Source organism: uncultured Sphingobacterium sp. (genome assembly GCF_964277905.1).
Lineage (GTDB): Bacteria > Bacteroidota > Bacteroidia > Sphingobacteriales > Sphingobacteriaceae > Sphingobacterium > Sphingobacterium siyangense.
Window position 1 is genome coordinate 115343 of record NZ_CAXYKD010000024.1, and the last position, 57671, is coordinate 173013.

General features: G+C 35.8%; 50 protein-coding genes and 1 pseudogene (2 of these 51 running past the window's edge). 10 read left to right on the forward strand and 41 right to left on the reverse strand.

What is annotated here, in order from left to right; all coding sequences use genetic code 11:
• The 6 genes in view from ACHWSC_RS10465 to ACHWSC_RS10490 are tightly spaced (at most 56 nt apart) and all read left to right on the forward strand, a layout consistent with a single transcriptional unit that may run on beyond the window.
• Window positions 1-288 carry the 3' end of an RNA polymerase sigma factor gene (locus ACHWSC_RS10465; protein WP_394676721.1) on the forward strand. Its footprint begins 297 nt before the window's first position, so the window shows 288 of its 585 coding nt (coding positions 298-585); the start codon falls outside the window, past its left edge; the stop codon is at window positions 286-288.
• Between the two features lie 56 nt (window positions 289-344).
• Entirely contained in the window at window positions 345-1490 is a 1146-nt protein-coding gene (locus ACHWSC_RS10470; protein WP_394676722.1) for a FecR family protein, read from the forward strand.
• Window positions 1491-1524: 34 nt separating this feature from the next.
• A complete protein-coding gene (locus tag ACHWSC_RS10475; protein ID WP_394676723.1) occupies window positions 1525-5130 on the forward strand; it encodes a SusC/RagA family TonB-linked outer membrane protein in 3606 nt (1201 codons plus the stop codon).
• 12 nt (window positions 5131-5142) lie between these two features.
• On the forward strand, window positions 5143-6567 hold the full coding sequence (locus tag ACHWSC_RS10480) for a RagB/SusD family nutrient uptake outer membrane protein (RefSeq protein ID WP_394676724.1): 1425 nt from the start codon (window positions 5143-5145) through the stop codon (window positions 6565-6567).
• Between the two features lie 20 nt (window positions 6568-6587).
• The gene (locus tag ACHWSC_RS10485) at window positions 6588-9038 is read left to right on the forward strand and encodes a zinc-dependent metalloprotease (RefSeq protein WP_394676725.1); all 2451 of its coding nucleotides are present in this window, start codon (window positions 6588-6590) and stop codon (window positions 9036-9038) included.
• Between the two features lie 2 nt (window positions 9039-9040).
• Window positions 9041-9583 (forward strand): DUF3347 domain-containing protein, encoded by a 543-nt coding sequence (locus ACHWSC_RS10490; RefSeq protein WP_394676726.1) that lies wholly within the window; start codon window positions 9041-9043, stop codon window positions 9581-9583.
• A 547-nt stretch (window positions 9584-10130) separates the two neighbouring features.
• On the opposite strand, the gene ACHWSC_RS10495 is transcribed toward ACHWSC_RS10490, so the two are convergent.
• Window positions 10131-12044, reverse strand: a complete 1914-nt coding sequence (locus tag ACHWSC_RS10495) for a polysaccharide biosynthesis protein (RefSeq protein ID WP_394676727.1) — start codon at window positions 12042-12044, stop codon at window positions 10131-10133.
• 200 nt (window positions 12045-12244) lie between these two features.
• Here ACHWSC_RS10495 and ACHWSC_RS10500 point away from each other — a divergent pair, with 200 nt between their 5' ends.
• Window positions 12245-13345 (forward strand): nucleotidyltransferase family protein, encoded by a 1101-nt coding sequence (locus ACHWSC_RS10500; RefSeq protein ID WP_394676728.1) that lies wholly within the window; start codon window positions 12245-12247, stop codon window positions 13343-13345.
• 149 nt (window positions 13346-13494) lie between these two features.
• Here ACHWSC_RS10500 and gldN read toward each other — a convergent pair whose 3' ends face one another.
• The 27 genes and pseudogenes from gldN to ACHWSC_RS10635 all read right to left on the reverse strand — a co-directional run bounded on the left by gldN (window position 13495) and on the right by ACHWSC_RS10635 (window position 42259).
• The gene (gene gldN, locus ACHWSC_RS10505) at window positions 13495-14478 is read right to left on the reverse strand and encodes a gliding motility protein GldN (protein WP_394676729.1); all 984 of its coding nucleotides are present in this window, start codon (window positions 14476-14478) and stop codon (window positions 13495-13497) included.
• Between the two features lie 32 nt (window positions 14479-14510).
• Window positions 14511-15806 (reverse strand): SUMF1/EgtB/PvdO family nonheme iron enzyme, encoded by a 1296-nt coding sequence (locus ACHWSC_RS10510; protein WP_394676730.1) that lies wholly within the window; start codon window positions 15804-15806, stop codon window positions 14511-14513.
• 36 nt (window positions 15807-15842) lie between these two features.
• Complete coding sequence (locus tag ACHWSC_RS10515) at window positions 15843-16529, reverse strand: outer membrane beta-barrel protein (protein ID WP_333889211.1); 687 nt, start codon at window positions 16527-16529, stop codon at window positions 15843-15845.
• Between the two features lie 85 nt (window positions 16530-16614).
• A complete protein-coding gene (locus ACHWSC_RS10520; RefSeq protein ID WP_394676731.1) occupies window positions 16615-17085 on the reverse strand; it encodes a WxcM-like domain-containing protein in 471 nt (156 codons plus the stop codon).
• Complete coding sequence (locus tag ACHWSC_RS10525) at window positions 17082-18047, reverse strand: UDP-GlcNAc--UDP-phosphate GlcNAc-1-phosphate transferase (protein ID WP_394676732.1); 966 nt, start codon at window positions 18045-18047, stop codon at window positions 17082-17084. The genes ACHWSC_RS10520 and ACHWSC_RS10525 overlap by 4 nt, the downstream gene beginning before the upstream one ends.
• A gap of 82 nt (window positions 18048-18129) precedes the next feature.
• Window positions 18130-20526, reverse strand: a complete 2397-nt coding sequence (locus ACHWSC_RS10530) for a GumC family protein (RefSeq protein ID WP_394676733.1) — start codon at window positions 20524-20526, stop codon at window positions 18130-18132.
• 6 nt (window positions 20527-20532) lie between these two features.
• The gene (locus tag ACHWSC_RS10535) at window positions 20533-21315 is read right to left on the reverse strand and encodes a polysaccharide biosynthesis/export family protein (RefSeq protein ID WP_394676734.1); all 783 of its coding nucleotides are present in this window, start codon (window positions 21313-21315) and stop codon (window positions 20533-20535) included.
• A gap of 151 nt (window positions 21316-21466) precedes the next feature.
• Entirely contained in the window at window positions 21467-22378 is a 912-nt protein-coding gene (locus ACHWSC_RS10540; protein ID WP_394676735.1) for an NAD-dependent epimerase/dehydratase family protein, read from the reverse strand.
• Between the two features lie 2 nt (window positions 22379-22380).
• The gene (locus ACHWSC_RS10545) at window positions 22381-23565 is read right to left on the reverse strand and encodes a glycosyltransferase family 4 protein (protein WP_394676736.1); all 1185 of its coding nucleotides are present in this window, start codon (window positions 23563-23565) and stop codon (window positions 22381-22383) included.
• 9 nt (window positions 23566-23574) lie between these two features.
• On the reverse strand, window positions 23575-24861 hold the full coding sequence (locus tag ACHWSC_RS10550; RefSeq protein ID WP_394676737.1) for a phenylacetate--CoA ligase family protein: 1287 nt from the start codon (window positions 24859-24861) through the stop codon (window positions 23575-23577).
• Window positions 24862-24948: 87 nt separating this feature from the next.
• A complete protein-coding gene (locus tag ACHWSC_RS10555) occupies window positions 24949-25956 on the reverse strand; it encodes a glycosyltransferase family 4 protein (protein WP_394676738.1) in 1008 nt (335 codons plus the stop codon).
• Window positions 25953-26477 (reverse strand): acyltransferase, encoded by a 525-nt coding sequence (locus ACHWSC_RS10560; protein WP_394676739.1) that lies wholly within the window; start codon window positions 26475-26477, stop codon window positions 25953-25955. Before ACHWSC_RS10560 ends, ACHWSC_RS10555 begins: the two co-directional genes overlap by 4 nt.
• A complete protein-coding gene (locus tag ACHWSC_RS10565) occupies window positions 26470-27639 on the reverse strand; it encodes a glycosyltransferase family 4 protein (RefSeq protein ID WP_394676740.1) in 1170 nt (389 codons plus the stop codon). The genes ACHWSC_RS10560 and ACHWSC_RS10565 overlap by 8 nt, the downstream gene beginning before the upstream one ends.
• A complete protein-coding gene (locus tag ACHWSC_RS10570) occupies window positions 27636-28880 on the reverse strand; it encodes an O-antigen ligase family protein (protein ID WP_394676741.1) in 1245 nt (414 codons plus the stop codon). Before ACHWSC_RS10570 ends, ACHWSC_RS10565 begins: the two co-directional genes overlap by 4 nt.
• The gene (locus ACHWSC_RS10575) at window positions 28870-29913 is read right to left on the reverse strand and encodes a glycosyltransferase family 2 protein (RefSeq protein ID WP_394676742.1); all 1044 of its coding nucleotides are present in this window, start codon (window positions 29911-29913) and stop codon (window positions 28870-28872) included. The genes ACHWSC_RS10570 and ACHWSC_RS10575 overlap by 11 nt, the downstream gene beginning before the upstream one ends.
• A 68-nt stretch (window positions 29914-29981) precedes the next feature.
• Window positions 29982-31112: a glycosyltransferase family 4 protein gene (locus tag ACHWSC_RS10580; RefSeq protein WP_394676743.1), complete on the reverse strand. Its 1131-nt coding sequence runs from the start codon at window positions 31110-31112 to the stop codon at window positions 29982-29984.
• A gap of 3 nt (window positions 31113-31115) precedes the next feature.
• A complete protein-coding gene (locus ACHWSC_RS10585; protein ID WP_394676744.1) occupies window positions 31116-32435 on the reverse strand; it encodes a hypothetical protein in 1320 nt (439 codons plus the stop codon).
• 19 nt (window positions 32436-32454) lie between these two features.
• A pseudogene (locus ACHWSC_RS10590) lies at window positions 32455-32610 on the reverse strand (DapH/DapD/GlmU-related protein); the annotation flags it as partial.
• Window positions 32611-33054: 444 nt separating this feature from the next.
• Complete coding sequence (locus ACHWSC_RS10595) at window positions 33055-34515, reverse strand: lipopolysaccharide biosynthesis protein (protein ID WP_394676745.1); 1461 nt, start codon at window positions 34513-34515, stop codon at window positions 33055-33057.
• A 12-nt stretch (window positions 34516-34527) separates the two neighbouring features.
• The gene (locus tag ACHWSC_RS10600) at window positions 34528-36117 is read right to left on the reverse strand and encodes an N-acetylneuraminate synthase family protein (RefSeq protein ID WP_394676746.1); all 1590 of its coding nucleotides are present in this window, start codon (window positions 36115-36117) and stop codon (window positions 34528-34530) included.
• Window positions 36062-36745: an inositol monophosphatase family protein gene (locus ACHWSC_RS10605; protein WP_394676747.1), complete on the reverse strand. Its 684-nt coding sequence runs from the start codon at window positions 36743-36745 to the stop codon at window positions 36062-36064. Before ACHWSC_RS10605 ends, ACHWSC_RS10600 begins: the two co-directional genes overlap by 56 nt.
• A complete protein-coding gene (locus ACHWSC_RS10610; protein WP_313420154.1) occupies window positions 36729-37436 on the reverse strand; it encodes an acylneuraminate cytidylyltransferase family protein in 708 nt (235 codons plus the stop codon). Before ACHWSC_RS10610 ends, ACHWSC_RS10605 begins: the two co-directional genes overlap by 17 nt.
• A gap of 29 nt (window positions 37437-37465) precedes the next feature.
• Complete coding sequence (locus ACHWSC_RS10615; RefSeq protein ID WP_394676748.1) at window positions 37466-38845, reverse strand: nucleotide sugar dehydrogenase; 1380 nt, start codon at window positions 38843-38845, stop codon at window positions 37466-37468.
• A 4-nt stretch (window positions 38846-38849) separates the two neighbouring features.
• Window positions 38850-40133: a nucleotide sugar dehydrogenase gene (locus ACHWSC_RS10620; RefSeq protein ID WP_394676749.1), complete on the reverse strand. Its 1284-nt coding sequence runs from the start codon at window positions 40131-40133 to the stop codon at window positions 38850-38852.
• A gap of 33 nt (window positions 40134-40166) precedes the next feature.
• Window positions 40167-41135 carry an SDR family oxidoreductase gene (locus tag ACHWSC_RS10625; protein ID WP_313420158.1) on the reverse strand — a complete coding sequence of 323 codons (969 nt, stop codon included), beginning with the start codon at window positions 41133-41135 and terminating at the stop codon, window positions 40167-40169.
• An 8-nt stretch (window positions 41136-41143) separates the two neighbouring features.
• Entirely contained in the window at window positions 41144-41662 is a 519-nt protein-coding gene (locus tag ACHWSC_RS10630; RefSeq protein WP_313420159.1) for an ArsR family transcriptional regulator, read from the reverse strand.
• Window positions 41663-41854: 192 nt separating this feature from the next.
• Complete coding sequence (locus tag ACHWSC_RS10635; RefSeq protein ID WP_394676750.1) at window positions 41855-42259, reverse strand: hypothetical protein; 405 nt, start codon at window positions 42257-42259, stop codon at window positions 41855-41857.
• 383 nt (window positions 42260-42642) lie between these two features.
• Here ACHWSC_RS10635 and ACHWSC_RS10640 point away from each other — a divergent pair, with 383 nt between their 5' ends.
• Window positions 42643-44454 (forward strand): 7TM diverse intracellular signaling domain-containing protein, encoded by a 1812-nt coding sequence (locus tag ACHWSC_RS10640; RefSeq protein ID WP_394676751.1) that lies wholly within the window; start codon window positions 42643-42645, stop codon window positions 44452-44454.
• Window positions 44451-45062 (forward strand): response regulator, encoded by a 612-nt coding sequence (locus ACHWSC_RS10645; RefSeq protein WP_394676752.1) that lies wholly within the window; start codon window positions 44451-44453, stop codon window positions 45060-45062. Before ACHWSC_RS10640 ends, ACHWSC_RS10645 begins: the two co-directional genes overlap by 4 nt.
• 61 nt (window positions 45063-45123) lie before the next feature.
• On the opposite strand, the gene ACHWSC_RS10650 is transcribed toward ACHWSC_RS10645, so the two are convergent.
• From ACHWSC_RS10650 to ACHWSC_RS10675, 6 genes are all read right to left on the reverse strand, one after another.
• Window positions 45124-45615, reverse strand: a complete 492-nt coding sequence (locus ACHWSC_RS10650; RefSeq protein WP_394676753.1) for a hypothetical protein — start codon at window positions 45613-45615, stop codon at window positions 45124-45126.
• A 227-nt stretch (window positions 45616-45842) separates the two neighbouring features.
• A complete protein-coding gene (locus tag ACHWSC_RS10655; RefSeq protein WP_394676754.1) occupies window positions 45843-46841 on the reverse strand; it encodes a mannose-1-phosphate guanylyltransferase in 999 nt (332 codons plus the stop codon).
• 6 nt (window positions 46842-46847) lie between these two features.
• Window positions 46848-47270 (reverse strand): adenylyltransferase/cytidyltransferase family protein, encoded by a 423-nt coding sequence (locus ACHWSC_RS10660; protein WP_394676755.1) that lies wholly within the window; start codon window positions 47268-47270, stop codon window positions 46848-46850.
• Window positions 47271-47375: 105 nt separating this feature from the next.
• A complete protein-coding gene (locus tag ACHWSC_RS10665; RefSeq protein ID WP_394676756.1) occupies window positions 47376-47840 on the reverse strand; it encodes an adenylyltransferase/cytidyltransferase family protein in 465 nt (154 codons plus the stop codon).
• A 113-nt stretch (window positions 47841-47953) separates the two neighbouring features.
• Complete coding sequence (locus tag ACHWSC_RS10670; protein WP_394676757.1) at window positions 47954-48475, reverse strand: 3'-5' exonuclease; 522 nt, start codon at window positions 48473-48475, stop codon at window positions 47954-47956.
• A 124-nt stretch (window positions 48476-48599) separates the two neighbouring features.
• Window positions 48600-49730, reverse strand: coding sequence for a UDP-GlcNAc--UDP-phosphate GlcNAc-1-phosphate transferase (locus ACHWSC_RS10675; RefSeq protein ID WP_394676758.1), 1131 nt, complete (start codon window positions 49728-49730; stop codon window positions 48600-48602).
• 489 nt (window positions 49731-50219) lie between these two features.
• On the opposite strand from ACHWSC_RS10675, the gene ACHWSC_RS10680 reads away from it, so the two are divergent.
• Window positions 50220-51152, forward strand: coding sequence for a UDP-glucuronic acid decarboxylase family protein (locus tag ACHWSC_RS10680; protein WP_394676759.1), 933 nt, complete (start codon window positions 50220-50222; stop codon window positions 51150-51152).
• Window positions 51153-51237: 85 nt separating this feature from the next.
• Here ACHWSC_RS10680 and ACHWSC_RS10685 read toward each other — a convergent pair whose 3' ends face one another.
• From ACHWSC_RS10685 to ACHWSC_RS10715, 7 genes are all read right to left on the reverse strand, one after another.
• A complete protein-coding gene (locus ACHWSC_RS10685) occupies window positions 51238-51987 on the reverse strand; it encodes a glycosyltransferase family 2 protein (RefSeq protein ID WP_394676760.1) in 750 nt (249 codons plus the stop codon).
• A complete protein-coding gene (locus ACHWSC_RS10690) occupies window positions 51984-53060 on the reverse strand; it encodes a glycosyltransferase family 4 protein (RefSeq protein WP_394676761.1) in 1077 nt (358 codons plus the stop codon). The genes ACHWSC_RS10685 and ACHWSC_RS10690 overlap by 4 nt, the downstream gene beginning before the upstream one ends.
• Window positions 53057-54202: a glycosyltransferase family 4 protein gene (locus tag ACHWSC_RS10695; RefSeq protein WP_394676762.1), complete on the reverse strand. Its 1146-nt coding sequence runs from the start codon at window positions 54200-54202 to the stop codon at window positions 53057-53059. Before ACHWSC_RS10695 ends, ACHWSC_RS10690 begins: the two co-directional genes overlap by 4 nt.
• Window positions 54183-55139 carry a hypothetical protein gene (locus tag ACHWSC_RS10700; RefSeq protein WP_394676763.1) on the reverse strand — a complete coding sequence of 319 codons (957 nt, stop codon included), beginning with the start codon at window positions 55137-55139 and terminating at the stop codon, window positions 54183-54185. The genes ACHWSC_RS10695 and ACHWSC_RS10700 overlap by 20 nt, the downstream gene beginning before the upstream one ends.
• A gap of 155 nt (window positions 55140-55294) precedes the next feature.
• Window positions 55295-56248 (reverse strand): hypothetical protein, encoded by a 954-nt coding sequence (locus ACHWSC_RS10705; RefSeq protein ID WP_394676764.1) that lies wholly within the window; start codon window positions 56246-56248, stop codon window positions 55295-55297.
• The gene (locus tag ACHWSC_RS10710) at window positions 56208-57530 is read right to left on the reverse strand and encodes an oligosaccharide flippase family protein (RefSeq protein WP_394676765.1); all 1323 of its coding nucleotides are present in this window, start codon (window positions 57528-57530) and stop codon (window positions 56208-56210) included. Before ACHWSC_RS10710 ends, ACHWSC_RS10705 begins: the two co-directional genes overlap by 41 nt.
• A protein-coding gene (locus ACHWSC_RS10715; RefSeq protein WP_394676766.1) for a lipopolysaccharide biosynthesis protein crosses the window boundary here: on the reverse strand, window positions 57520-57671 show its 3' end. Its footprint extends 868 nt past the window's final position; 152 of the gene's 1020 nt are visible here — the last part of the coding sequence; its start codon lies beyond the right edge, outside the window; its stop codon occupies window positions 57520-57522. Before ACHWSC_RS10715 ends, ACHWSC_RS10710 begins: the two co-directional genes overlap by 11 nt.

Consider the following 57671-nt stretch of genomic DNA (forward strand, 5'->3'; position numbering starts at 1 on the left):
TACCAACATTTCGAGCAGCTTTACATCATGGAAAAAGAAGGTGATATGCAGGAGAAGCAGGCCGCGTTATTGGAAAGAGCGCTCGATACTTTAAGTGAGCGTAGAAAAGAAATCTTTGTTTTATGTAAGATAGAGCAGAAAAGTTACGAAGAAGTTGCAAAAAAACTGAATATTTCTGTTTCGACAGTGAGTAATGCGATGGTCAAATCCAACCAGCATATTCGCCAATTCGTACAGGACCATTATGATGAAATTTTGACGATTCTTGTTACATTCTATTTTTTTTAAAAAAAATAACATTACGATAGTGTTTTTGCTAATAAGTTGCGTATTAACTTATAGATATGGCAAAAAAAATAGATAATATTTACAAGAGCTATTTAGATGGAAGCATCAACCGGGTGGATCTCGATTGGTTACTGCACTATTTCGATCAAGCAAGCGACGAAGAGCTGGAGCATCTAACGTCTTTAGCTTGGAACGATTTTGAGGAAGACAGAATTGATCACCTCTTTGCGTCCCATATCGAAATAATTAAGGAACGATTGATCGATAGTTTAAACGAGCCTAAGAAGCAACCTATTCATTTTAGACTGCATCAGAAGTGGTGGGCTGCCGCCTCCATACTACTTGTAGCGGGATTGGCGACTTGGTTTTATTTGGGACAGAACGCAAATCGTTCCGATATTACTGCGCCATCAGCAGCCACTTTATATGTAAAGGATAAGTATGGCAAAGAAATCGCCATTTTACCACAGACTGATTCGCTATGGGAAATGGGCGACATTTCCTTTTCCCGTGTCGACAGCCAAACTGTAAAAGTAATCGCACTTGGGAAAAATCCAAGTTTGCAAACAATCTATACCCCCAATTCTGATTTTAGGCTTGTGCTGGAAGATGGTACCAAGATTACAATGAATGCTGCATCTACCTTAAGGTTCCAGATTCCTTTTGATCCATCGAAAAGAGAAGTTTCCTTGGAAGGAGAAGGCTACTTTGAGGTTGCACATGATGCGCAAAGACCTTTTACTGTGACTGCAGGAGCCACAAGAGTCGAAGTACTGGGCACCGTGTTTAACGTACGAAATTATGCAAGCGATGGCCATGTTACGACTTCCCTCCTGTCTGGACGCATCGCATTAAGCAAATCAGGAACTGCAGAAAAAACTATACTTCGCCCCGGGGAAACAGCAGTAACCGACCAAAAAGGCATACATATCGAACGTTTAACGCCAAAGCAAGCTGTCGCTTGGACTGCTGGCTACTTCGATTACCGGGATCAGTCACTTCGAGTAATTCTGTCTGATTTGTCCAGGTGGTACGGAGTAGATATTGATACCACAACGCTGCCATCTGATCAATCGATCTATATGAAAGTCCGCAAAAATATTCCACTACAGGAGATGCTAAACCTCTTAAATGAAGCGAGCGGACTGGATTTTCAATTGAACAATAAAAAAATCACGTTAAAAACAACTAACAAAAAATAAAAACAACTAAATAATACATTTACCCTAATCTACCATGTCACACCTAACCCAAAAGCGACCGGTATTTTTGCGAAAATACCTGAGTTTGGTCGCTGGAATTGCCCTTATGAGCATGATCGACCCCTATGAATTACATGCACAGCAGGTCGAATTGAACTTTAAAAATGCCGATGTCAAAGAGGTGATTACGAGCTTATCAGATCATTACGGCTATGAATTTGTCTTTGACGGTAACCTCTTAAAATCGGCACGTCCGATCAGCGTTAATCTGAAACTGACAACCGTTGAAGATGCGTTATCTATTTTGTTTAAAGATCAGCCCTTCGGCTATCGTTTAGAGAACAAACGGATCATTCTCTATCGTAAAGCCGCATCAACTGCTCATCAGCTTGTACGCGGAAAAGTAATCGACAGTTTGGGTAATGCCATTCCTGGTGTTTCGATTCATAATCTACCGGATAACAGTCAAGCCACAAGTTCGGGCGATGGCGATTTTGAAATTAATGTAACTACTGCGGACATCCAATTGTCTTTTAGACACGTGTCCTTTAATGAAAAAATCGTTCGTTTTAACGCTGGACAAGTCGAGAAGCCTATTCGTGTCATGTTAAGTCCCAAAGAGTCTATGCTCAATGAGATCATGGTAACGGGATACCAGCGGATCAGCAAAGAACGTAGCCCTGGGGCCTATGCTATGATTAACAACGATCAATTGAACAAACAGATTAATGTCGACCTAACCTCTGCATTAGAGGGCCAGGTATCTGGATTGACCTATATCAAAAGTGCAACACGTTCAGACGCCGACAAACCCGTACTCCGGGGTATTGGAACCTATTCCAGTGCGGTAACCACCAATCCACTTATTGTCGTGGATGATTTGCCGACCGAATTTACCTTGAATGATATTAATCCCTATGATGTAGAGTCAGTCACGGTCTTAAAAGATGCAACAGCAGCTTCGATTTACGGAGCCCGTGCGGCCAATGGTGTTATCGTGGTGACAACTAAACGAGGTAAAGGGCAAGGTGTTTCTGTAAACTTTAATGTGGACCAGTTCATTACGCAGAAGCCAGATATCGCTAAGATGCACTATGCAAGCACATCTGATCTGATCGATTACGAAACAGATGTTTATAAGCGAGAATTGTCCCGTTATGCGAACAGTGAGGCGCTATTTAATTACTACGGAAATTTGGGGAGTGGCAATTTAAAATATTACTCACCCCTGTACGATTTATTTCGGAAAGAATCTATCGGTGAAATTAGCTCGCAGGAGTTAGAACAAACGGTCAATTCATGGCGGAGCAACGATTATATCAAGGAGTTTGTCGACAATGTATGGCAGAATGAAACACGTCAACGTTACAATGCGAGTATCTCGCAGAACTCCAGTAGGAGCAATACCTTTGTTTCCTTTAATTATGACAAAGGTAAAGGACAGGTGGTCAATGACAAAAATGAGAAATTTAACCTTTATTTGAAGTCGGCTTTCAATCTCACCAAATGGTTGTCGGCAACAGTGGGATTGAATGGTACATATGGTGTAAACAAAAATACAGATGGTATTTACAATAATCTGTTTTTACAGCCACGTTATGCGCGTATCAAAGATGAAAATGGCAACCTAGTCTATAGCCCGTACGTTGACCTGGCCAGTTCGGTAGGCCCAGGATCACCTATTAATGGTAAGACCGCAGCACAGATTGCTGCAAATGGAAATTTAAAAAGCACTTCTTTTAATGTGCTTGAGGCATTAGAAGAGGGTATGGTAAGTAATAAAAGTTTAGGTCTTCGTGCTTTTACATCATTACGGGCCAATATTTATAAAGGACTGTCGTTTCAAACACAGTTTTCTTATGAAATGGGACAGTCTGCTCGTGAGAGTTTTTATGAAGAGAGTAGTTACATGATGCGGATGGCTTCCAATGCGATGATGAGTTATAATGCCACCACAGGCGTTTATACAAAGAACTTGCCCGCTGGAGGCCGTTATTACCAATACGAGAGCAAACGTTATAGTTACACCTTTCGTAATCAGTTTAACTACGATAATACCTTTGGCCAATACGGTGAACATCAGTTAACGGCATTGGCCGGATTTGAGATGCGCCAGTCGCATGTGCCACGCCCTATTGAGCAGCTGCTTTTGGGTTATAATCCGCTAACATTGACCTCCACCACACTTGACTGGGCTACCTTAAGCAAAGTTGGCGTTCCGAGTTATGTATACGGAGGCAATTATCGCCTATCGGATTTAAATAGTGGGGCCCAAAAAGAGACGCTCCATCGCTATACCTCCCTTTATGCGAACGCAGGCTATACCTATAACAATAGATTTAACCTGACAGGGAGCATACGGGTGGATCAAGCAGATCTGTTTGGTGTGGACCCTAAATTTAAATATCGACCATTATGGTCTATCGGTGCTGGTTGGAATGCTAGCAATGAAGACTTTATGAAAAATGAAGACTGGTTAAATTCCCTCAAACTTCGGGCTACGTACGGTATTACCGGTAATGTGGATCAAGAAAGTTCCAGCTATGGTACTGCCACCTGGAAATCAGATAAGCTTTTCCCTTACCTTCAGTATCTGGAACAGAGCTCGCTGCCTAATCCAATGCTGCGCTGGGAAAAAACAGCAACAACAAACCTGGGATTGGATTTCGCTGTGTTTGACAACCGTTTATCAGGAAGCATCGATGCCTATAACCGTTATAGTTCGGATTTGTTGATTACCGCTATTTTGGACCCTACCGTAGGAGCTAGTTCAAGGGTAATTAACAATGGTGCACTACGCAATAAAGGGATTGAATTTAATATCAATGGCGTCTGGTTGAAAAAGAAAGATTTGACGGCAAGCACCCAGCTGGTATTTTCATTCAATAAAAATAAAGTCGAAAAAGTGAATGGCCTAACGACTACAGCGCAATCCTTTGTGGGGTCGCCGAGTGATTACTTCTTTGAAGGAAGCAGCTACAACTCGATTATGGCCTATCGTTATGGAGGAATGGTAAATGGTTACCCTTATTTTCTGGATCAAAACGGAGAATCAAATGTTGTCTTTGATGAAAATGGTACGCCAACGAGTATCAAAGACATTACCTCGCCGGATGCATTGGTCAATATGGGCACACTGTTTCCGAAGTATACAGGCTCCATCAATCAGCGCTTACGCTACAAATCATTTGATCTCTCGGCGATGTTTGTATTCTCTGGCGGACATAAATTACGCAAAGATGCCATCGACTTAGGAAGTGATGAGCTCACAAACGCGGGTTTGGTCAATCGATGGGCAGAAGGCGCCGACAACGATTACCCAAGATTGCTGGTCGATTACCCAGACAAGCTGCGTACCTATGCGGGGACACTTTCGAGCCTATGGCGGAATAGCGATAAGCAGATTGTTTCGGCAGATTACGTTAAACTGAGAAATGTCGCAGTGGGCTATCAATTGCCAAAACAATGGGCAGGGAAAGCGGGAATGCAAAATGTAAAATTAACCTTGCAGGTGAATAATTTATGGACCTGGAGTGCCACTGGGGATGATATCGATCCGGAAGCGTATTCACTCAACAGTGGAACACGTACTTTTCCATTGGCTAAATCATTCCTCATGGGGCTTTCACTAACTTTTTAATCCGAATTTAAGATGAATTTTAAAACTTTAGCGGCGGCATTTGCGACTCTAATTGTCTTTTCTGCCTGCGATAAATACCTTGATATAACACCTAAAGGCTCGCAATTAGTGAGTACTGCACAAGATTACTACGACTTGGTTGCTTATCCCAATCGCGGATATCCTATCAATAACTTTCAGTATCTGGTCGATGACCAATATATGAAGGAATCCAATGTAATTGGTTTAACACCTAATATAAATACCATCAATTTTTTATTCCAAGAACAGGAGGACAGGGTAAGCCGTCTTAATTCGTCCAATTTCTATAGCCAATGTTATAAATACATTGCCCAATGGAATATGATTATCTCTTTGGTTGACGAAAGTACAGGAGATAATGGGTTAAAGTCGCTCGCGAAGGCAGAGGCGAAGATGTTTCGTGCATTTGATTATTTCCATTTGATCAACGTCTATGCAAAAGCTTATGATGCCAGTAAAGCAGCTCAGGATGGAGGTATCTGTATTATGGACAAATATGACCTGGAAGCTAAGCCCGTAAAATCAACGGTACAGCAGGTATACGATTTTATCCAAAAGGATATTGAAGATGCTTTGCCTTATTTACAGGAAAAACCGACGAATCCTTACCATCCGTCCTTAGCTTTTGCTTATGCATTAAAGGCAAAAGTGCATCTTTTCAAAAGAGAAATTGCCGAAGCAAAAGCTGCGGCCGAAAAAGCATTGCAGCTGAATGGGCAATTGATTGATCTCGTTCAATACGAAAAATTAGGCGGACCAAGCAAGTTACCCATGATTGCCGAAAATAACCCTGAAGTGTTGAGTTATATGTATGTAACAGGTTATAATGAGATGAACTTTGGCTACAGCTATATCTTAAGCCCAGAATTGACAAGCATGTTTGACAAAGAAGATAAGCGCTTTAGCCTATTCTATACAACCTCAAATACGAGTTTTCTAGATATTGGCGCCGGAGCAAGCTACTACAACGTAAAGTATACCGCCTTTTTCTTTCCTACAGTAGGTCTTAAAACACCGGAGATCTATCTCATGTTGGCCGAATGTTATGCACGTCAGGATCAATATGCAAATGCCATTAACATGCTGAATACCTTACGTAAAACCCGGATCGAAGGAGAAAAAGCGACCCTAGCTGTTCCAACAACACGAAAGGAAGTCATGGATCTGGTCATTAACGAACGTCGCCGGGAATTGCCTATTGGATTCCATCGGTTTTTCGATTTGAAACGCTTAAACATCGAGCCCGACTACGCTAAAACGCTTGTGCGTGTATTTCCGATTGTCAATAAAACAGTGGAACAAAAGACCTATACCTTGGCTCCGAATTCAAGAATGTACATCATTCCATTTCCATTGGATGTCATGAAGTTAAATTCAAATCTGCGGTTAAATACAGATGAAACGCTACCGTTTTAATATATGCTATAACAATACACATGAAAAATAAAATTATCTATAGTACCCTTGCCCTACTTTTGTCGGGCAGTATGGTGCAAGCCCAACAAAGCGCAAGCAAGACAGATACCGTAAAATCAAAGAACGATCTAAATGAAGCTTACAATAAGATCTTTAGTAAGCGAAAAGTTGCACGTTCTGGTGTATTTAACGTATTGGAGTCTGACAAAAAATGGTACCTCGAGATTCCCGACAGCTTGTTGAACCGTTATTTTTTGACAGTTACACGTTTAGTTTCAGCTCCGCAAGGATTTCCGATGTATGGTGGAGAAAAGTTGAATGAGCAGACACTTTATTTTGAAAAAGGCTTAGGAGACCGTATACAGTTGCGGGCGGCAATCTACAGGCAGGATGCGCCGGAGACCGATGCGATTCGTAGCGCATTGGTGCAGTCGCAGGAAGATCCGATTATCGCTATTCTGGATATCAAAGGACTGCATACCGGGAGCAACAGTTATCTGGTTGAGGTCACCGATCTTTTTCGGAAGGACAATGCCGCAATTTCATTTGATAGCAAGATAAAAAGCGAAAATAAACTATCCTCGTTGGCAGACGATCGTTCTTTTATTACAGATATGAAGGTATTTCCGATCAATCTGGAAGTAAAGACAACAAAGACATATTCTTCAACAGCAGGTACACCAGCAGCAAGCTTAACAGGCGCGATGACGTTCACCACCAACACCTCCATGGTGCTGTTGCCAAAAGAGCCGATGAAAAAACGGATTTTCGATGAGCGAGTGGGCTATTTTGCAAATAAGTATATTCTATTCACGGATCAAGACCAACGTTCCAAAGCACTAAATTTTATACAGCGCTATCGTCTTGAGCCTAAAGCGAAAGATATAAAACGCTACCTAAAAGGTGAGCTGGTAGAACCACAAAAGCAGATTGTCTATTATATTGATCCAGCAACACCAAAAAAATGGCGTCCCTATTTGATTGCGGGAATCAATGACTGGAATAAAGCTTTTGAACAAGCGGGATTTAAAAATGCAATTGTGGGCAAAGAATGGCCTGAACAGGATACAACGATGAGCTTGGAGGATGCCCGATTCTCTGTAATCCGTTATTTTGCCTCCGAGAAAGCGAATGCCTATGGCCCGCGTATTTCAGACCCAAGAAGTGGCGAGATTATCGAAGCGCATGTTGGATGGTATCATAATGTGATGAAACTCGTCCAGCAATGGTTTATGGTGCAAGTGGGGCCATTAAACCCGGCTGCTCAAAAAATGAAATTGGATGACGAGGTGATGGGGCAGTTAATTCGGTTTGTTTCGTCGCACGAACTGGGACATAGTTTAGGCCTTCGTCATAATATGGGGGCAAGTAGCCAAACTCCAGTAGCGAAATTGCGGGACAAGAACTGGGTTGAAAAAAATGGACATACCGTATCCATCATGGATTATGCACGATTCAATTATGTCGCACAACCCGAAGATCAGGTTGGTTTGGCAGGTATATATCCACGTGTAGGAATGTACGACAAATGGGCCATTCAATGGGGGTATCAGTATCTTCCACAATTTTCGAATGGTGAAGACGAACAAATCTATTTGACGAAACAGGTGACTGATAGCCTAACCGCTAATCCGAAGTTATGGTTTGGAGGTGAAGGAAACGATGAAGATCCACGTAGTCAAAAAGAAGATCTTGGTGACGATTCGATGTTGGCAAGTACCTATGGTATTAAAAATCTGAAACGGGTTGTTTCCCATTTGGTTGAATGGACTGATGAACCTGGGGATGATTACAGCAACCTCAAGGACATGCATAAAGCTGTACGAGGACAATTTAATCGTTACCTCTATCATGTGCTGAAAAACATCGGAAGTCAGGAGATTACCAATAAGGTGCGTGGTCAGGCAGGAGCTGTTTATACTGCTGTGCCACGGGAAAAGGTAAAAAATGCCATTCAATATGTGAACGACAATGTATTTGCTCCACCTTTGTGGTTATACCCAAAAGATATCCAGGATCTGATCGGAAAAGATGCTAACAAGGAGATTACCGATCAACAGGAGCAAATGTTAAATATGCTGCTGAGCCCAGGGTTACTTTATAATGTCTATATGAAGTCCCTGAACAATGAAAAAGCATATAGCCTCGATGAATACCTGAACGAAATTGGCCTTGGTGTTTGGACCTTACCAGGTGGTGACCTGCGTATAGATGCATTCAAACGTGGACAGCAACGTTATTTCCTCGAAAAAGTAAATCAGATCATCAACCCAAAAATTGCCCAGGGATCGGATATCATTACACAGGCGCAGCGTAGCGATGTACAGCTTTATCTTCGGAATTATCTGCCCGCGTTAGTTCAACAAATTACGCAACTTTCTGGAAAACAGATTAGCAGCCTAAATAAACAACATCTTGAGCAGATGTTGTTAGAAATTAAACGTATTCAAAATCAAATAAATAAAGACTAAAAATGAAAAATAGCTTAAAAGGAATTTATGCAACCTGTTTGATCTGTCTTATGCTGATCTCATGTCAATCAAGCCAGGGACAGGATGTTGCACAGGCGCAACGTGACCGATTATTTAAAGCCTACATGGAAGTGAAAACGGATATTAGAGATGAAAACTTTGAAGGCAGTAAAGCGCATGCCATTCAATTAGAAAAAGAAGTTCAGAACTTCCGATTAAAAGGTTTGCAGATCGATGATATGATGCGCCTGAAGAAGGTAAGCCAGACGATGAAGACCGATGCTTCAAGCTTAAAGTCTGCCCCCGACATGAAGGCAATGAAGGTGTCATTCTCTGCCGTCACACAATCCCTATTTACTATTATGGAAACGATGAAATGTACAGATGAAGCTGTTTACTTACAATATTGTCCGATGGAAAAAGGGTATTGGCTAAGTTACGACAAGGCGATTGAAAATCCTTACGCAGCATCGATGCGCAATTGTGGACAATTGGTCAAGGGAATGGCTACTGCAGATTATCCGGAGCCAGTGGCATGCCATTAATTCACGTGCGAACGCAGTAACGTCATTCATCTAAGGGCAGTCCATTTGGACTGCCTTTTTTGTTTAAATACAATCTTCTGTAACCAGCAATAATTACAGGTCAAAGGGATGAGCTTCCCAAACAAATCGTCTCGAAGTATCATCATATTGTCTAAACTGACAGAGCCTATAAAGCTAATGCTGTGCATTTAGTATTCAATCACACCAATTATATGCAGTATCTTGAATTTGAACACATCCATTTTGTTTGGAGCCCGAAACTCATCTTGACCATTCCACAAATAGTATGTCAAGCCCATTTCGTTTAAATTGAAGCCTTCCCGCTTTGGTGGGATCATAATCCAAGTACTTCTCCACATCTGAATCGTTTTCCGGTACCCAACCATGCTATTGCGAGCAACAGCGGTCTAGCGCAGGATCCGGATTACTAAAATTGACATGAGGCCATCTTTGTAAGAAGAAAGGTCATTAACGGTCGAATAGTTTTATAAATAAAAAGTCTGCCCACTATTTACTATAACAGGCAGACTTTCTATTTGCAATACACTTACTGATCCAAGGATGTAAAAATCGAATTCTGGGAACGGAATTCAGGTACAATGTCTTTAACAATTTGCACTAAATTCATTTTATCAGCATTTGGGTCGGCGGTTTGCGCAAATGCACATAATTGTTCGATTCTCGTTTTTTGCAATGCTATATCTGGGGTATTGACCTTTGCAATCATTATCTTTTCATGATAAGTCTTTTCAGTATTTTCCCCATTTGCCAAAAGCTCTTCGAAAATCTTTTCTCCGGGACGAAGCCCGACGATCTTAATATCGATATCTTCTGGATAATTGTAGCCTCTTAAGCGGATCATTTGCTTTGCAAGATCCATAATCTTAACGGGTTCGCCCATATCAAATACAAATATCTCACCGCCTTTGCCCATAACAGCAGCCTCTTGCACAAGTTGGCAAGCCTCCGGTATGGTCATAAAATATCGGGTAATATTTGGATCAGTGATTGTCAGCGGCCCACCTTTTAGCATTTGTTTTTCAAATAATGGAATTACAGAACCATTTGAGCCCAATACATTCCCAAAACGCGTGACGATAAAATTGGTTCTGGAATTTATATTCACCGTGGATATAGCAATCTCTGCGACACGTTTAGTGGCCCCCATGACATTCGTCGGATTGACAGCCTTATCAGTAGAAACCATGACAAATTTGGATACACCATACTTATCAGCCAACTGCGCCGCATTATAGGAACCCCACACGTTTGTTAAAATAGATTCATAGGGGTTTGCTTCCATCAAAGGTACATGTTTATAAGCGGCCGCATGAAATACATATGTCGGTCTATAAACCTGAAACAAGGCATCCATAAATAGTGCGTCCCGGACATTGCCGACCATAAATACGCTACGCACAAAGTTTGTTGCAGCGCTTAATTCCTGTTGAATATCATATAGAGCAGATTCCGCTTGATCTATTACAATAAGCTGTTTAAGATCCGTATGGATGAGCTGACGAACCAGCTCACTTCCAATAGACCCTGCCCCCCCGGTTACCAATACGATCTGCCCCTTCATTTCAGCGGCAATAGTAGGATTTTCCAGATTGATCGCTTTGCGTCCCAGCAGATCCTCTATGCGTAAACTGCGTATTTGTCTTGTTGCCACCTCGCCAGCCATTAAACGTGCTGTATCTGGGATAATTTTAACAATTAATGGGATCGGTTCAGCTAATTTAAAAATCTTACCTAATCGTTCAGGGGCCCTATTATCGACAGCCACGATAAGCTCAGCTGCATTTCCATGCCTATCGACAAATTCTCTATTTAGTTTATTAATATCGTGAATTCTAAAACCCTGGATACGGTTGCCAATCCGGTGCGGGTTATCGTCCATAATAGCTGCAATGCGGTATTTATTACGCGATGTTGTATGAATAAAATGAAAGGTGGTATTCCCCATATTTCCAGCACCGAAAAGAATAATAGGAATTCGGTTGTCTTTATTGCCCCACATTAGTTCGTGATATAGGGCCCGATAAAGTACACGACTAAAGGTCATTCCAAAACCGGTTATTAATGCGTGGAAAAGTAATTGAGTATCGGAAAAAGGAAAAGCTGCATGCAAGAACGAAGGTTGTGTCCACTCTAATATCTTACATACAATTACTGATGAAAAATAGGCCATCCCAATCGCAAATACCATACGTTGCAGTTCCCGAATGCCAGTTTTGTGTACAACTCCTTTGAATGTACCAAAAATAAAAAAACAGGTCAGATAGATCACAGCGACTAATGTTAACTGTATGCGCATTGCGCCAAGCTCTACCCCGCCCCTATGCTTAAAAATGAGTATGTAGCTAATCAAAAATGCTACTGCAACAATAATCATGTCCAATAACAGGATCACCCAACGTGGTTTGTTGATAGACAAACCCTCTCTCCATAAATTACTCATTTAATATCTATTAAGTTTCCCTTCGGTAGTTTAAGTTGTTGCAAAAATACTAAAATAATAGCTATGTCTATCCCAAAAGCTTTGCTATTCTTTGAAGAAAGTCATCTTTTGATTTTTTTAGTTTCACTATTTTAAAGAAACTAAATGGTCAAGCATAATATAAATTATTATATTTGATCAATGTGTATTTCAAAAACTAAATGGACAATCAATTAAAGGATGTTTTTTTTCAGTTGCTGCGTATTGGCCTTTGGGGTGATGGTCGGCTATTACTTAAATCGCCACTGTCTTTAGAAAATTGGCATAACATTCGAAAATACTCCATTATCCATACTGTTGAAGGCATTATCTATGATAGCTTTGAATTTCTTGACGAAAATCAATTACCGCCGCAGTCTTTGCGTTTAAAATGGGCTGTTCGTGTTGATCAGATTGAGCGCCATAATGCAAAGATGAATGCCGTAATTGTCGAGCGGTTTTCAACCTTTACACAAAATGGTATAAAGCCAATTTTACAAAAGGGGCAAGGAGTAGCTTCTTACTATCGAATTCCAAATCATCGTACTAGTGGGGATATTGATTGGTGTTTTGAAAAGAATGGATATGCTAAAGCGAGGAATTTCCTGAAGGAAAAACATATAAATTTTAAAGATACCCCAGATTTTAGCTTAGACTATAACTGGGACAGCATTCATATCGAGCATCACAAGCGGACATTTGATTTTCGTAATCCATTAAAGAAAAGCTACTTAAATAGACTCTTAGAAGAATATAAGGAAAGGCAAGAAGCACTATTGATTAACGACGTTCCGATTCGCTTATTAGCCTATGAACTTCAACTGTTACAAGTCAATATCCACATCCTAAAACATTTAATTACTTACGGTATAAGTTTGCGTCAATTTTGTGATTCTGCACGTTTGTATTATACGGTGATCTCCCAAATCGACACTCACGCGCTACAAGAAATTTATAAGAAGACTGGTTTGCTGAAATGGATACATTTACTTCATAAGTTATTAGTTGATTATATTGGTCTTCCAGAATCAGCCATTCCATTTCCTTATCCTAAGGATACCGAAGTAGATTGGATGCTTGACGAAGTATGGCATTCAGGAAATTTTGGGTTCAATGATGAAAGATTTGAGAAAGGTAAAAGATCAAAATTTTTCCACCGTCCAGATTCTGGGAGACGTTTATGGCAAAATTTTAGGCGTTATGTCAAATATGCGCCTCAAGAAGCAATTGCGTTCCCAATCATTCAGACTTACTCAAAGTTTCTAGGGAAAGATAGAGACTAAAAAAGCATATCACCAAAAAGCGAAGGAGACATACTTTTTTTAACATTTAAGAACTTATAAAGCAAATCGCAATATCAAGCAGAAAAATAGGCCAGTGGTAAAAAATAGTGGTGTTTCTCCTATTAAGATGGAGAGACACCACTTCAATTTTATAGTTTCTCTAACGCTCTCTTTTCTTCAGATTTACTTCCTTCCAATTCCTCTGCCTTCACACCTTTAGGATTGCTCCACAATTTCTTCTTATAGGTGTCTAGCTTTTCTTCGACCTTCCTTCCATCAAGCTGCTGACCTCCATTTTCTGTATTTTTGAGGTTCTGTAACATTCCAGGTGACGATTCGCGGACGATATTACTTGCAAATTTATTCTGAACAAAGAAGTCGTCCATCGTCATATCATAAAGACTTTTATCAGGATCAGAAATATCCACTTGTATCAAACTATAACGTAGTTGAGGGAAATACAACCAGAATGCTGGTGTAGCACCAACTGATTCTGCTAGCTCTGCCGAAGTAGTGATGTTCATCAGAGGCGCTACTCCAATAATACGCGTTTCCAGTCGACTGCGTTGCTTATCAAAAAATATATCTTCCTTAATTCTAAATTTGGTAACACGAGCCGGATCAAACTCATTCAGCGCCATTTTGGAATCAACCTGATTTCCTTCGCCGTCGAATATCGGCACGAGCACGCTATCTGCAAATCTCGCCATTCCTTCCTGTGCACTTAACCGACCTTTGAAGGAGTCATCATCTGGGCTATACAGCGAAAGCTTTCCCTTTTCGATTGCTTTCATAATTACTTCGATCAATGAATTACCCGGAATGGCCAACACATTATTTTTTTCATCTTTCAGATCGATATCTCGCCATACGCGTTTATAAAAACGGATATTTTTTTTGTTTACTTCTGGGTAAGCAAATGGAACCGCGTCTTCCATATTATTCGTTTGATAGAACCCATCAGTCAACGGTATTGTATCTTGAATAACTTCACCGGCCGCAATATGAGTTGAAGCAACACTGTTTAAAACATTTTGATTATTCAATACTGTATCTTTTTTGGTCACTTTCTGAGCAGACAACGACCCAAATCCACAAGTCAGCGCTGCAATCAATACTATTTTTGTTTTCATCGTTATCGATTTTTGGGTTATACAACAGCGTTTTAGTATTTACGCGTTTTACTTTGTACAGTTGGCATTTCAAAAGCCGACATGACACAGCGGAAACCAATATAAGAATGTGGCTCATAATCTACAGAGTAGTTACGAGTTTCACTATTTAACTGCTCTCCATTATCTTTCCAAGATCCTCCACGCACTACTTTACGTTTCAAGGCATCACCATCTTTTGGATCCGCATCGTAGAGTAGAGCCGGATTTAAGTCATTAACAAAAACAACAGCGGAAGGACTGTACGCATCTAGTGTCCACTCAGAGACATTACCTGCCATATTATAGACACCAAAAGCATTAGGCATATAAGACTTAACAGGTAATGTAAAAGTCGCCCCGTCCCTTGAATATGTCCCTTCTCCTTGCTTAAAGTTTACGGCTAATTTCTTTTTCCCTTCTATACCGTCAATAGTCATTCGAGCCCCCACTATTGTGTCTTGAGGATCTATCTTACCAGAAGCCGCGTATTGCCACTGTGCCTCTGTAGGAAGGCTCAAACTCAATTGATAACCATTTAGATACGAATTTTTAAGTACAGTTGCAGCCATTTCGTTTGCACGCCAGTCTGTAAAGGCACGAGCTTGTCTCCAAGTGACCCCTACGACAGGATAATAGTCAAATGAAGGGTGCTCAAAATAATTTGCATCTAAAGAGGTAAGTTGTGCATTTGGAAAATCTTTTGTCCAAATATCTTCTACGGGCATAACCGTCACTGTATCCGTTACATATTTCTTTTTCACATTACCTTTAGACTGTAGGTAAGAGAACCTATACTTAATCACCTCTGGATTCAGCGCCCGTCTATTTCCTTGCATTTCGACCATAGGAGCAATGCGTTCTTGAACACTTGGATCATTACTTTTCCATATTGGCGATATTTTTTTGACTTTTGCCCAATTGATTCGTTTTTGACCAACTTGCTCTCCTGTTATCTCCAAGAAATACTGATCATCATTCAAATAATCGGTTACAGCAACAGAATCGGCAACCCAGTTGACAAATTCTCTATACTGTTTGTTTGTTACTTCGGCTTCATCGATAAAGAATGCGCTGACACTTACATTTTTACCCACATTTCCGCTATCTAGAGATCCTTTAAATAGTATAGTACCAGAGGGAATGTAAACCATCCCCGGAGGAGCTGGTAATTTGCCACCTCGGAAAGCATTAACATTAGGGGCCTTATAGATCGAGGAACTAGATTTACATGCACAGAAACCGACTAAAATTGCAATACATAAAATAGTATACCTAGCAAGTTTGGAGTGATTATTTTGGATTTTCATTATTTTTTGTCTTATATAAGAATATTTTCCACGCTATTATTTATTAAAAAGAGCATATTTTATACCTAAGGATAAAACCCCATATTGATCATTTTTGCCATTTATTATTCCATCCAAATTATCATTTGTAGTTAAAGTATGTTGATAATTTAGATTAATCGCCCATTTAGGCCCATATAATGTTCTACCGAAAGGAACATCCAGGCCTACATTTAATGGTACTACAAAATGATAACCATACCTATCTTTCGCAACTCCACCGCCTTTATTATGGATTGCATTTGCATAGTAGCTAGATATATCTCTAGAAATTCGATTTTTAATAATTCCAGCACCTGCACCTAAATATATATTTGAGAAAATGGTTGAAAATATGTCCGAAGTTAAGGTTTTGTAACTATAATTATTGGGATCGTTCAGCAACTGTCCAAGGCGGACTTTACCATTTACATTTCCAGCATAGTAATTGTTACTAAACTCACTATCGTACTCATTTCCGCTAAGTTTTCCTTTCTCTGCTCGTATTCCTACAGATATAAAAGGTGTAAAAAGGTAATCTGCCTCAATATAGGCCGCTGGATGCGCTTTAGTTTTGGATAAGTCAGTAAAATTAAAAGTAGCACCAGCACCAGCACCCACACTTAAAGGTCTTGAAAACTGAGCAAAACCTGTATGTACTCCAAGAATAGTGATTAATAATATTAAAATTAGTTTAGCCCTCATCGGTAGATTATTTAATTCGAATTAACTCTTCAATAATTGTTCCATTATAAAATAAAACATTGGAATTTTAAAAAAATCCTATTTTTTATTTGCTTGTTTGTCTGTCATTCTCGATCGTATATAATTTAATCTCTAGATTTACAAAATAATCCAGAGACCAGGTATAATCATCGAAAGAGGCATGGGAAAGTGGATAATCTGCAAACACCATAAGCTCACTATCGGGATCCGTAGCTTGAAAAGCTGTAGCATATCCCGCAGGAACATATAAAATTTGTATTTCATCATTGGCAAGAATTTGCTGTTGAATTGGCAAATGTTTATCTGGCTCTTCCCACTCATTGATTTTAATCAAGTGAAAAACAAAGCTTCCTTTTAGGATATAGAACCAGCGTTGTTCTATACGATGTCCACGCCATCCTCGGATCAAATCTACATCAGCGTTTTTTATGATATAAAATCTTTTCACCTCAGTCATGTCGAATGTATTGAAAAAGCGAATTTCGCCTCGGTGATCCTTTGCTACTCCACCTTTAATTCTATCAAAATCCATCATTTCAAACTTAAATATTTATTAATAATATATCTTTTTAAAAGTAGATATGCTATACTTAAAATCACAATTATTGCAATCGCAAATATCCATTGCACCGCAATGTTGAAATTTGTTAGGTAAATTACCAATATTCCAATAAACAATTGGATAAGACCGTATGAAAATGAGATTATCAATTTATCATACCCCGCCTCATTACCTAAAAACTGATAAAGATGCGATCTATGAGCATCAAAAATATTCTCTTTCAGATACAATCTTCTAAGTATTGTCCATACTGTATCAATTCCATATACAACCAAGAATAAGATGTAAATAAAATTCTGTGTTTTAAATATCAACAATCCTATTACAAAAAGCAAAATAAAAGCAATTGCGACAGATCCAACGTCGCCAGCAAAGCATTTTGCTCTAGTACGAAAATTAAAAAATGCAAAAACTAACAAACTCAATACCGTAAAAATAAGTAAATCGTTATCTACAAAGTTTAAATCTCTATTGACCATGATCAGTAGTGTACTCACAGCCAAACTGTAACAAACAGTGATACCATTTATCCCATCCATAAAATTATAGGCATTGATTACTCCTACAACTACGATAAACATTATTAATAAAAAATACCATGGCATGGAAAATAGCTCTAATTGAACAGCCATCAAAACTACAGAGACAAAGTGTATACAAAGACGAATTCTATTTGACAATGTATATATGTCATCCATAAAAGACACTACGGTCATTAATGTTAAACCAATGAAGAACCATGGATATTGAAACCCCGATAAAACAAAGTAGATCAATACCCCAAGATAAAAGATAATTCCTCCTCCTCTGAGTGTTATATTCGTGTGAGATGATCGTTCATTAGGTTTATCAATAATATTAAAATGATCAGCTATTCTAAAATACAATATTTCTAACAAGAACAAAATCACTAAAACTAAAATATAAGTCATCATAAAAAATCAAAAATTCAACAAAAAATGCATGCATACAAAAATAGGCGCATTTACATGTGCCTATTTTTGTATTTGACAGTTATTAACGTTTAAACCTGGATGTTATACCTTGCATAAGTTTCTGTAGGATGCTTTTTTTCTTCCCGGTGTCACCATAGCCATAGCCATAACCATAACCATAGCCATAGCCCCTGGCAAAATCAACGTCATTAATTACAGCTGCCATATTCTTAAGTTTCCCATCAACATAAAGTTCCCGAGGTACTTGAAGTAAACGCTTATCTAAATAATCAACCCTAGTTACATATAGCGTAAGATCCGCATTATGAGCAATCAAAAGCGTATCTGTCACCAAACTCACTGGAGCAGTATCAACAAGCACATAATCATAATGTTCTCGGGCATACTTAATTACATCATCAAAATGTCCATTTAATAACAACTCAGCTGGGTTGGGAGCAATATAACCGGAGTAAACAATGTCAAAGTCATAATTTCCTGGCTTCTTAATAATAATTCCATCAACATCCATTTCAGGGTTAATTAAAAACTGCGTTATACCAATATTTGTATGCTGCAAATGAGAGAGCCCAAGATAATCAAGTACTTTCGGACTGCGGATATCAGCTCCAATGAGCAACACCCTTTGACTCGACATTGAAAGAATTTGCGCTAAATTTGTTGCCACGAAAGATTTACCTTCACCAGAAATTGTTGAAGTTACAAAAATCACCTTTTCCTTCTCATCCTTTCTAGGACCAAACATGAATGCCATATTTGTCCGTAAAATCCTAAAAGCTTCCGCTAACGAAGATCGGTCATTCAAGTGAATAACAGTATCCTCTGCAGATGGGATCTCTCCAAGAATTGGGGCTTTTACAATTTCCTCAATATCTTTTCTGGAATGTACTTTATTATCGAGCAAAAATTTGATATATAAAATAACTATTGGCAAAACAAGGCCGATTAGCAAGGCCGAAATATAAATGATATTACGTACCGGAGAAACTGGAGTATTGGGCCCGTATGCTGCATCAATTACTTTAAGATTATCTGGTGTTGCGGCAGCTTTTACTTCAGACTCCTCTCTCTTTTGTAACAATAAGAGATATAAAGACTCGACAATCTGTTGCTGACGGGATATCTGCTTAAAACTCTGCTCCTGCCCCGGAATATTTTGAATCCGACCTTTTATCTCATTTGATTTACGTTCAATAGATCTCAAGGCCAATTGTGTAACCCGACTATAATTGTCCAACGCCTGACGAATATTTTGTATGCTCTCTGCTATATTCTGATTGAGAGCAATGACTGCCGGATTGAGCTCAGAAGCTGATTTCAATAAATCATCTCGTTCAAGGACTAATTTGTTATGTGCCGCAATCGAATTTCCTATTGTTAAGTCCTCTAAACCAATATTAGATGGGACCAAGCCTTTTCCATCTTGCTTTTTGAGGAAATCGCGCATATAATCCACCAATTGTAATTGTGTATGATATTTCAAAACATCCTTATCACTCTCTGATGCAGTGTTTAAAAATACCCCCGCCTCAGCAGACATATCCACGAGTGAATTTGACGACTTGAAATCAGCCATATCTTTATCCGTGCCTGATAAATCTTTCGAGATTAACAACAAACGACGATTGATAAAATCCGATGTTGCACGTGTGTTGCGCATTTTATCATTCGTCGCATCTTCATTGTATGTTTCAATTAAACTATTGATAATTAAAATAGCTTTTTCTTGCAAGGGAGAAACCATACTTAAATTCACGACATAGGACTGCGCCTCTTTATTAGGTGCTACGACCAAGGTCGACAATAGAGAATTGATCACCAAATCTTTAGGCGAAACTCTAATCAGAAAGCTATCTTTTGTTTTTCCTTTGAAAGCTTCATTTTTACGAATGACAAATACCTTTTTGCCGATATTAAATTGTGCTCCGAAAGCAACCTCTTTATGTAATCCAGACTTTTCATTAGATACCTCGACCTTGTTTCCTTCATGTACATTCACAACAAATGAAGTAAAAGTGCTATCCTGTGCACCTATAGTTTGGATGTAAAAAGGAGCATCCTGAGCAAGAATTTCAGAACTTTTAAAACTCCCTTTTAAGAAGTAACTAACATTTAAGTTATTTTTTTCGATAACTTTTCGCATCAGTCTACGCGATCTCAAGATATCCATTTGATCTGAAACAAAAACAGATCCTCGAGATCCTGTCATACCTAAAGCTCCTGAAAGCTCAGCAATACCTGAAAGCTCCCCTGTACCAGACCGCTCATCTTTTAATAAAATCTTGGCTGTCGTAGAATACGTCCTTTGGGCGTATCTTAAATAAAAAAAAGCAAAGGAAAGCGCAATGATGATAGAAAGTACAAACCACTTCCAATAATAAGCATACTGTTCAAATACTTGTCTGATATTAAAGTCCTCTTCTTGACTATCTGATTGAGGTGTATAATTCTGATCCATGATCGCTTAACGTGTTACTAATGAAATAATTGTAATTAACAAACCTGCAATTGATATCGCAATGCTTGCATTTGAGCCTAGCTTGGAATTATTAATTTGTGTTTTATTAGGCTCTACATATAACACATCATTTTGAGCCATATAATAATAAGGCGAGTTAAGTGTTTCTTGCTTGGTAAGGTCTAACCTGTGTATGGTTTTTTGACCATTTATTTCCCTAACCAATAAGACATTTGACCGAACACCTCTTATCGTCATATCTCCAGCCATTCCCAAAGCTTCCAAAACGGACAAACGTTCAGTCGGAATAATAAACGACCCTGGTTTAGCAACCTCTCCTAACACAGAAACCCTAAAATTATTAAAATTGATATTTACGGAAGGATTATTAATGTAGGCTTCCAATTCTTTTCGAATATAGGCGATAGCTTCTAAACGCGTCATTCCAGCTAACTTGATCTTCCCCAACATAGGCAAAATAACGTACCCTTCACTATCCACAGTATAGGTAGGGCGCAAGGCTAAATCAACGTTTTGCCCAGGTGAACCCGCAGCATTAACACTAATAGATGTAAAAGGAGCAACAACTTTAGGGTCTGGTGCTGAAACCACGATTGTCAAGATATCATTGGGTTGAATCTTTGGCACAAATTGTTCATATATTGTATTCACATTCGACGAATCGGGCTGTAAATAAACCATTTCCTTACGCGAACCGCAAGAATTTAACATCATAAGAACAATTAATGCTCCTAAGACCGCAAAATTAGACTTCAAAAATAAATGCATATCCTTTTTAAATTGGAAATAAAATCAATACCATGTATTGATGTAAACAAAAATATATTTTTTTTTTTAGATTAGATTATTCGCTGTAGATTACTTAAAAAAATTTGCTTGTCATTAGCAAATTACGTGCCTTAATTATAATGTAATTAAATTAGTTTTTATTTCTTCTAAATGATTCTATTGTTTTTATCATTCCCTCTTTTGCCGTAATAGGAAGCCTTTCTATCTTAAGTTGTTCCTTAATTTTATTATTAGCCACCAGTAACGTACCCGTCATTTTTTTTAATCTTTTCGAATTCAAGGGAAAGGGAATAAAATCTCCAATTTTTGCCATAAATATGACTAAACCTTTGGGAATTCCTAGATCGAATCCTTTCTTATTTGTGACCTCCTTTATAAATTTGATTAAATCAGAGGTAGAAAGTGGTTCGTCATCAGAGATATGAAAAATTCCATTTGGGATGCTGTCAAATTTTTGAATAATCTGGTCAATAAAGAAACAAAAATTTTCTATACCTATAAATGACCTGGCATTATTAAATTTTATCAAAGGATAAGGAAGTCCCTTTTCAACGAATTTAAACAATAACGTCAGGTTCCCCTTATCACCAGGACCATGTACCATTGGGGGACGCAAAATAATCAACCGTTTATCTTTTGGAATTTCCTGAGCCAACAACCATTCCTCCGCTGCACGTTTGGACTTTCCATACCAAGAACTCGGATTACATTTGGCATCTTCTGTCAGTGGTTCCTTCGATTCAAACTCCTCTAATGCAGCCAAAGAACTAACATGGATAAACAATCGTGCAGAAGAATCCTTAAATACCTGAAAAGACTTCATTGCCAGCTCTAGATTGGCATGATAAAAATCAGCTTCTGTAGCTTTTTTCTCATGATCATGTGCTTTGCCCACGAGATTAATAAACACATCACCAAATAAAGCTTCCTTTTCCCAATCTGCGTCACGTAATGAAATTTGTTTTATCAAATAGTCTTTACTCAAATAAATAGAGAGGTTTTTTCCTATAAAACCTCTTGCCCCCAATAATAGAACTTTCATAGCTAGAGGTTTTCCAAGGCTTTCAAATATTTTTCAGCTAAAAGATCTCTATTAAACTCTGTCAATGATAGTCTTTTTGCATTATAAGCCAATTTATCCCGAAAGGTTTTATCATCAGCTATTTTATTGACTGCATTCGCGAATTCTTTCGGATCATTAGGCTGAACATTAATTCCACATTCGGTTTCATTAACAAGTTCCCTGATCCAACCTTTGGTAGATTGAATGATTGGAACACCGGCCGCGAATGAATCAAACATTTTATTAGGTGAAGAAGTATGTAAAACAGTCAAGTCCCTAAAGGTAACAAAGGTCGCTTCGACTACACCAAACCATTTTATAACTTCTAACTTAGGCATAATTCCCAAAAATTGCACATTGCTCAACTGTTCGTCGCTTACTAAGCTTTGCAAATGCTTTTTTTCTGCTCCATCACCAATAATTAAAAGTAAGATATCTGGATTTGATACCAACTTCATTCCATGAATAACCTGTTCGACCTCATCCATTATTCCAAGTGATCCTGCGTACATGAAGAGTTTTTTTCCTTCAAATTGTTCAAAGTTTGTAGGCAGGCTTTCAATTTTACTAAAGAGCTCTACATCTGAAGCATTAGGAATTACAAGAGTTTTAGTAGATGGACTTTTCTGAAGAACTCCTTCTTCCATTCCCTTGCTACAAGGAACTACTAATGATGAGTTTTTATAACATATCTTCTCAAACCAAAGCGCAATGCCTTTCATAAGTCCATTTTTCAACTTTCCCAGCTCAATTGCTCCCGCTGGCCAAAGATCCCTTACCTCAAAAACCATAGGCTTTCTTCTAAACCACTTTGACAATAAAGCGGGCAAACCTACAGTTATGGGGCCAGAGCTCGCTATAACAATGTCACATTTTTCCGATAATGCGAAATAACATGATATAGTAGAAAAGATTGCCGCTTTATATATCCGCTTTAAAGTCGCATCCCTATTTGAATCTGCAGAATTGATGACAATCAAATTGATTCCATCAATTTTTTGCCTTTCAACAAATTTGGTCGCTCGAATATCCGACTTTTCATAAGGAGAGGTGACAACCGTAACTTTATGTCCATCTTGGACCCACCTTCGAGTCAGTTCATAAATGCGTGTACTCCATTTCCCCTTTGGAGTACCAAAATATTGATAGAAAATTAAAATATTCATAGGTATTTATTAATCAATTGTTGTAATAAAATCCTTTAATTTGCCATCCATTTCATGCAATTTTTGGCCGAATTTCATTTCAAACTCAACATCATCGGCAAAATACTTTTTCAGTTCAACGTTTATATCCTCGAAATATTCGGGACTATTTTGTTCTATTTTGAGTATTGACTTTCCCTTTTCATGCTGCACTGCTTGATAATTAAGTGTTACATTTTTATTTAATGCAAGATTTTTAAAAACATAATATAAGGTTAGACTCGGGTAGCTATTCTCTTTTCCAATAATATTTTTCCCTACTCTACCCAGAACATCCAATATTACTGGGTGCTTTCGTCCGCACGCACATTTAAAATTAGGATCTGCCAAAGTCACTTTATCACCTAATCGATATCTCAAAATAGGAAATGATTTAGAGATGAGATTAGTCACTATAATTTCGCCGTCAATAACTTCTACTATAACATTTTCACTATTTATATGCATCGATCCATGTGGACATTCAAAGGCAATAATTCCAGCTTCTGCTGCGCCATATTCACTGACTATTTTAGACCCAAAAGCTTTGATTGTCTCTTCCTGATAATTATCATAGATTTTCTCTGAAGTTCCCTTAATAAGTTTTAATTTCTTGGGTTTTTCAAGTGTCGGAAACTTGTTAATACGTTTAGCTACTTCATATATCATTGACGAGTAACCTTCCAAATAGTCGGCATTTAGTAATTTTTTTGTAAAGGAGACGATTTCCTCTTCTTTATAAGAAAATATACGAAATCTATTTTGCAAACGATCAAGAAGATTGATTTTTCTTTTATCTTTTTCTGCTAAGTTATACCCCCAAAAATAACCATTTTTTTCCCAAGGTTTTACACCAAACCAACTATACCCTCTATATATCGCGGCTCTATTCATCGAATCCCATTCTTCATTTTTAATGAATTTAAGTGGTTGTCCGGATGTCCCAGATGTTTCCGAGAGAAAAACTTTGTCAAATTTGAAAGTACTATTGATTTCGTCGGCATGTGTCCTTAATTCGACTTTTTCTAAGATAGGTAGTTTTCCTAAATCATCTAATGAGCGAATATCATCTCTTGTAATTCCCAATTCCTTAAACTTTCTTTTATAATACGGAGAATATCCAAAGGTAAAATCTAAGAGTTCAGCGAACTTTTTCTCCTGAATTTGTTTAATTTCCGCTACAGAGGCCTTATCTGTCCTCAGTAACTCTTTAAAGGATATCTCCAAATTGGGGTTTCTATACCACGAACCAACCTTAAATATTAACTTATTTAACATACATCTGTTTATTCTTATTTATAACTCCTTACGAAAGTCTGATTCACTTCTGAGTAACGTACCAATTGAAAATAAAATATAGTTATTTCAATCATTGAAGATATCAAGCCATTTTGAGATAATCAATTTTTCTTCAAATTCCTTTGACCTTTTTCTAGCCGCAGATCTTAACTGTTCAGAAACGTTTGGATTACGAAAAAGGCGTATTGTATAATTAGCAAATAACTCGGGATCATTATTTTTAACTAAAAGTGCATTAACCTCATGCTTCCAAAGATAAGGTATCTCTCCAACGGTATTTGTAATTATTGATGTTCCACAAGACGCAGCTTCAAGAATACAATTTCCAAAACTTTCATAAGCAGTTGTATTAAAAAATACTTGATGACTATTATAATATTTTTTAAGGTCATAATTGGCTATAGGGCCTAATATATCAACAGAATCTGTTAAATGATATTTGTTAATCAAATCTATAATAGAAGCTAACTTTCCCTTGTCAGGACCAACCATCGTTAGAGTAGCATTTGGAAATTCCTTTTTGATCATTTTAAGAGCCTCTATAGCAACCTGAGGACAATATATAGAATCAAATGCTCTAACCCATAAAATTTTATTATTAAGAACCTGATCTTCCCGGAATGGGAATTTATCAGTCTTTATACTATTAGGAAGATAAGCAATATTGAGCCCTAAATCTTCAAAAAAGTTAGCTAAATACAAACTAGGGGTAGTGATTAAACTAGCTCTTTCGAATACTTTGATTATTCGCTCTCTATTATCTCTAGAAAACTCGGGGAGTTTCCCTCCCCTTAATGTTAAGATAATATGTTTAGATCTGTATTGCGCAAGAAACGATGCAATTTCAGCAATTTTAAACGCGGGCCCACTAAATACATCGATGTGAATTTTTTTATAACGACTAAATAATGTCACAACAACGATTTCAAAAAATCTCAAAAATTTATTTTTCTTCTTCGAACTTAGTCGGACACACAATCCATTCGAAATTAAAGTTTTGGATAATTTTTCGGAGATACCATGAGTTCCCTGTGTTTTAGACAAAAAACTTCCTATAAATAATATTTTATTCATGAATGAATACTTTTAATAATTTTTCCAGGTACACCACCATAAATAGACAACGAGGGAATCTGTCCTTTTGTAACCGAATTCGCCGCAATTAATGTTCCTGTGCCTATTTCAGTACCTGCTGTGATAGTACAATTTGCAGCGACCCAGCAGCCCTTTTGGATGCTAATAGGTCTAGCGATAGATTTTCCATATCTATAAGAATTGTCCATATAAGTATGATTTGAACTTGTTATTACTGATTTAGGGCCAAAGATAACTTCATCACCTATCTGTATTTTTTCTTTACATGAAAACCAATTCCCCTCAGCAATGTATACGTTTTTACCAATATGCATATTACTACTATTATAAAATGTAAGATTACGTCCCAGTCTCAAATCTTTCCCACAACTTCCAAAGAAAGGAGCAGCAAGAAAACCTCTCAAACGTAGAAAAATCACATTATCAGGCAGCCAGTTACATAATAATAGAACAAAGTGCAAAGGTATATCGTACCTTATCGATCTAAAGTAATTATTCATAGAAACTTTCAATTTTTGACACAATCATTTTGGTTTGTTTTGGGAGAGAACATTCTTTCGCTAATTGATAACCAGTTTTAATAAGTCGACTCCTTAGTTCAGAGGAGTTAATAAGCAGATTAATTGCCTCAAATATACTATTGACATTTTTAGGTTCAATCAATATAGCTGAGGACTTGTCCTCCAAATATTCGGGAATAGCCCCCACTTTAGTTGCAATTACTGGTAAAGAATTAGCCATAGCTTCCCAAATTGTCCTAGGAAACCCCTCATGATAAGAAGGAATTACGTAAATATCAGATTTTCTATACATCGCATTTAACTCCTGACCAACCTTCTTTTTTCCATGAAAAGTTAATTTATCCTCAATTCCTCGAAATTTAGCAAGTTGCAAAAGTTGTTTCTCATAAGTCTTAGTCTCATTTGCTTCCCAGCCTACAATATTTAAATGAACATCCAACTTAAGATCAGCAAGAAGTTTTACAGCCTCAACCAGTTCGGTTAAACCTTTAGTAAATTCAATACGGCCGGTGTAAAGCAACTGAATTGTTTTTGTTAGTGGGCCTGGATCTTTTTGGAAGAAATCATCTTCGCGTAATGTTGTAGTTTTAATCAATTGTAAAGATTTCGCTTTGTCACTGTATTTGGAAAACAGTAGAGTAGAATTCACAAAAGTATCCACGTCTTTAATAACTCTTAACAATTTGCTGTCGACATACTTAAGATATCTATTTAATACTAAAGATTTTAAATTTATTGTCGTTAACTGATTAGCAGCCTCATCATAATCACCAACAACTAAAAAGAATATTTTAGTTGTTTTCACCAATTTGAAAAACGAAACTGCCAATGGAGAAGGGCATCTTACGAGTATAGCGTCACAATTGCCAATATCTTTCAAATGTTTTTTTAATATTGACTTCGGAAAAAAGGTGCGATGCCAGGCCGCAGTTTTAGGGCCTAAATTGATGAACCTGACATTGGTAGCCATTAATTGATAGTCAGCATCTCGAATTTCTTTGTCCGTTGCCTCATGCATTATCAAAATTAACTGTTCGACATTTTTTGCGAGTTCGTCCAAAAAAACACCAAGGTATCCGGGTAGAAATAGACATCCACCATTATCATAACATGGAATGTGGTAATAAAAACCTAGCTTCATTTTTTTTCCTTTTGTAAATAAGACCAGCAAATTCCTAGTACAAACCAAGGCAAAGCACCTATAAATGCCGAAATTGCATAAAAATGTATTGCCATACCTATAAGACTTACCAAAGCTAAATGATATAATGAAAGTTGCTCCTTAATGAATAATTTAAAAAATAAAAATAGTGGAGGAAGATAGATACAGAGGAAAATGACAAATCCAATGATCCCAAACTCCACTGCTACTTGTAGATAAGAATTATGTGCAGACGTTGATAAACTGAATCTTTGATAAGAAGATCCTTTTAATCTACTATAACTCGAAAATGAACTTAACTCTGCCCTATAATTTGTAAAATTATTTGGTCCTATTCCTATAAAAGGATATTTTTCTATAATTTCGAAACCTTTATCAATCATTAATTTACGAATTAGCCAAGATTTATCCTGTTCTAGATCACCATCACCTTCACTACGCAATAAAGCGGCAACACGGGGATTTACAGGTTCTAATTCTGTAGCTAATGTGTCTAAATAAATCTGAGAATTGGTATTTTGTAATACACTGAAAAGCATAAAAAATAGGATTGCCAAAACTTTACCCACACGTCGGAATGTTGGTTTAAGGACACTCAAAATTAGTACTACCTGAATCAAAATAATAATTGCTCCCGATCGACCATTAGTTAACAACATCGCCAAAACGAAGAAAAACAAAAAGAAGTATTGTTTCCAATTTTTCCACCTTTGGGCAATATATACAAAGGATAAGGGGATGCAACAAAGTAAATTAAAAACAAAAGTGTTTCTTCCCGGCCGAAATATTATAGAAATTACAGGATTATTTATCTTCAATGGAAATAAAAAATAAAAAAGTATAAACGCCATAGTCCCGATAAATATCCATTTACTCATTTGGATGAAGTCAATTTTTCTTCTAAAAATAATGAAGAAAGATGCCATTACTATCCAATAAACATATTGAATAAGTATTAATATAAATCCTAAATCCTGTTGTTCACCTATTACAGGAGAAAAAAGCGTTGATAATATTCCCAGTAATAAGAAACCGAAAAATAAATATTTTCCGTTAAAATATTTATTCCAAAAAGGCCCAATACTTATAACAATTGATAAAAAAATATAAAATGTAACAGAGTTACCTAATATTGACAAAAATGGAAACGCGATAAAAAAAGCAAATAAGTTGATCTTTTTTTGAACTTTATTTGAAAATGGCGTTGTGTTATTTAACATATTTTTCCTTCCCTTCTCCATGAAACTCACTATCTTTTATAGCTTGCTCCATCCAATATTGATTTATATCACTCATATTTTTTTGGTATTTATAGAAAATAGCTTTTATGACTCCCATAAGATACCCTTTTAAAGAACTTAGGCGACTCTTAGATGGCCTAATTAGAAAATTAATTGAAAGACCTAGAATACGCCAAAAGGAATAGTTTACAAATGATAATCTTGATCGAAACATAGACATATTATTCAAGCGATAATATTCGCGATTTAGGAATAACCTAGAAAATGCTACAACTAAATTAAATTGATAAAAATTCTGCGTATAGACAGAATTACCCTGATCATTATGCCAAAATAATTGCGTGGGAAACATAATTATTGGAGCAATTTTACTAATGCTATAGCTCAATATACCATCCTCACCTTTACCCATCCTATTTTCATAGAGTGAAAATAACTCCAGGTTGACATTTTTATATAAAAACTTCCTACTCGCAAGAAAAGCTCCTCCGCTTACATGATCCGTTTGAGATTCTTTATTCGGAAGAGCGCCCTTTACTCCATTCTTATAATAAGTACCCATTGGAAGAATGGGATAACCTGAAATCTTCCTGAATAATTTATTTAAACTTGAAGATGATTTGTTGGAAGAAATTGATTGTAAATTATTTTTCAAAAAAGAGTTACGATGTAGATCTTCAAATTTCAATCCGATCATTCCTGTAGAATAACAATACTTTTCAATGATATTCCGAATCTCAATATCCCAACCTTCAATTGGTTCCATATCGTCGTCCAAGAATAATATCCAATCCAATTCTGCATTATGGACACCTAGAAATCTTTGATAGGGTTGATTTTTATGGGAAGATCGACAAATAATAATCTTGCTACCATCCGAAGCCAAATTAAAATCATTGTTGCCAGAATCAACAATGATAATTTTATTAACAATTTCGGATTGCAATGCATCCACCAACCATTCAACTTTTTTGGGACGATTATAGCTGGTTATTATTATATCGAAATTCATACGCGCGATTTTTCAAATGATGGATTAAATTTAAATAATTTCTTTCCCATAACCGAAAGCTTACAGAACTAACTGTCGATAAGATCTTTATAAAGTATATAATTTTTGTTGATAATAACTTCCGGTGAAAATCTTTCTAAGATGGTAATTCTACCATTTAACTTCAATGATTTCTTCTCTGAATCATTGAGCTTGGCAACGTCCTCTAGTGAACTCAGAATATCCAAATCATTTTGAAGAGACTTTCTTATACCGGTAAAACCATCCTTTATAATGTCTTCATCAATAATATCAGAAGTCAACGTAAGACATTCTTGGCTCATCGATTCAATCACACATAAATTAAATGCGTCTCTTCGGGAAGGGTAGATAGAAAAATCAGCTCCCCTTAAGTAAGCCTTTAACTGACAATTATCTAAAACACCAACGGTAATTACTTTTTCTGTTCTGATACTTTCCAACCGTTCAACATCTTTATCAGAGATCTTTCCAGCCAAAATAAGATAGTGTGAGTTATGTAAGGTAGATTTCACAAACGCTTTTACTAAATCAAAAGTTCCTTTATCTTCTTTGAGTGTTCCATGATGAAAAATATAAGGTTGTTCTCTAATTTCCTTTTCATGGCCAATTTCTACAAAATTTGATTGAAGAAAATTAGGTATAAACGTAACTTTTTCGCCATATTTACCACTAAACCAATCATTGAATTTTTTACTTATAGTTACAATTACATCAGCATTTCTATATATTTGAGTTTCATGCCGTAGCTTAAACATTTTCTGCAATCTTCCAATATATTTGCGGCTTTCATTATGAATCGCATACATCAGGCTCCCATGTGTCCTAACAACTAATTTTGCGCCATAATTAAACTTAAAAAAATAAAAATCTTCTGAACTTGATATCTCAACAATATCTATCGCCTTTTCGTGAGCTATCTTTTTTATAATGCGATTTTGCTGAAAAGCTTTATAGAACATATTTATTCTATTAATTTTTGATCGCTTTAAAGGATATTGTATAATTTCAAGATCTCCATCATACACATCCTTTCTCTTTTCAATATCGGTACGCATACAAAGAACATATACCTTAACTCCTGATATTTTCCCCAAAGCTGGTCCAATTGCTCTCACAAAAACGCCTAATCCTCCAAAAGGAAATGGAGGATATTCATTACATATAAATAATATTTTCATAGATCAAATCTTGGCTAACTGTCGAACAATAACTTCACCAGCCGTTACGTGGCTGAGTTTTCTTGATTTATTTCCTACACCTAATTTTTTCAAGTTTTCAACTAATTCCTCAGGGCTTTCTACATTAATAACATCGTTTCTTTCAAATAGCGGACGATAAAAACCAGCATTAAAAAATTGAGAAAGTCTTTCATCAACTTCACCTCTAGAGTTGTAGGAAATATTAAAAACATTCTTACCTAATATTAGAAATTCTAATGTTACGGTCGATGGAACGCTCAGATTGGCTATCGAGTGATGTACTAGGTCCAGCCATTCTTGCTCGCCCTCAGAGCTCTGTATTATCATATCATTTTTTTTATCAAAAGAGCAATAATGATCTGCGAGAATCAAATTATCGGGAAGCTTCGTATCTTTAAAATCATCGGCCGCATGGGTAGGATTTTTTCGGACTATAATTGTATACTCGTCTTTAGAAAAATATTTTAAAACATTATTTGCTGTATAAATTATGGTTTCCAACTCGTCCTTTGCCAGCCCTACAGGCATCATTGTATACAGCAGCCATTTTGAGTAGAGTGGGATTTTATATTTTTCGCTATAGAAACTTCTATCATCTTTCGCATCTGAACGGAGCAGACTATCAAAAGTTGGATTTCCACTAATTACAAAATTGCTCTCATTTAAATATGGCATGTGTTTCAGATAATCTGATTTCATCCTTTCAGACCATACAAATATATTTGAAAGGTTTTTAAATGGAATAAAGTTATTAATATAAAGATCTTTCCAACTATTTACTAGGTAATTAACTGGTATTTTTTCCGTTTGAGCTGTCATTACGGCACTTTTCACAAAATAAGAGGAAGTACCTGTAATTAAAAGTCCAGATACGTCATGAAGAGAAAAAATATTTCTCAAAACTTCATTTTGATATCTTTGAGCCGAGTACCTTAATGTAAGATATCCCAAAATATCTTTAAAAAAAGTATTTCCAACTAAGCGAGTTTTAATTGACTTCTTTTTTATTCTAATATGATTATGAAATCCACCAACATTATTGTTTATAATCCAATTATTCCGAACAGATCTATTAAATTTTTCAATTCTCAAAGGACGAGCAATAACGTCATTCTCTTGTACATATACTATTGGAAAACCCGTTTTAGCAAAACAATTGTGAAACTCTATACTACCTTTATCCAAAGCAACCCATATTATATCAAATTCTTTGGACAATGTATCTGCAAATCCAGAATAGATATATTTTTTGACCTCATGAAATCCAAATTCTAGTAAAATGGCAATTTTTCTCTTATTCATATGGTACAGTTCCAACTTGTTTAGCAGGGGATCCTGCAACTATTGTATATGGTTCTACATCTCTAGTTACAACACTACGAGCCGCAATTATTGCCCCATCCCCAATTTTAACACCCCCTAATATAAGAGCGTCCATTCCGATCCAAACATCGGAGCCTATAGTAATGGAATCGCCGTTTGCTTCGTAACTTCTTGTTAGAGGAAAATTCATCGCAAAATCCAATGTTTGTTGATGCCTCTTGCTCGCAGAAATAGGATGATTATCGGTATCCCAGAATATTACATTAGGACCAATCATACAATTATTACCAATTACTAAGTCATAATCGATTCTAAATTTCGCATAATTTATAAATACATAATTACCAATTTTAATAGATCCTTTTTTGTTTAACGTTATCTGACAGGAAACATTACAAAAATCTCCAAATTGAATTTTTGATTTATCCCCTGTATGATTATTTATTTTTACGTTTAATAATTGCTTTCTACTATTTTTATAATACTTCGAATGACAGAAACCTTCTCCAACGACGCACGAATTTAAAAGAAAGTTTACTTGATTCTTAATCTTAATCCTTTCACGTAATTTTAACATAAACTTAATCATACTAAATACTTATATTAATGATTTAATTCTTTTTAAATATCGAGATAAATACAGAACAATAAATATTACACCTGCAAATAGAAATAAATACTTAAAATAAAGAACTTGATTGATAAAATAAAGCAGGAACGATACTATTAGAATTAGCACTACAGGTAATATATTAGAAATTACAAACTTAGCATCTTTAATTTTGAAGTAATCTTTCATAAGATAAACTTGGAAGCTTATTCCAAAAATGAAACAAGCTAAGATTGAACTTATTGGTAGTATACTAATACCGGTAGAAGATAAGAGAAGAAAAATAATTCCAATCCGAATACATGCTTCCGCGGCTCTAGCGTAACTCAATTTCTTAATACTTACTAAAGAAGAATTGAGTACAATTCTTGAAGGCAATGTTAATAAATCAAGTAAAATCCAAATTCCATAAAATGTATTAAATTCATCTCCAATATAGAAAGTCTTTCCAACCCACAGTTTTATAAAAAATTGATTAATAATCTGAACGATGGCCAATCCTAATATTCCAAAGCTATAGGCTCCATAAAATAATATAAAATACAGTTCTTTTATTTTTAGGAATTCTTTTTTTCCATACATTTGAGCTATATGAGGCCTGAAATTATTTAGCAACATCTGAAAGACCTTTTGCAACAAACTATAGAGTTTAATGGTAATATAGAAAGAAGCAACCGTCGCCAATCCAAATTCTCGACCAATCACAAAACTATCGATTTTTACCAGTAATACTGTCGCAATGCTACCTAAAGAGAAATAAAACCCCAAAGAAAAAATTTTCTTTAATTCATTCCAATCAAATGATCCAAAAGATATCTGTATTTGTGGAAATAGGCGTTTAACTCTAAAATTAGATCTAATTAGCATCAAAATTAAAGTAAGAAGAGTTATACATGCTAAACCTACAACTCCAATATAGGGTGCTAATAGAAGAATTAATATATAATTGAGTACATTCGTAAATATTTGTATCCTATTATCCAAATGAATTTTTTTACTTGCAACAATTACCGAGGAGAATAGATTCCTAAAAACCGTTAAGCTAGCTGTTAAAGAGAATAAGATAATTACAATCTCCAAGTGATTAACATTGGGTTTTTCAACACCCCAATAGATTAATGAGAAAAATAGAGGGAAAATAATGATGGAGACAACTATTTGAAAAAATAATGCTGTATTAAACGATGTATTGAGATTATTAAAATTATTTTGGGCAATAAGATGAGCGGCTTTAGACTCTAGCACTTTACTGGTCCCAAATTCCAAAAAACCAACCCAAGCCAAAAAGTCAACACACATTATATATAAACCATATTCTTCTTTAGAGATATAGCGTAACATATAGGGCGTCAAAAAAAGTGCAACAACATTGTTTAGAAAAAATAGTAAATATCCCGAAGAAATTGACTTCCCTAAATCACTACTAAAAACCCTTTTTAATTTTTTCATCTAATATTGTAATCAGTTATTGACTTTATATTTGTGATGCTCCTGATGATGTATTTGCTTTGTTTTAGAGCCTGTCATTATTTGGGCTTTTCTAACATCATTTACAAAATCAGTAAATGAACCATCCAATAAATCTAAAGCTACGCCATCAAAATGGACCCAATCTACATTTCCCAATTTGACGTGTTTTTCTAACATTTTCGCACCGGCAGCAACCGCCATCATACATCCAATATTTCCAACATCGTGGCTTGAATATCCTGGTATCAGTTCAGGCATATTATTTAATACAGCTAGCTCCTCATAATGGCGCACTACACCTAACTGACATGCCTCTGGCGGAGCTGGATAGCTAGATGTACATTGTAATAGGAATAAATTTCTACCTGGTAAAAAGGTACTTAACACAAAATCCTCATAAGCTTTATCTGTAAATCCTGTGGAAACTACGACGTCTCCTAAATATTCCTGAGCAGCTTGCTTAATGTAAGCTTTGTGATTTGAAATTGTAGAAGGAAGTTTAATAAGTATTGGATCGAATTTCTCCATATACTTGAGAGAATTATAGTCTAAAATTGAAGCAAACCACACAATCTGTTGTTCTGTGCATTCCTCTACTAGCACATCGAATAAATAATCATTCAATTCAACTCCTTCTCTATAATCTTTTAAAGTTGAACCAAATGGTGATGTATAAGGAGTTCTAAGCTCTTCTTCAGAATAAAAGGTAGCCACATCTCGTTTTTGAACTTTAATCATATCCGCTCCTGATTCCTTAGCTAACCGTATCATCTTACGTAATCTTGTCTCATCACCTAGATGATTATTCGTTAATTCTGCTACAGCTATTACGTAATTCTCCTCTTTGACTTTTCTCAGTAATTCAAGATAGGCCTTTCTATTATCGAATAAAGAAGTACCAAAATTATTAGTAGAAGAATATTGCTTATTATATGACTCAATACTCAGATCACTTATATCCAATCCTCCCACATGGATTATTTCATTAGTCCCAAGATTATTTATATATTTTTTTAGAATATTAAAACAAGCTTTTTGTGTCGCAAAGAGAATATTTTTAAACTCTCTTTCATGTCCGGAATAATCAGTAGTTTTAACTTCATCCTGAACATGAAAATCAAATCCCAATAAGTACACCTTCAATTTAACTCCTTTGATCTGTGCGATTAAATTAGAAATTTTCAATACTGAAAGAATTAAAAAGTCTGATAAAACAAAATCAGTTGAATTGTAATCTGATATTAACTTATCGAAACTTTCAAATGATTGAACATCAAAATCAACTTTCAATAAACGATTTTCATCTATACCAAGATCGCTATTTTTTGTTGATTTTGCCGTTAGATAATAGGACGCCTTAAAATCACTTTCAAACAACGATTTAGTCACCCATCGGCTATAGAATATGCAAAGATCGCCCGGAAAAATTCGCTCTGAATCATTTAAGTTGATAACATATGCATTATGAAAGGTTCTTCTATCAATATCTTTGACAGAACTTCCCTTACCCACAATTACGATTCTATCAAATGTTTCGGATTTTGAAACAATATTTTTGAGTTGGTTGAAGAAATTCTCCATTATATTTCTTATTATTAATTACAATTTCAAGATTATTCTCTAATGCAAGATTTAGTCCCGGTAAAATATCCCAAGAATTAGCACCTTTAGGATTTTCAAAAGTGGCATATGCACCCTTAACTACTTGTAGCATATTGTACATACAACATCCTATTATTCTATATTCATACCCCTCTTCAAGGGATAGGAGTTGTTGTTTATTCAATGATGATGATAATCCTGCAATGCGCGAATTGAATTTCATGAATTTATCACCCGTAAGAATATATTCATCTAGCTCAGGCAATCCAATTAAAGACTCTAAATGAGCACCATTTTTATAAATAGATATACCAACCCCCCATTCCTTCAACCCCGAAACAAAATTTTCTGTACCATCAATAGGATCGACAACGACAAGATAACGGTATGCACTGGCATCAACCTCCTTACCAGAAAACGTCTCTTCTGAAATGAGAAGATAATTATTAAAACGCGAATTGATAAAATCGTAAATAATTCTATCTAACAAAAGATCTCCTTCAGAAACATAACTATCATCTTCTTTTTTTACCTTCTTTTGCCGAAGAGCTAAAATTTCAGATAAATTATTCTTAATAATCGGAATTATTTCACTTAGTATTTTCATTGACAAGATCCTTATTATATTTTAGAATGCTTTCTACAATTTTAAAATCCATTTCATCATCGATATCTAACCCACATAGTTTATTCGTGATAATACCAGCAACATTGTTCCCAAGAAAGCTATCTCCAACATCTTTTGCCGCGCTACGAATTACATCCGTAGAGAAAACTTTATATTTTGTACCAACATCCTGCCTTCTTATCATAGATTTCCCTCCATCTTCAAAAGACGGTTTCAATATATTATCTCCATCAACACTATATAACCGTGATTCAGACTCACACACAGTTCTTGCCGATGTTAGGCTAGAATCAGATTTTAATAAATCAATGCATCTTTGAACATCTCTCAAATTTCTAAAAACAAAAGTCGGTCTTAGCCATACTATAATATCAGGCTGTTCAATATTGTTTTCTTCAAATTTTAAATACAAATCGGCTAAAATATCTTGTTCCATTGCAGTTGATGAAGATGCCTGCTCGGATCTCAAAAAAGGTACCTCAGCGCCATGTTGTTTAGCTATCTCAGCATATTTTTCACTGTCTGTTGAGCAGAACACTCTATCTACCTTCAAATCTTTAGCAAACTCGATAGAATAGGCAATCAAAGGTTTCCCATCCAAAAGTTTAATATTCTTATTTTTTAGTCCTACAGACCCACTTCTTGCGGGAACAATAGCATATATTTTCATCTTCTAATATATTTCAAATGTCAAAAATTCTATCTACCAATAGATTTAAAATCAAATCCTAACTTCTCAAGTTGATTTCCATCTAAAACATTACGACCATCAAAAACAAAAGCCGGTTTTTTCATGCCTCGCTTAATTTCTACCCAATCATATTCTCTGAATTCGTCCCATTCAGTAAGAACTGCAGCAGCGTGTGCCTCTTTTAACGCATCATAAGGGTTATTAACAACGGTAACCAGACGTCTATTTTCTCCCGAAGTTCGTGTTCCTAGATAATCCAAATCTCTATATATTTGTTCTGCCGAAACCTTCGGATCATATACAACTACATTTGCTTCTTCTTCTAATAAATGATCTGCCACGTAGATTGCTGCGGACTCTCGCGTATCATTGGTATCTTTTTTAAAAGCCCATCCCAAAAAAGCAATTTTCTTTCCGTTTACCGTATTATACATGGTCTGAATAATTTTTTCAGCAAAACGGCTTTTCTGATGATCATTCAAAATAATTACTTGTTCCCAATAATCGGCTACTTCCTTCAGATTATATGATCGTGCAATATATACAAGATTTAAAATATCCTTTTGAAAACACGAGCCTCCAAATCCAACAGATGCTTTTAAAAACTTCGACCCGATGCGGCTATCCCGCCCAATTGCTCTCGCAACCTCATCTACATTCGCTCCCGTCACCTCACATAATTCTGAAATAGCATTGATTGAAGATACTCGTTGAGCTAAAAATGCGTTAGCCACTAATTTTGCTAATTCTGAAGACCAGAGATTGGTAGTCAAAATACGTTCCTTCGGCACCCAAGCTTCATATATATCTACTAAAGCATCAATCGCTTCGGTATCTTCACCACCAATTAAAACGCGATCTGGATTGTGTAGATCCGAAATTGCTGTTCCTTCAGCTAAAAACTCTGGGTTTGATAAAATATGAAAGTTAACACCATTCCCCGTATTTTTTAATATACTCTTCAAAGCTTCAGCAGTTCTTACTGGTAAGGTTGATTTTTCAACAACAATTTTATCACTCTTAGCAACAGAAGCGATCTGACGTGCACATAATTCGATATACTTTAAATCTGCAGCTTGTCCTTTTCCTTTACCATATGTCTTTGTGGGCGTATTGACGGATATAAAAATCATATCAGCTTCATCAATCGCCTTATTCACATCAGTAGAAAAAAACAAATTGCGACCACGTGCTTCAGCAACAACAGCATCAAGCCCAGGTTCATAAACAGGTAGATTATCTAAATTATTATCATTCCAAGCATCAATCCGCGCCTGATTCAAATCCACAACGGTCACCTGAATATTTGGATTTTTTTGGGCTATTACTGACATGGTAGGTCCTCCTACATATCCAGCGCCAATACAGGCTATTTTTTTTATCTTCATGATATTATAAACGATTATCTGCCTTTTCCGAAATTATCCCCTTAACATCATAAATGATAGCATTATCATTCTTGATATTATCAAAATCCACAGACAAGAATTCATTGTGAGCCACTCCTAGAACGATCGCATCATATTTAGAACTAGGCAACTCCACCAAACTGTCAATACCATATTCGTGCTTGACTTCGGCAGGATTAGCCCACGGATCAAAAGTGGTTACTTTAACTCCGTAATCTTCTAACGCTGCGATTACATCGACAATTTTAGTATTACGTACATCCGGGCAATTTTCTTTGAAGGTAACACCTAACATCAATACAGTAGCACCATTCACATTAATCCCTTTTTTGATCATTGTCTTCACAACCTGAGATGCTACATATTCACCCATGGAATCATTTAAGCGACGACCGGCTAAAATAATTTCCGGATGGTAACCATGCTCCTGCGCTTTTTGAGCTAAATAATAAGGGTCCACTCCGATACAATGACCTCCGACCAATCCTGGTTTGAATGGAAGAAAATTCCACTTGGTACCCGCAGCTTCCAACACAGCGTGAGTATCAATATTTAAAATATTAAAGATCTTCGCCAATTCATTCACAAAAGCAATATTGATATCACGTTGAGAATTTTCAATCACTTTAGCCGCTTCAGCAACTTTAATACATGGTGCTAGATGGGTTCCAGCGGTAATGACTTCTCTGTAAACGGCATCAACTTCCGCACCAATCTCAAGAGTTGAACCCGAAGTTACTTTTAGTATTTTCTCAACTGTATGTTGTTTGTCTCCTGGATTTATACGCTCTGGAGAATATCCTGCAAAGAAATCTTCATTAAATTTCAATCCTGAAATTTTTTCCAATACTGGTATACATTCCTCTTCTGTAACACCAGGATATACTGTGGACTCGTACACAACAATATCGCCTTTTTTTAACACCTTACCGACAGTTTCGGAAGCTTTATAAAGCGGTGTCAAATCTGGACGGTTATTTTTATCTACCGGTGTAGGAACAGTAACTACATAGAAATTTGCTCCTTCAATATCCGATAATTGGTTTGAACAATAAAGACCATTTGTATTATCCTCCAAAGGATTCCCTTCAACCAATACTGCCTGCAGGATGTCATCTTCAACTTCTAGCGTAAGATCTTTACCAGAACGCAATTCGCCGATACGTTTTTGATTAATATCAAAGCCTACAACAGGGAATTTTGTTGCAAACAATCTTGCCAATGGAAGGCCCACATACCCCAATCCAATTACAGCTATTTTTTTCATTTTTATAGTCTAATTTATAATGATTACTATTTCTTATTTCAAATTTTCCCAATACCAGCTTACAGCTTCTCGAAGTCCCTCCTTAATTACATGTGTTGGTTTATAACCAAGTAATTGTTTCGCTTTATCCACAGATGCCAGAGAATGTGGAATATCTCCCTGTCTATTAGGGCCATGAACGACTTCAACTGTTGAAATTTTATCATCATATGCCGTCAAGAATTCTTTCAGATAACCGACCAACTGATTAAGTGTTGTCCGATCTCCAACAGCTGTATTGTAAACGGTATTAACAGCATCAGGATTATCAGTGGTCATTGCCAGCTCATTCATCTGGATAACATTATCTATATATGTAAAATCGCGTGAGTAATCTCCTGTACCATTGATCACAGGGCTATCATAATTCATAAATTTTTTAACAAATAACGGAATCACAGCAGCATAAGCACCATTTGGATCCTGGCGACGGCCAAATACATTAAAATAACGTAAACCAATGGTCTCTAAACCATAGGTCTTTGAAAAGATTTCTGCATACAATTCATTTACATATTTGGTAATTGCATAAGGTGACAAAGGCTTTCCAATAACATCTTCAACTTTAGGCAGATTTTCAGAGTCGCCGTAGGTAGAAGATGAAGCGGCATAGATAAACCTTTTTATTCCAGCATCTCTTGCAGCAACAAGCATATTTAAAAATCCAGTTACATTTACTTCATTGGAGGTTTGCGGATCTTTAATTGAACGAGGCACAGAGCCCAAGGCAGCCTGATGTAATACATAATCAACTCCTTGAACAGCCTTTTGACAATCCTCGTTATTCCGAATATCACCTTCGATCAAAGTGAAATTTGGGTTATTTTCGTGTTGAATAATATTATGACGATGCCCCGTTGCAAAATTATCCAATACAACCACTTGATATCCTTTACCCAAAAAATGCTCTACGAGATTTGAACCAATAAAGCCGGCTCCGCCTGTTACTAATATCTTACTCATTTCAATATTTATATTTCGGTTTTACTTGTATACAAACTGATATAATGTTGCCCTTCTGTCGGCTTACTAAAATAAAGCTTAACCTCTTTCTGTAGTTTATTACCAACTTTGTCCGCTAACAGCAATAAATATGCCTGATTTAAATTCTCCCCCTCAATTAGAACCTCAATAAGACCAGAATCTAGTCCTTTCGCATAATCACCCATCAGACTAACTCCCTGAATATCCCCCGCTTTCCCGATAACATGATCAACTAATTCATCAATACCTAAAAATGTATGAATTAATTTCTGCAAGGGCTTAAATAAGGAATGCTTCGTGTTGGCTCTATACAATATTTTGTTCTTATGTGTACTTTTATTCAAATAGCCCGCTTCTGACAACTGGTTAAGTTCTTTTCTTATGGCATTCGTAGATTCCTGAAATTCATCAGCAAGACCTCTTAAATGCCCTTTGTTACCTGCGGAAACAAAAAACTTAATCAACAACTTGAGACGGGTCTTGGATGTAATCAACGATTCTAACACTGGTTCAGCTTAAATTGAGTAACAAAAGTACTCAATGTTTTTTTTTCATCCAAATTATAAAATTGTTAAATACATTTTAAATTAACACATCTCTTAAAACTCCACGTGGAACATAAGCATAATAAAGAAACCCCGACCAGCAGGGTTTCTTCAAGTTAAATAGGTATGTAATATGGAATAAAAACACGTAAATTATTTATTAATCAGATCTTTCTGTTTGTCAGAAAGCGAATTCATATATACACCCATCATAGGCAAAGTCATGCTAAAAGCTTTCTTATCCCCGCTATTATAATTTATAACGGCATTGATTCTGACTTTATATTTTGTCAAATCAACTTTATCAGCCTTATCAGAAGCAACACGAAAACGTACTGATACTTCAGAAGAGACATTCTCGTTATGTTTAAATAATAAAACAAGAACTTGCTGCAGCTTTACCTCAACTTTGGGGTCAGTAGAACGAATATTTTTGACAACGATATTATTGATATCGTCCCGATCTCTTTCGCCTCGAAATACCAATGCTCCGTGCTTTGCACTAAGACTACCGCTATACTGCCCAGGATACTCCTGAAAACGATAATGAACATTCATTGACACGTTGTTCGGCTTTCTACCTTTTGAAGCAAAAAATCTAAAAGCAATAAATATTATTGCTATAAGCAGCGCTATATATAAATACATCATAATCAACTAATCATTCTTATCGGCGTCTAAATATACTTTGCGTTCCTATGTAATAATATTTGCGTAGAGCAAAAGTAAAAAGTAAATGCGAACAAGAATAGAGACCCTAGGGTCTTATTTACAATTAGGAAAATAAAAACTTATTAGAAATTAGTGAAAATAATGCATTTTTGTTTTGCCTTATGAAACCGAATATTATTTTCATCATATTACTCTTGCTTAGCTTAATCCTTATTCGATTAGGAAGGGATACTATCGTAGTGAATAATGTCATGCTAAAAAAAACTTATTTGGCAACTGAAACACCTATATTAATTGCAAAGGAGGATGAGAGGAACATCGAATCCATTTATTATTACAATACCCCCCAGCTTTTCCTTCCTATAGCTCAATATAATCGCGATAAAAATCAAAATAAAGAAAGTTATTGGCTGCGAAAGAACATCTTTCTAAATGCTGGTTCATCAACAGGGCAATACGTTTTGTCCTTTAATAATTTGACATTTGTTGACTTGACGCTGTTCGATGGAGAGAAAAATATTATTGATCATCGGAAAGCTGGGCTTTTTCGCAAAATCAGCTCCTTGTCTCCAAATGATGGACGTGATCATTTTATCATCCATTTGGATGCTAATAAGCATTATACGATCCTCTTACGGGTAAAACACGTCAAAGGTTATACTCCTATATATGATTTTCACCTGCAAACACAGCTGGACTATCTGAAAAAAAAACAACGAATAAATATCATTCATGCTTTTATGGAAGGGGCGATAATCGTACTTCTTCTCTACATTGCATTTGCCTGGCTAGTATCACGCTATAAGCCTTACATCTGGATCTTTTTCTTTTTGCTGTTTATTGGCTTTTATAGCTATGGCCTGCAAAACCAATTTATAGACATATTTTTTCCAAATCAACCACAGCTTGGGTGGAGCTTAGTGTCCGTATTTAGAAATCTTGCAGGAATCAGCTTTTCATTACTGACAATTGAATTTCTTAATCTTAAAAAAATAAGTCGCAGGTATTATAAACTCATTCAATATATCATTGGCGTTGTTTTTATCGCAGCTGTATTTAACTTTGTAAACAACTATTATTTAGCCAATTTCAAACAAAGCAACTGGATCAATATTTTTTTAGGCGCCCTATATGTTATCTATTTTTCAAAACTATTTATATCGCTATGGAAAAAGATAGATAAGATGCAGCGTTTTTTGATTTATTCGGGATTTTTTCTTGTCGCAGGAATAAGCATTCTTGTTTATTGTGGACTGGTTTTAAAGGAACAATCGATTCAATATGTTTCGATGTTGACACAGTTCTTTGTCTTATGCATCACCATGATTCTTTTGATCGGCATACGACTAAAACTCCGTAAATCAGAACTTGACCATCATAAATCTACGGAAATCATTGTACAGGAACGAACAGTTGAACTTAAAAAAGCCAATGACGCGCTATACGAGCAACAGATTCAATTACTTCAAAAAAACCGTTATATTGAAACACTTATCGATGAAGTCAATCATCGCGTCAAAAACAACCTCCAACTGTTATATAGTTTAAGCAGTCTTTATAAAGTAGGCGATAACCATACCACCCAAGATATTCAGCCCATACAATCCATGCAAGACCGCATCCATGCAATGATGCTCGTCAACCAATTGTTGGTGAATAATCAAAATAGCCAGCTAAAATTAAACAGTTTAGTGATAGAGACGGTTAACTATCTGAGGCAGATGCATGATCCTGATAAAACAATATGTGTTGATGTAGACATTGCACAGGATTGGCTCATATCAACAAACAGTTCTATACCACTGGCGCTGATTATTACGGAGCTGTTGACAAACAGTTACAAATACGCTTTTCCAAATAGAAATATTTCCGATCCAATGATATTGCTCAGTATAGCCAGAAATAACGCTGGAACAACGATGCGATTTGAAGACAATGGCATCGGTGTGAAAACCATTGTTTCCGCAGCCTCTTTTGGCATTGGCTTAGTAAAGGATTTGACACGCCAAATAAAAGGTACAGTGACCATTAATCCAGAAAACGGATTTAAATATTTATTTGAATTTAACAATATCATATGAGCCTAAAAGTATTAATAGTAGAAGACGAAATGATCATTGCCCGATTTATTGAATATCAGTTGCATTCCCTTTATGCCGGCCTGGAATTGCATATTGCGCTTACCGTGGATGAAGTGGATCAGTACATGCAGCAAAACACACCCGATCTGGTGCTCTGTGATATCCAGCTCAATGATCGATTGGATGGCATTGAGTTAATAGAGAAATATAAAGCAACGAAGCATTTCAGTCTCATTTTTATCACCTCTTATCAATCCAAAAGCAGTATTGACCGTGCTGCAGCCCTCAACCCCGAAAACTATATCATTAAGCCATTAGGGGAAAACCGCCTCTATGCAGGCACCCATATGGTTATTCAGCGCCTGCAAAATCAAAGGGAGAAGAACCAGGCTGTGGAAAAACTAAAGAGATTAAGTCCTGCCGAATTAAATATACTTAAGCTGATTGCCCTACGGCGTACAACAAAATATATTGCCGAATCCTTATTCTTAAGCCCTTATACAATTAAAAACACACGACACCGCATATGTCGTAAGCTCGATCTGAATGAAGAAAACAATGCTTTGCTCTCATGGGCGATTGAAAACCAGCATCTATTAAAATTTTAATAAAAAATAAGGGTTTGCCATCAAGCAAACCCTTAACTATAAAAGCATGGATTATTAAAAACTAATTTAAGCGATCGGGTCTCTCCTGTGACTGATAAATTTCTCCTATATGCAAAGTCGTGCTAAAATTTTTCGATTTTCTGTTCTCAAAATTCAATACACCGGCAATTCGTATAGCGCAACCTTCCAGCGTTGCCAGATCCCCCTTCTTTTTCAGTAATTTAAATCGTACCGAAACATCGGAATCCCCAGTTCTTCTTTCAAATGGAACAACTACAATCTGTCCAAGACTAACAATCAAAGCTGGATGATGGGGTTTGACCTGTTTGATAACCACATTTTTAAGTTCTTCTACTTTTCGCTCGGTCTTAAAGACGAAAACACCACTTTTGGTACGATAGTCACCACTATACTGTCCAGGCCTGTCCTGAAATAGATAGTTTACCTCCATTGAAGCATAGTTGTGAAACTGACCTGCAGCATATCTAGATCGAATGTAAAAATAGGCTAAAAGCAATAATAGCATGACGGACAATACGGAGACAGTAATCATAATAAATTTCTTAGATCAATAAAAATGTTCATGCTATAATTGAAAGAACTTAGCACAATCAAATATCAATGATTTACTAAAAAAATGGCTATTATTGGGAGGGACAAAAAAGGGACAACATATAACTACTTAAAAAACAAAGTGTTAATTATTGTTATTTTTATATTAAGTCAAATCTTACTGGGCGAAAAAATACTAACGCCCAGTAAATTATAATGGTTTTCTATTTAATCGATCAATTTGGATTGATGACGTTCTAGGGTATTATAGATCTTTTTGACATCTTGCGATTTTTCCTTCTGAAGGACTAAGATCGCATCTTTGGTATGCACGAGGATACTGTCCCGCATGCCCACGAATGCCGTATAAATATCTGTACCAATGACCATGTTTCCGTTCTCATCAATTGGATGTCCAGTCTGTTTAAGATAGTCATACATTGATTCGAAAGATCCTAAATCGGACCATTGGAAGCTAGTCGCGACAACACGAATCTTCTTCGAACGCTCCATAACCGCATAATCGATCGAAATAGAAGGAATTTCCTTCGACAGCTGCAGGTCTAGCGCTCCATCTTTACGATGCTGCCAGGCATTAAATGCTGTTGCATAAACTTTAGGCTCGAATGTCTGCAATTCAGCCAAAAAAGTATCGGCTCTAAAGCAAAACATACCCGAATTCCATAGAAAATTGCCACGCTCAATAAAATCTTCGGCAGTATCCTGGTTCGGCTTCTCACGAAAAGACAATACTTTGTCATCTTTATATTCGATATAGCCATAACCTGTTTCTGGACGGACAGGCTGTATACCAAAAGTAACGATATAGCCTTTATTGGCTTTCTCGACACCTTCTTTTATTGCTTTGGCGTAAAATTCATCTCCCACAATCACATGATCAGATGGTGTTACTACCAAAATATCATCCGGCTGTGCGGCAAAGGCTGCGAAAGCAATTGCCGCTGCCGTATTACGGGGAGTGGCTTCAACAATATCGATATAGTCGATCTTGTTGTTTTCCATTACCTCACGACTCAGACGATGGTTATCACAATTCCCCACAACAATAACCTGCCCACAAAGGGACTGATTACGTTTAATGGTCATCTCAAACAATGACCCATCTTTAAATAGAGAAAGGTATTGCTTTGGATAACTCTTACGAGAAAGTGGCCATAAACGACTTCCCACTCCCCCTGTTAAAACAACATGTATAATATTGCTCATAATGGATTAATGTTTCTCCGCTTCTTTATCGGCTACAACTTTTCGTAATCCAGCACTTGAAAAACGATGCGTCCGTTTGTTATAATAAATTTCGATGTTCTCGTCTACACAATATGACCTCCCAGAAAAATCGGTATCGCGATATTCTTCCCCAATGATACGCATGTTGATCGGTAAAGCTTTGATCATATCAATCAGATCCTGCTCCGTCTCATAAGGAATAATTTCATCTACATATCGGCATCCTTCCAGTTGTACATATCGCTCGACTATAGTCTGTGTGGGCTTTGCTTTCTCAGGAAATACCTCTGAGGGATCGGTATTCAGACCGACAATCAGATAGTCGCAGTTTCTTTTTGCTTCTTCTAGCATCATGATATGGCCGGCGTGCAATAAATCAAACACACCAAAAGTAATTCCAATTTTCATCGTATAATTTTTTTATTCATCAGTTTACTATCATTCGTAGCATTTTTATCGCCCTCTATAATCCTAAGATCTGTTGAAAGCTCACAATCTCCATTAATCTAAATATTAAAGTGTTTTCAATAGCGTTATCTCCTCAGAGTTTGCATCAGCGACAATTTTCCGAAGTCCAGAACTCGAGAAACGGTGATCGCGGCTATTGAAATAAAGCTCAATTCCCTTCTCCTCACAATAACTCCTACCGGTAAAACTTTTCTCCCGGTATTCGTCTCCAACGATACGTACATCGATTTTAAATGAGCGAAGAATATCTTCCAGATCCTGCTCCGTTGCATAAGGAACAATCTGATCAACATATTTACAGCCTTTGAGCTGTATATAGCGCTCTACAACAGTCTGTACAGGTTTGTTTTTCTCTGGTCGGTCCAAAGTTGGATCCGTTTGCAAACCACAGATCAAGAAATCACATTGTCTTTTTGCATCTTCTAGCATTTTAGTATGGCCAGCATGCAATAAATCAAAAGCACTAAAGGTAATACCGATACGCATGTCTTTAGCAGGTACATTTATCATAATCAAACTCTAATTAAATTATAGGGTGCTATGTTATTTATTTATCAAAGATAAACTTTATAATGAGAACAGGTAAACTCCTTACTTTGTTCGTCAATAAATTAATGTAAATATCATGCCAAAGAAGAGATACCTTCATGACGAAGATATAATTGGGCACAAGCACGCGCATCGGATAGTGCTTCATGGTGATTGAGCTCAATACCCAACACTTCGCAGCAAGCATTTAAACGAGCTGGTTTGAATCCTTTACCTTGATAGATTTTGAATGTACATTCCCATTTATCCATTAGGCCGAGGTGATCGTAGGGCAGATTGTAATAATTCATGGTTTTGCGAAGTACACCACGGTCGAACAATTCATTATGCGCTACCATAATGCGATTATTAATCAGGGGATAAATCTGCGGAAACAAATCTTTAAATGTAGGGGCTTTCTCGGTATCTTTCGGCCGAATACCATGTACGCGTGTCGTCTGCCACATATATTGGTTGTTTGGAGGTTGTATTAATGAATAGAATTCCTCAACAATAACGCCCTGCTCTACGACGACCAAACCCACAGCACAGGCTGAATTCTGATTAGCCGTAGCTGTTTCGAAATCTATTGCTGTAAAATTTAATCCTGATTGCATAAACACTCCTCCTAAAGTTGCGGTAAAATTACTACTTTTTTCATTTTACCCAAATTCACAGGTTAATTAGTATGCGGAATAAATTTGACTTTAACGGAATAAATAGCTGTTGCACAAGAAAAAATTATAAAGATTTGGCCCCGCGCTGCAAAAGGTCCTCTTTATTTTCCTTTCTATGCATCTCTATAATTTTTACTTCTTGGGTCAATTTAACTTCTGGAACAAGATATGCTTTCTTGTTTCGACGCGCTTTCAATTTCCGCAGGCGTCTGTGGCGAATAGCGTAGCGTTCCTCACCTTTGATATAATAGTGATTGAAAATATGCTGCTTCCAGATTAAATAAACCGCGCTCAACGCAGACAGTACCGTGATGGCAAAAGACCACTGTATCGGTGCCCCAAACTGTACAATATAAATAACAGAAGCCCCAAGAATCAATTGTACCAAACCATATCCAATAGATACCAATAGGCTACTATAACCAACCTCGTTACTTAACATATGCAACAAAAAAGTACGATGCGGTTCGAAAATATGATACCCCTGAAAAACGCGACGCGCTACGGACCAACCTATTTCAATCCCATAAACACCAAGAAAAAGAATATAACTAAAATCACCCGTTTTCAAGATGAGTTTTCCTAATGCAAATAACAGCATAAAGGATAATACCGCTGGCCCCACATCCCCTGCAAAACAAACTGCTTTTTTTCGAAAGTTGAAGAATCCAAAAACCACAACCCCGAGTAAGGTGTAAATCAGAAAGTCCTGTTCTATATAATTTATCTTTGTATTGACATATAGCAAAAGCCCACCCATTACTAAGGTACAGAAAGCAGTCATCCCGTTGATTCCATCCATAAAATTATAGGCATTAATAACACCGATTGTAAATACAAATGCCAACACAAGGTAATACCAAGGATAGTTGAACCCACCAAATTCATAAACCATAAGTAAAACTGAAGCAAGATGAATAAATAATCGCCAATTTGGATTTACACCTCTGATATCGTCTAAAAATGAAATATAGGTTAAAAAAGTAAGTCCCAAAAAGAACCAGGGATATTGAAAATCGGATGAAATAAAATAAATAACCGATGCGGCAAAAAAGATGATCCCCGCTCCACGAATGGTAACCTTCGTATGTGAAGAGCGCTCATTAGGTTTATCAATTATATTAAACTTACCAGCTAGCTTTAAATATAGTACCTCTGCAACAAAAAGAAATATAAACGTAAAAATATAAACCATAAAATATAATTAGTGAGCCAAATAAAGTTTTGCAAATATAATAATATTAATTTCTATTTAACAAACGTGATCTGTGCTTTAAACGCTACACTTATGTGTATTTTTTCTGTAAATTTTTACCAAATAAAATATCTGATTCAATAATCCTTCTTTTTTCTGCGTTAGTATCCATTTAAACAGTAATACTTCTTTTGAATAAAAAAGAGAGAATAAATTTACTTTGTCATCTTAATTTGTTTAACATCAGATCCAAAGAAAAAATTTCATTCGTCAACCGCATGACAATTAAAGCACAATTTTAACAATATTTCATATGACAATAATTCACTACTCTCGATATATAAGAAGCTTTAACCATAACTTTATTTACTTCTCAATCAAACCATAAATTCATGCCCGACCATTTTGAATGAGCAATAATTATTCCAAATTTGCCTTATAAAATTGAAATATATATCTTCGTACTTGTCCTATTTATTTTACAGTTACATGAAAAAAAGAATATTAATCACCGGTGGAGCAGGATTTATAGGCTCTCATCTTTGCAAGAGACTATTAGAAGAAGGTAATGAAGTAATATCACTTGATAATTATTTTACTGGATCAAAGCAAAATATAGCACCTCTATTAGCCAATCCTTATTTTGAAGCCGTTAGACATGATGTCACAAATCCTTATTTTATAGAAGTAGATGAAATATATAATTTGGCCTGCCCTGCCTCACCTATCCACTATCAGTTTAATGCCATAAAAACTATAAAAACATCTGTTATGGGGGCAATAAATATGCTTGGATTAGCAAAACGATTAAATGTTAAAATTCTTCAAGCATCGACGAGTGAAATATATGGAGACCCAGAGATTCACCCACAGACTGAGTCCTACTGGGGAAATGTCAACCCTATAGGTATACGATCATGTTATGACGAAGGAAAAAGATGTGCCGAGACTTTATTTATGGATTATCACCGGATGAATAATGTTCAAATAAAAATAATCAGAATATTCAACACTTATGGTCCTAATATGCATCCTAATGATGGGCGAGTGGTATCAAATTTTATAATTCAGGCACTAAAAAATCAAGATATCACCTTATATGGTGATGGATCGCAAACACGCAGTTTTCAATATGTAGACGATCTGGTAGATGGAATGATAAAAATGATGGCAAGCCCAAAAGATATAATCGGCCCAATCAATATTGGAAACCCAAACGAATTTACTATTAGAGAATTAGCTCAAAAAATCATCAAATTAACGAATTCTAAATCAAAAATTATTTTGCTCCCCCTACCATCGGATGACCCTAAACAACGTCAACCAAATATCGAAGTAGCAAAATTAGCATTAGATTGGGAGCCACAAATTCAGCTTCAGGAGGGACTAAAGAAAACAATCGAATACTTTAAAAATCTATAAAAACCGGACTATTTAACGTTGTGAAAATAAGCCCCGGAATAATTTTAACGGGGCAAACCCACAATTGTATAATTCCAACTGTTAGCTATCTCTTAAATACAAAACCCCACCATTTTACCGTATATTTTAAATATAATAAAAACTGATTCGTATAAAGCCCATTGTTTTGGCATGCTCTGAGAATCTCTTTATTTAGCAAAACTGTACTTTTCACACCAGACGTGCTCAACCCCCCAATTCTCATTTTGACAAATGAAAAAGGAATATAGTTATATTTAATGTTGGCATTCTTCAAATAACGAAGCATCAGTTCAAAATCGCCAGCAATTTTATAATTGGGATTATACAGGCCTAATTTTGAGAAAACATGTCTTTTCACATAAAAAGAAGGGTGTGCGGGCTGCATACCAAATCTAAACATCCATGGGTAAAAGTGCTTCGAAGAATATTTCCTGACAACTTTTCCATCCTTATTAAAAAAAATCACATCACCGTAAATTGCATCTAATTCATCATTCTGATTGAATGAGCTTGCAACGCGCTCAATAGTGTATTTATCAGACAACAGATCATCTGCATTTAAAATTCCTATAACATCACCAGATGCTAAATTGATCCCCTTGTTTAAAGCATCATACAATCCGGCATCTTTCTCACTGACATACTTTGCAATATGAGACTTATTTTCAGCTATAATATCCTTTGTACCGTCGCTTGAATTTCCATCTATCACTATATGCTCAATATCTAAATAAGTTTGTTCTCTAATAGAATCAAACATCGCTTGGATAGTGTCACGATTATTATAAACAGCTGTAATGATCGTTATTTTCATTTCATATTATTGTATAAAGTTAAGGTATTATTGAAAGTCGTATCCCACGAAAAATGGGAAGCTCTCTCCAATCCTTTTTTTTGTAAATCTTGTTTATTTTGTTCTACCGTTTTTAGAGCCGCTAGCCCCTCGTCGATGTCCAGCGTATTCAAGAGGATACCAGCTCTCCCCATTACTTCTGGTATAGAAGAACTATTTAGCGATATTGGAACACACCCCGCTCTCATTGCTTCCAAAAGAGGTATACCAAACCCCTCATAGGAAGATGGGTAAATAAATGCAAAAGCATTATTATACAATTCGTTAAGTACCGAATTAGACACATTCACGAAAAGTTTATAGCGATCTGGTTTTAAATGTTTATTAAGTATTTCGGCTTCCTTTTTAGTAAACGGAGATCCTACAATATATAAAGATAGATCTGTGCATTCTTTCACTAATTTTAAAGCATAATCAAAGTTTTTATATTTGGCCCTAGAACCTACAAACAATAGATACCGATCTGTTGGAGAATGGTTAGCACTTGGTAAAATGCTAAAATCATCGGAAACACCATTATAGATTACATGAACCTTCGTTGGTTCTATCGAAGGATGAAATTTTAATAGATCCTCTTTTGTATGCTCTGATACACAAATTATAGCATCGCTATATTCAATCGCTTTATTTTTTAACCGATTATGAAGGTAAACACGGGCGCCTCCAAAAAAATAATCATGCGTAAAATCATGAACTGTCGTAATAGTCTTAACGTGTTTTCGATCTTTTCGGGAAGGAAATCTAAAATAACTGGAATGAAATATTGTATGATCTAAAAAATCGCTAAGTACAAGATCTAGAGGAACGGAACGGAACCTCTCCGATTGCAGATGAATACGTTTAAGAATAGTAACAGCATTTTTTGACAGGTCCAATTGATCACGACAAATATTTTTACTCCCCATTTCTGTCTCTATAAATTTTAAATCAACCCCTTTCTCCTCCAGCAACCTTCGAGTAAGTTCATACCAATAAATGGAGATACCTCCTATTTTTTGGAGATTATAGACTATATTATCATAAATAACATTCATTTTCTGTCCTTAAATTTCTGATTAACGAAAATAGTAGATAATGCGTTACAAAAATCTGATCGAAAAATTTCTAGACTAAAATTTTCAAGTACATACTTTCGATTTTGAATAGAAAGATCTATAAGTTCAGCATCAGAAAGCTGGTTCAATCTCAACATCCCCCCTTCAATACTTTCTAGATCTAAATCTACAATAGCTCCTAATTTATACATCTCAGGACTTGCACATATTGACGTAGTGATTGGAATTAATCCTAAATACATCATATTTAACAAACTACCTGGCATACCTTCGGACGCCGAAGGAAATATCACAAATGCACATTCATTCACAATACTCATCAAACATGGATCAGTTATTTCTATATAACCGTGATATTTTATATTACCGCTCTCTTTTCGTCCGCTATACATTGAATGGAAATCATCATCCATTTTTCCTACGATATGAAGTGTAAATTCTTCATATTTTTCAAAGATAATCAACAGTAAATCCAAACCTTTCAAGATACTTCCTCCACTTCCGAACCAAAGAAAGCTTTTTTTATTTGTACTTCCTTCTGTTTTTATTTGATATAGATCGTTGGCAATTGTTATAGACTGTCTTATAATATGTATTTTATGCCTGATCTCCTTGGGATAAGACTTTATAGTATTGGGTGTCCCAATTTGCATAATGTGATCGGCAATTATCGCCGATTGATGCGGAGCAACCATTCTATGTTTGATGAATGGATAATTAAATCTTTGGGAAGCTTGCGCTGTCCTAGTTACTATTTGCTTATTTTGAAACTCCCAATACGCTCCAGTCGCATAGTAGATTTTAATCGCATCATGATTTGCTTGGGAAATTTTTTCAAAATTCGGTTCTAAACCGAACACAACATCATACTTCCTTCTCCGGAAAATCAGCGGTTTATCAAATCTACTGACGTGTACGTTAAAGCCAAACTGATGAAAACAGTCCGCAATAATAATAGATTCTCTTCTATTCTGATGCCTATTCAAATAAGTTTCATCTAATTTTTTATAAAATGGCTCCGAAAGATAGGATATAAACACCCATTTGTCGGAAGCTGCTTTTTTTATATAATCTTTTACGAATAGAAACAAGAAGATCCTCTTAAACAGATTTACTATCATTTTGTATCTTTAAAGAAAAACAATATCCCAACAAAATTCCTATTAATAATAGCGTGCTAAAGAGGGAGATTAAAATACCTGCGACTAATAAAAAAGCCAAAACCCTATAGGCCTGTTCCATTTTAACGCGAGCTAGGCGAAAAACGATGGCGTTGATAAAAGAAACCAAAAATAGATAAATAAGGGAAAGATTTGAAAAAAATTTGAAAGGAAAAAACAATGTTCCAAAAGCATTAAATGAACTCAATTCTCCGGAAGAAAGAATTGGTAATTCTTTAAATTCACCCAACGCCTCACCTACATGCCGTGAATATGAAAAATAGCCCTTTTCCATATGGAGAATATTTTCTACTGTACCAAATGATAAGAAATCATATGGCATTATTAAGCCTGTAAAATAATTGTAATAAGAAATCGGTAGATTCTCCTCAATACCCAACCTCGCAATACCAACAAATGGGTATTTTGTAAATAACTCAACTACAACGGGATTATCTAGCAAAATATTAATATCAGTTGTATTGAATCTAAGCAACAATAATGAACATGAAAATAGAAAAAATAGAACTACAATAGTGGTATTCTTTAGATTAAATTGCATTCTTACAACATAAGCAACAAGAAGATAAAAGAAATAGGCCCTACTAAATGATAAAAGTGTAAATATTAAAACAATTAAAAATAGATGAAAAATCGAAATCTTTTCCAAAAAAAAGTTCGCTAACCAAAACCCAAAAAATATCTCAAAATACGCAATAAAAACTATTCCCATTCCCTCTTGTGTATCTACAAAACTTTCTCGATCAGTAAATACAGAAAGAAGGTCAAAAATATTTATTCCTCTCACTTTAGCAATAAATATAGAAAACACAAAAAAAATGAGAATAGCGATATAAGGCTTGATTTGCATTTTCTTTATCGCTGGAAATGTTTTCATTTTAATCCGAAAAGGTAAAATCCATGAAGTACAAACACAAACTATCCCCAACATGTAATATATTACTAATGGTGCTATGTCATACTTTTTATATATCAAAGTAAAGCACAAGAGAAAAAAAACATTGATTAGGATGGCTTTAAATACTACATTCATTACAAATAATTTTTATCCTCTACTTTCTTAAAATTAAAAATGGTTGTAATATAGAAAATCGAGAGCTTGATTGTCGGTGATAAAAACTGAACGATAGATAATAAAGTAGAATAAGCAGCACTTCTCATACCTGAAGAAACCACCAAGTTTTTATGAAAAGACTTTAATAAACTTCTCTTTCTATCAAAATTGCGGCTAGAGAGGCTATCATTTGTATTTGTTCCTACATAACCTATATTAGATACACCATTTATTGGAAGAACAAAACAATCAATCTTATTTCTTCGACATGATAGCCCCAAATAATTATCCCATGTACCCCAATTTTTATCTAACTTAGTATGATACCTTCGTGTAATCAATAATTTAATTAGAAAAAATAAATTCAAGATTATATTTGTTCCTCTTAATATTTCACCAATATTGGGCAAAGTTTTATAGGTTGAAAAAATATCTATTCTGTCCCATACCTTTTTCGTAACGACCCACCCCCATATTGTAGGAATTTTAATATTAATGATGTAACTCGCATTTTTTGTATTTGAAATAAAATCAAAATAATTTGTTAAGCTAATTATTCCTTTATCCAAGCATTGTTGGAGTAAAGGGTCTTTAATTAAATTGATACTTTCTAAAGAAGGAACACAATCATCTTCCAAAATCAAGATATTTTCTGCAACAGTATTATTAAATACCTCCTTTATAGCGTGTGGAATTGAATGATTGATGCCCAAATTTCTTTCTGGACGCACAATTTGATTTTCAGCTATTCCGCAAGACAAAAGATAATCGACCATCTTTTCCTGCACCAGACTATCGTTCTCATTTCGAGCTCCATCTATAAAAACAAATTTGTCTGTGTTTGGTAGGTCTTTTATCGCATCCAAAACGACTTTAATTTGATCCAATCTATTATACCCGATTAACAAGATCTTCATTTCTTCTTTTCCCATAATGCTTTATAATTAACTTCATTAGATCAATCATACTTATTAATCCAACTATTGAGAGTAATTTTGTTTTAAAATCTTTAATTGTTTCTCTAAAAAAGAGATCTACGATAAAACTCGTAAATAGTTGGCTAATTAAATATGCATATGCTGCTCCGATAATCCCATATGCTTTAATTAAGATAAATGAAACGACCAAACTAAAAATCGCACTAATAATCATCCTAAAAAAATTAAGCCTATCTTTCATCTGATTTATAAAAAATCGCCCCTGAAGCATACCTAGCGCAACAAAAGGAATAGATAACACTGTAATTCTCAGAATATTTACGCCAGCCACATATTTTTCCCCAAAAAGAATTTTCAGAAAAAACTCGGAAAATATAAATATCGGTAGAATACATAAAAAGCTGGTCCAAAATAAAAATGAATAAATTCCTTTTTTATGAATTTCTTGCAAACTATCGTTAACAATCAACGGAGTCAAAACATTGATAATAAGAATAATAAAAGCATTGGACAACTCACATATTTTTATCGCAGGGGAATAAATTCCCAAATCATAAAAAGTACAATATTTTTCTAAAAAAAAAGTATTTATACGCATAATGATAAAAATAGACATGCCTGCTCCTAGCAGTAATGCTCCGCGACGGGATAGCATTATAAGTGTAGTTCTATTGACATAACTCAACCGAATTAAAAGCCCTTCCTTTTTTAACATATAACAATGCAAAATCATTATGCACAAAAAATCCAATATATATAGGAATACCAGAATCTCAAAGCTATATTGAGGTTCTAAAAAGAATACTGCAATCCTCAATAAAAGTGATAAAATCGAAAGCAAAAATTTTCCTACTGTGATGATTTTGTTTTTTTGATTGGCTAAAAAATATAATTCCGAAAAATCAAAAATCCCCAAAAAAAGCGGTATTGAAATTATGGCTATATATTTTAAAGGGATCGCTAAACTATTATAAAGAAGAATAGCTATAACAGAAAGAACTAAGGCAAAAATTGCCCTCAATGCAAAACTGCTGTTTAATATATTCAGGAATTTATCCTTTTTTAATCTAGCAGATTCTAACAGAATGACATTTTCCAGTCCAAACTTTGAAATACTTATAAAAAAGGATGATAAGAATACATAATAACTATATTGACCAAAAGCAGACACATCAAGGATTCTCGCTATAATTGCATTAACAACCAAAACTGATAATACCTTTGAAACATTGTCAATAAATGCAAAGGCAATAGTGTTTAAATATTTACTTAACATCTGCTAATGTCCTCTTTATAATAAGATACAGCACGCCAAAAAAAACGAAGAATATGAAACTGAATGCTATACACATTATCTTAGAAACTTTGAAAATTTGCAATGGATAAATTGGAATATCGACAACCTGAATCAATGGGG

Excerpts from the sequence above, each read along its gene's own strand:
- ACHWSC_RS10675 (WP_394676758.1), bottom strand. The coding sequence starts at position 49,730 with ATGGTTTATATTTTTACGTTTATATTTCTTTTTGTTGCAGAGGTACTA.
- ACHWSC_RS10470 (WP_394676722.1), top strand. The coding sequence starts at position 345 with ATGGCAAAAAAAATAGATAATATTTACAAGAGCTATTTAGATGGAAGC.
- ACHWSC_RS10520 (WP_394676731.1), bottom strand. The coding sequence starts at position 17,085 with ATGATGGATTTTGATAGAATTAAAGGTGGAGTAGCAAAGGATCACCGA.
- ACHWSC_RS10585 (WP_394676744.1), bottom strand. The coding sequence starts at position 32,435 with ATGAATAAGAGAAAAATTGCCATTTTACTAGAATTTGGATTTCATGAG.
- ACHWSC_RS10670 (WP_394676757.1), bottom strand. The coding sequence starts at position 48,475 with ATGCAATCAGGATTAAATTTTACAGCAATAGATTTCGAAACAGCTACG.
- ACHWSC_RS10570 (WP_394676741.1), bottom strand. The coding sequence starts at position 28,880 with ATGTTAAATAACACAACGCCATTTTCAAATAAAGTTCAAAAAAAGATC.
- ACHWSC_RS10650 (WP_394676753.1), bottom strand. The coding sequence starts at position 45,615 with ATGATTACTGTCTCCGTATTGTCCGTCATGCTATTATTGCTTTTAGCC.
- ACHWSC_RS10605 (WP_394676747.1), bottom strand. The coding sequence starts at position 36,745 with ATGAAAATACTAAGTGAAATAATTCCGATTATTAAGAATAATTTATCT.
- ACHWSC_RS10695 (WP_394676762.1), bottom strand. The coding sequence starts at position 54,202 with ATGATAGTAAATCTGTTTAAGAGGATCTTCTTGTTTCTATTCGTAAAA.
- ACHWSC_RS10515 (WP_333889211.1), bottom strand. The coding sequence starts at position 16,529 with ATGAGGGCTAAACTAATTTTAATATTATTAATCACTATTCTTGGAGTA.
- ACHWSC_RS10555 (WP_394676738.1), bottom strand. The coding sequence starts at position 25,956 with ATGAATAAAATATTATTTATAGGAAGTTTTTTGTCTAAAACACAGGGA.
- ACHWSC_RS10500 (WP_394676728.1), top strand. The coding sequence starts at position 12,245 with ATGGACAATCAATTAAAGGATGTTTTTTTTCAGTTGCTGCGTATTGGC.
- ACHWSC_RS10575 (WP_394676742.1), bottom strand. The coding sequence starts at position 29,913 with ATGAATTTCGATATAATAATAACCAGCTATAATCGTCCCAAAAAAGTT.
- ACHWSC_RS10525 (WP_394676732.1), bottom strand. The coding sequence starts at position 18,047 with ATGATGACTTATATTTTAGTTTTAGTGATTTTGTTCTTGTTAGAAATA.
- ACHWSC_RS10535 (WP_394676734.1), bottom strand. The coding sequence starts at position 21,315 with ATGCATTTATTTTTGAAGTCTAATTTTGCGGTCTTAGGAGCATTAATT.
- ACHWSC_RS10610 (WP_313420154.1), bottom strand. The coding sequence starts at position 37,436 with ATGAAAATATATGCTATTGTTCCCGCAAGAAGTGGGTCTGTAGGACTA.
- ACHWSC_RS10690 (WP_394676761.1), bottom strand. The coding sequence starts at position 53,060 with ATGAATGTTATTTATGATAATATAGTCTATAATCTCCAAAAAATAGGA.
- ACHWSC_RS10545 (WP_394676736.1), bottom strand. The coding sequence starts at position 23,565 with ATGAATATTTTAATTTTCTATCAATATTTTGGTACTCCAAAGGGGAAA.
- ACHWSC_RS10655 (WP_394676754.1), bottom strand. The coding sequence starts at position 46,841 with ATGAGCAATATTATACATGTTGTTTTAACAGGGGGAGTGGGAAGTCGT.
- ACHWSC_RS10710 (WP_394676765.1), bottom strand. The coding sequence starts at position 57,530 with ATGTTAAGTAAATATTTAAACACTATTGCCTTTGCATTTATTGACAAT.
- ACHWSC_RS10475 (WP_394676723.1), top strand. The coding sequence starts at position 1,525 with ATGTCACACCTAACCCAAAAGCGACCGGTATTTTTGCGAAAATACCTG.
- ACHWSC_RS10580 (WP_394676743.1), bottom strand. The coding sequence starts at position 31,112 with ATGAAAATATTATTTATATGTAATGAATATCCTCCATTTCCTTTTGGA.
- ACHWSC_RS10700 (WP_394676763.1), bottom strand. The coding sequence starts at position 55,139 with ATGAAAACATTTCCAGCGATAAAGAAAATGCAAATCAAGCCTTATATC.
- ACHWSC_RS10645 (WP_394676752.1), top strand. The coding sequence starts at position 44,451 with ATGAGCCTAAAAGTATTAATAGTAGAAGACGAAATGATCATTGCCCGA.
- ACHWSC_RS10480 (WP_394676724.1), top strand. The coding sequence starts at position 5,143 with ATGAATTTTAAAACTTTAGCGGCGGCATTTGCGACTCTAATTGTCTTT.
- ACHWSC_RS10685 (WP_394676760.1), bottom strand. The coding sequence starts at position 51,987 with ATGAAAATAACGATCATTACAGCTGTTTATAATAATCGTGACACTATC.
- ACHWSC_RS10560 (WP_394676739.1), bottom strand. The coding sequence starts at position 26,477 with ATGAATAATTACTTTAGATCGATAAGGTACGATATACCTTTGCACTTT.
- ACHWSC_RS10595 (WP_394676745.1), bottom strand. The coding sequence starts at position 34,515 with ATGAAAAAATTAAAAAGGGTTTTTAGTAGTGATTTAGGGAAGTCAATT.
- ACHWSC_RS10565 (WP_394676740.1), bottom strand. The coding sequence starts at position 27,639 with ATGAAGCTAGGTTTTTATTACCACATTCCATGTTATGATAATGGTGGA.
- ACHWSC_RS10705 (WP_394676764.1), bottom strand. The coding sequence starts at position 56,248 with ATGGGAAAAGAAGAAATGAAGATCTTGTTAATCGGGTATAATAGATTG.
- ACHWSC_RS10550 (WP_394676737.1), bottom strand. The coding sequence starts at position 24,861 with ATGTTAAATAAGTTAATATTTAAGGTTGGTTCGTGGTATAGAAACCCC.
- ACHWSC_RS10625 (WP_313420158.1), bottom strand. The coding sequence starts at position 41,135 with ATGAGTAAGATATTAGTAACAGGCGGAGCCGGCTTTATTGGTTCAAAT.
- ACHWSC_RS10485 (WP_394676725.1), top strand. The coding sequence starts at position 6,588 with ATGAAAAATAAAATTATCTATAGTACCCTTGCCCTACTTTTGTCGGGC.
- ACHWSC_RS10510 (WP_394676730.1), bottom strand. The coding sequence starts at position 15,806 with ATGAAAATCCAAAATAATCACTCCAAACTTGCTAGGTATACTATTTTA.
- ACHWSC_RS10600 (WP_394676746.1), bottom strand. The coding sequence starts at position 36,117 with ATGGAGAATTTCTTCAACCAACTCAAAAATATTGTTTCAAAATCCGAA.
- ACHWSC_RS10665 (WP_394676756.1), bottom strand. The coding sequence starts at position 47,840 with ATGATAAATGTACCTGCTAAAGACATGCGTATCGGTATTACCTTTAGT.
- ACHWSC_RS10680 (WP_394676759.1), top strand. The coding sequence starts at position 50,220 with ATGAAAAAAAGAATATTAATCACCGGTGGAGCAGGATTTATAGGCTCT.
- ACHWSC_RS10620 (WP_394676749.1), bottom strand. The coding sequence starts at position 40,133 with ATGAAAAAAATAGCTGTAATTGGATTGGGGTATGTGGGCCTTCCATTG.
- ACHWSC_RS10530 (WP_394676733.1), bottom strand. The coding sequence starts at position 20,526 with ATGGATCAGAATTATACACCTCAATCAGATAGTCAAGAAGAGGACTTT.
- ACHWSC_RS10635 (WP_394676750.1), bottom strand. The coding sequence starts at position 42,259 with ATGAATGTTCATTATCGTTTTCAGGAGTATCCTGGGCAGTATAGCGGT.
- ACHWSC_RS10490 (WP_394676726.1), top strand. The coding sequence starts at position 9,041 with ATGAAAAATAGCTTAAAAGGAATTTATGCAACCTGTTTGATCTGTCTT.
- gldN (WP_394676729.1), bottom strand. The coding sequence starts at position 14,478 with ATGAAAACAAAAATAGTATTGATTGCAGCGCTGACTTGTGGATTTGGG.
- ACHWSC_RS10495 (WP_394676727.1), bottom strand. The coding sequence starts at position 12,044 with ATGAGTAATTTATGGAGAGAGGGTTTGTCTATCAACAAACCACGTTGG.
- ACHWSC_RS10540 (WP_394676735.1), bottom strand. The coding sequence starts at position 22,378 with ATGAAAGTTCTATTATTGGGGGCAAGAGGTTTTATAGGAAAAAACCTC.
- ACHWSC_RS10660 (WP_394676755.1), bottom strand. The coding sequence starts at position 47,270 with ATGAAAATTGGAATTACTTTTGGTGTGTTTGATTTATTGCACGCCGGC.
- ACHWSC_RS10615 (WP_394676748.1), bottom strand. The coding sequence starts at position 38,845 with ATGAAGATAAAAAAAATAGCCTGTATTGGCGCTGGATATGTAGGAGGA.